This is a genomic window from Snodgrassella alvi (genome assembly GCF_002777745.1).
Classification (GTDB): domain Bacteria; phylum Pseudomonadota; class Gammaproteobacteria; order Burkholderiales; family Neisseriaceae; genus Snodgrassella; species Snodgrassella alvi_D.
Window position 1 is genome coordinate 1 of record NZ_MEIO01000003.1, and the last position, 41,913, is coordinate 41,913.

At 43.2% G+C, this 41,913-nt stretch carries 41 protein-coding genes and 3 rRNA genes; 22 read left to right on the forward strand and 22 right to left on the reverse strand.

What is annotated here, in order from left to right:
* Both BHC51_RS00680 and rrf read left to right on the forward strand, forming a co-directional pair.
* A 23S ribosomal RNA gene (locus tag BHC51_RS00680) occupies window positions 1-914 on the forward strand; the annotation flags it as partial.
* A 107-nt stretch (window positions 915-1,021) separates the two neighbouring features.
* A 5S ribosomal RNA gene (gene rrf / locus BHC51_RS00685) occupies window positions 1,022-1,134 on the forward strand.
* Window positions 1,135-1,286: 152 nt separating this feature from the next.
* On the opposite strand, the gene trmL is transcribed toward rrf, so the two are convergent.
* Complete coding sequence (gene trmL / locus BHC51_RS00690) at window positions 1,287-1,769, reverse strand: tRNA (uridine(34)/cytosine(34)/5-carboxymethylaminomethyluridine(34)-2'-O)-methyltransferase TrmL (protein ID WP_100153090.1); 483 nt, start codon at window positions 1,767-1,769, stop codon at window positions 1,287-1,289.
* 99 nt (window positions 1,770-1,868) lie between these two features.
* Between trmL and BHC51_RS12980 the strand changes: the two genes are divergently transcribed.
* Genes BHC51_RS12980 through BHC51_RS00695 form a run of 3 tightly spaced genes read left to right on the forward strand, consistent with a single transcriptional unit; the run spans window position 1,869 to window position 2,695 of the window.
* Complete coding sequence (locus BHC51_RS12980) at window positions 1,869-1,997, forward strand: hypothetical protein (protein WP_257384748.1); 129 nt, start codon at window positions 1,869-1,871, stop codon at window positions 1,995-1,997.
* Window positions 1,998-2,018: 21 nt separating this feature from the next.
* Window positions 2,019-2,300: a transposase gene (locus BHC51_RS12350; protein WP_143558696.1), complete on the forward strand. Its 282-nt coding sequence runs from the start codon at window positions 2,019-2,021 to the stop codon at window positions 2,298-2,300.
* 59 nt (window positions 2,301-2,359) lie between these two features.
* Window positions 2,360-2,695: an integrase core domain-containing protein gene (locus BHC51_RS00695; protein ID WP_100153091.1), complete on the forward strand. Its 336-nt coding sequence runs from the start codon at window positions 2,360-2,362 to the stop codon at window positions 2,693-2,695.
* 333 nt (window positions 2,696-3,028) lie between these two features.
* On the opposite strand, the gene BHC51_RS00700 is transcribed toward BHC51_RS00695, so the two are convergent.
* From BHC51_RS00700 to BHC51_RS00715, 4 genes are all read right to left on the reverse strand, one after another.
* Window positions 3,029-3,613, reverse strand: a complete 585-nt coding sequence (locus tag BHC51_RS00700; protein ID WP_218966353.1) for a lysophospholipid acyltransferase family protein — start codon at window positions 3,611-3,613, stop codon at window positions 3,029-3,031.
* A gap of 57 nt (window positions 3,614-3,670) precedes the next feature.
* Complete coding sequence (locus BHC51_RS00705; RefSeq protein ID WP_100153092.1) at window positions 3,671-4,585, reverse strand: phosphatidate cytidylyltransferase; 915 nt, start codon at window positions 4,583-4,585, stop codon at window positions 3,671-3,673.
* Window positions 4,586-4,587: 2 nt separating this feature from the next.
* A complete protein-coding gene (locus BHC51_RS00710; protein ID WP_100153093.1) occupies window positions 4,588-5,187 on the reverse strand; it encodes a CDP-alcohol phosphatidyltransferase family protein in 600 nt (199 codons plus the stop codon).
* A 286-nt stretch (window positions 5,188-5,473) separates the two neighbouring features.
* Complete coding sequence (locus tag BHC51_RS00715) at window positions 5,474-6,307, reverse strand: MetQ/NlpA family ABC transporter substrate-binding protein (protein WP_100099781.1); 834 nt, start codon at window positions 6,305-6,307, stop codon at window positions 5,474-5,476.
* A 130-nt stretch (window positions 6,308-6,437) separates the two neighbouring features.
* On the opposite strand from BHC51_RS00715, the gene dinG reads away from it, so the two are divergent.
* The 3 genes from dinG (at window position 6,438) to rpsI (ending at window position 9,544) form a co-directional block, all read left to right on the forward strand.
* Window positions 6,438-8,570 carry an ATP-dependent DNA helicase DinG gene (gene dinG / locus BHC51_RS00720; RefSeq protein WP_100153094.1) on the forward strand — a complete coding sequence of 711 codons (2,133 nt, stop codon included), beginning with the start codon at window positions 6,438-6,440 and terminating at the stop codon, window positions 8,568-8,570.
* 143 nt (window positions 8,571-8,713) lie between these two features.
* The gene (gene rplM / locus BHC51_RS00725) at window positions 8,714-9,142 is read left to right on the forward strand and encodes a 50S ribosomal protein L13 (RefSeq protein WP_025329931.1); all 429 of its coding nucleotides are present in this window, start codon (window positions 8,714-8,716) and stop codon (window positions 9,140-9,142) included.
* Window positions 9,143-9,151: 9 nt separating this feature from the next.
* Entirely contained in the window at window positions 9,152-9,544 is a 393-nt protein-coding gene (gene rpsI, locus BHC51_RS00730; RefSeq protein WP_025329932.1) for a 30S ribosomal protein S9, read from the forward strand.
* Window positions 9,545-9,730: 186 nt separating this feature from the next.
* Here rpsI and BHC51_RS00735 read toward each other — a convergent pair whose 3' ends face one another.
* The 3 genes from BHC51_RS00735 to BHC51_RS00745 all read right to left on the reverse strand — a co-directional run bounded on the left by BHC51_RS00735 (window position 9,731) and on the right by BHC51_RS00745 (window position 12,930).
* A complete protein-coding gene (locus BHC51_RS00735) occupies window positions 9,731-10,237 on the reverse strand; it encodes a DUF4411 family protein (protein WP_180296386.1) in 507 nt (168 codons plus the stop codon).
* A 1-nt stretch (window position 10,238) separates the two neighbouring features.
* Window positions 10,239-11,399, reverse strand: a complete 1,161-nt coding sequence (locus BHC51_RS00740; RefSeq protein WP_100153096.1) for an ImmA/IrrE family metallo-endopeptidase — start codon at window positions 11,397-11,399, stop codon at window positions 10,239-10,241.
* 658 nt (window positions 11,400-12,057) lie between these two features.
* Window positions 12,058-12,930 (reverse strand): lysophospholipid acyltransferase family protein, encoded by an 873-nt coding sequence (locus BHC51_RS00745; protein WP_100153097.1) that lies wholly within the window; start codon window positions 12,928-12,930, stop codon window positions 12,058-12,060.
* A 99-nt stretch (window positions 12,931-13,029) separates the two neighbouring features.
* On the opposite strand from BHC51_RS00745, the gene metK reads away from it, so the two are divergent.
* The 6 genes from metK to BHC51_RS00775 all read left to right on the forward strand — a co-directional run bounded on the left by metK (window position 13,030) and on the right by BHC51_RS00775 (window position 21,026).
* Complete coding sequence (gene metK / locus BHC51_RS00750) at window positions 13,030-14,199, forward strand: methionine adenosyltransferase (RefSeq protein WP_100123447.1); 1,170 nt, start codon at window positions 13,030-13,032, stop codon at window positions 14,197-14,199.
* An 802-nt stretch (window positions 14,200-15,001) separates the two neighbouring features.
* Window positions 15,002-15,496 carry a MarR family transcriptional regulator gene (locus BHC51_RS00755; protein ID WP_100099774.1) on the forward strand — a complete coding sequence of 165 codons (495 nt, stop codon included), beginning with the start codon at window positions 15,002-15,004 and terminating at the stop codon, window positions 15,494-15,496.
* An 18-nt stretch (window positions 15,497-15,514) separates the two neighbouring features.
* Window positions 15,515-16,963 (forward strand): efflux transporter outer membrane subunit, encoded by a 1,449-nt coding sequence (locus BHC51_RS00760; protein ID WP_100153098.1) that lies wholly within the window; start codon window positions 15,515-15,517, stop codon window positions 16,961-16,963.
* Between the two features lie 38 nt (window positions 16,964-17,001).
* Window positions 17,002-18,198, forward strand: coding sequence for an efflux RND transporter periplasmic adaptor subunit (locus tag BHC51_RS00765; protein WP_100099772.1), 1,197 nt, complete (start codon window positions 17,002-17,004; stop codon window positions 18,196-18,198).
* Window positions 18,199-18,406: 208 nt separating this feature from the next.
* Window positions 18,407-19,936 (forward strand): DHA2 family efflux MFS transporter permease subunit, encoded by a 1,530-nt coding sequence (locus tag BHC51_RS00770; RefSeq protein WP_100099771.1) that lies wholly within the window; start codon window positions 18,407-18,409, stop codon window positions 19,934-19,936.
* A 205-nt stretch (window positions 19,937-20,141) separates the two neighbouring features.
* Window positions 20,142-21,026 carry a lipid A biosynthesis lauroyl acyltransferase gene (locus BHC51_RS00775; protein ID WP_100153106.1) on the forward strand — a complete coding sequence of 295 codons (885 nt, stop codon included), beginning with the start codon at window positions 20,142-20,144 and terminating at the stop codon, window positions 21,024-21,026.
* A gap of 82 nt (window positions 21,027-21,108) precedes the next feature.
* On the opposite strand, the gene BHC51_RS00780 is transcribed toward BHC51_RS00775, so the two are convergent.
* From BHC51_RS00780 to BHC51_RS00800, 5 genes are all read right to left on the reverse strand, one after another.
* Window positions 21,109-21,738 carry an NAD(P)-dependent oxidoreductase gene (locus BHC51_RS00780; RefSeq protein ID WP_100153099.1) on the reverse strand — a complete coding sequence of 210 codons (630 nt, stop codon included), beginning with the start codon at window positions 21,736-21,738 and terminating at the stop codon, window positions 21,109-21,111.
* Between the two features lie 28 nt (window positions 21,739-21,766).
* On the reverse strand, window positions 21,767-22,360 hold the full coding sequence (locus BHC51_RS00785; RefSeq protein ID WP_100153100.1) for a uracil-DNA glycosylase family protein: 594 nt from the start codon (window positions 22,358-22,360) through the stop codon (window positions 21,767-21,769).
* A 26-nt stretch (window positions 22,361-22,386) separates the two neighbouring features.
* Window positions 22,387-22,593 (reverse strand): cyanate hydratase, encoded by a 207-nt coding sequence (locus BHC51_RS00790; protein ID WP_257380293.1) that lies wholly within the window; start codon window positions 22,591-22,593, stop codon window positions 22,387-22,389.
* A gap of 17 nt (window positions 22,594-22,610) precedes the next feature.
* Window positions 22,611-23,771, reverse strand: a complete 1,161-nt coding sequence (locus BHC51_RS00795; protein WP_100123442.1) for an MFS transporter — start codon at window positions 23,769-23,771, stop codon at window positions 22,611-22,613.
* Between the two features lie 168 nt (window positions 23,772-23,939).
* Window positions 23,940-24,152, reverse strand: coding sequence for a hypothetical protein (locus BHC51_RS00800; RefSeq protein ID WP_257384749.1), 213 nt, complete (start codon window positions 24,150-24,152; stop codon window positions 23,940-23,942).
* A 375-nt stretch (window positions 24,153-24,527) separates the two neighbouring features.
* On the opposite strand from BHC51_RS00800, the gene budA reads away from it, so the two are divergent.
* Together budA and BHC51_RS00810 are read left to right on the forward strand one after the other, a co-directional pair.
* A complete protein-coding gene (budA, locus tag BHC51_RS00805; RefSeq protein WP_100153101.1) occupies window positions 24,528-25,229 on the forward strand; it encodes an acetolactate decarboxylase in 702 nt (233 codons plus the stop codon).
* 113 nt (window positions 25,230-25,342) lie between these two features.
* The gene (locus tag BHC51_RS00810) at window positions 25,343-25,783 is read left to right on the forward strand and encodes a hypothetical protein (protein WP_143557414.1); all 441 of its coding nucleotides are present in this window, start codon (window positions 25,343-25,345) and stop codon (window positions 25,781-25,783) included.
* Between the two features lie 86 nt (window positions 25,784-25,869).
* On the opposite strand, the gene BHC51_RS00815 is transcribed toward BHC51_RS00810, so the two are convergent.
* From BHC51_RS00815 to dnaK, 4 genes are all read right to left on the reverse strand, one after another.
* A complete protein-coding gene (locus BHC51_RS00815) occupies window positions 25,870-28,146 on the reverse strand; it encodes a Tex family protein (protein ID WP_100153102.1) in 2,277 nt (758 codons plus the stop codon).
* A 179-nt stretch (window positions 28,147-28,325) separates the two neighbouring features.
* Window positions 28,326-29,495, reverse strand: coding sequence for an alpha-hydroxy acid oxidase (locus BHC51_RS00820; RefSeq protein WP_100149155.1), 1,170 nt, complete (start codon window positions 29,493-29,495; stop codon window positions 28,326-28,328).
* Between the two features lie 122 nt (window positions 29,496-29,617).
* The gene (locus BHC51_RS12560) at window positions 29,618-29,785 is read right to left on the reverse strand and encodes a hypothetical protein (RefSeq protein WP_180295724.1); all 168 of its coding nucleotides are present in this window, start codon (window positions 29,783-29,785) and stop codon (window positions 29,618-29,620) included.
* Between the two features lie 316 nt (window positions 29,786-30,101).
* Window positions 30,102-32,036, reverse strand: coding sequence for a molecular chaperone DnaK (gene dnaK / locus BHC51_RS00825; protein WP_100153103.1), 1,935 nt, complete (start codon window positions 32,034-32,036; stop codon window positions 30,102-30,104).
* A gap of 401 nt (window positions 32,037-32,437) precedes the next feature.
* Between dnaK and BHC51_RS00830 the strand changes: the two genes are divergently transcribed.
* The 4 genes from BHC51_RS00830 (at window position 32,438) to BHC51_RS00845 (ending at window position 36,309) form a co-directional block, all read left to right on the forward strand.
* Window positions 32,438-33,895 carry a DASS family sodium-coupled anion symporter gene (locus BHC51_RS00830; RefSeq protein WP_100153107.1) on the forward strand — a complete coding sequence of 486 codons (1,458 nt, stop codon included), beginning with the start codon at window positions 32,438-32,440 and terminating at the stop codon, window positions 33,893-33,895.
* 320 nt (window positions 33,896-34,215) lie between these two features.
* A complete protein-coding gene (locus BHC51_RS00835) occupies window positions 34,216-34,782 on the forward strand; it encodes a TMEM165/GDT1 family protein (RefSeq protein WP_100153108.1) in 567 nt (188 codons plus the stop codon).
* A 55-nt stretch (window positions 34,783-34,837) separates the two neighbouring features.
* Complete coding sequence (locus BHC51_RS00840) at window positions 34,838-35,398, forward strand: DNA-3-methyladenine glycosylase I (protein WP_218966355.1); 561 nt, start codon at window positions 34,838-34,840, stop codon at window positions 35,396-35,398.
* A 263-nt stretch (window positions 35,399-35,661) separates the two neighbouring features.
* The gene (locus tag BHC51_RS00845) at window positions 35,662-36,309 is read left to right on the forward strand and encodes a hypothetical protein (RefSeq protein WP_100153104.1); all 648 of its coding nucleotides are present in this window, start codon (window positions 35,662-35,664) and stop codon (window positions 36,307-36,309) included.
* A 38-nt stretch (window positions 36,310-36,347) separates the two neighbouring features.
* Here BHC51_RS00845 and dtd read toward each other — a convergent pair whose 3' ends face one another.
* The 5 genes from dtd to minC form a co-directional block, all read right to left on the reverse strand.
* Window positions 36,348-36,782 (reverse strand): D-aminoacyl-tRNA deacylase, encoded by a 435-nt coding sequence (gene dtd / locus BHC51_RS00850; RefSeq protein ID WP_100153105.1) that lies wholly within the window; start codon window positions 36,780-36,782, stop codon window positions 36,348-36,350.
* A 177-nt stretch (window positions 36,783-36,959) separates the two neighbouring features.
* Complete coding sequence (locus tag BHC51_RS00855; RefSeq protein ID WP_100099760.1) at window positions 36,960-37,886, reverse strand: LysR substrate-binding domain-containing protein; 927 nt, start codon at window positions 37,884-37,886, stop codon at window positions 36,960-36,962.
* Complete coding sequence (minE, locus tag BHC51_RS00860; RefSeq protein WP_100099759.1) at window positions 37,883-38,152, reverse strand: cell division topological specificity factor MinE; 270 nt, start codon at window positions 38,150-38,152, stop codon at window positions 37,883-37,885. The genes BHC51_RS00855 and minE overlap by 4 nt, the downstream gene beginning before the upstream one ends.
* Before the next feature lie 3 nt (window positions 38,153-38,155).
* Window positions 38,156-38,971: a septum site-determining protein MinD gene (gene minD, locus BHC51_RS00865; RefSeq protein WP_100099758.1), complete on the reverse strand. Its 816-nt coding sequence runs from the start codon at window positions 38,969-38,971 to the stop codon at window positions 38,156-38,158.
* An 82-nt stretch (window positions 38,972-39,053) separates the two neighbouring features.
* The gene (gene minC, locus BHC51_RS00870; RefSeq protein ID WP_100123438.1) at window positions 39,054-39,797 is read right to left on the reverse strand and encodes a septum site-determining protein MinC; all 744 of its coding nucleotides are present in this window, start codon (window positions 39,795-39,797) and stop codon (window positions 39,054-39,056) included.
* A 134-nt stretch (window positions 39,798-39,931) separates the two neighbouring features.
* Between minC and BHC51_RS00875 the strand changes: the two genes are divergently transcribed.
* Together BHC51_RS00875 and BHC51_RS00880 are read left to right on the forward strand one after the other, a co-directional pair.
* Window positions 39,932-40,831, forward strand: a complete 900-nt coding sequence (locus BHC51_RS00875) for a Rossmann-like and DUF2520 domain-containing protein (protein ID WP_100123437.1) — start codon at window positions 39,932-39,934, stop codon at window positions 40,829-40,831.
* Window positions 40,832-41,210: 379 nt separating this feature from the next.
* Window positions 41,211-41,913 (forward strand): 16S ribosomal RNA (locus BHC51_RS00880); the annotation flags it as partial.

Consider the following 41,913-nt stretch of genomic DNA (forward strand, 5'->3'; position numbering starts at 1 on the left):
TGTCTCCTCCTGAGACTCAGCGAAGTTGAAATGGTTGTGAAGATGCAATCTCCCCGCTGCTAGACGGAAAGACCCCGTGAACCTTTACTGTAGCTTTGCATTGGACTTTGAAGTCACTTGTGTAGGATAGGTGGGAGGCTAAGAAGCAGAAACGCTAGTATCTGTGGAGCCGTCCTTGAAATACCACCCTGGTGACTTTGAGGTTCTAACCCGGATCCATTATCTGGATCGGGGACCGTGCATGGTAGGCAGTTTGACTGGGGCGGTCTCCTCCCAAAGAGTAACGGAGGAGTTCGAAGGTTACCTAGGTCCGGTCGGAAATCGGACTGATAGTACAATGGCACAAGGTAGCTTAACTGCGAGACCGACAAGTCGAGCAGGTGCGAAAGCAGGACATAGTGATCCGGTGGTTCTGAATGGAAGGGCCATCGCTCAACGGATAAAAGGTACTCCGGGGATAACAGGCTGATTCCGCCCAAGAGTTCATATCGACGGCGGAGTTTGGCACCTCGATGTCGGCTCATCACATCCTGGGGCTGTAGTCGGTCCCAAGGGTATGGCTGTTCGCCATTTAAAGTGGTACGTGAGCTGGGTTTAAAACGTCGTGAGACAGTTTGGTCCCTATCTGCAGTGGGCGTTGGAAGTTTGACGGGGGCTGCTCCTAGTACGAGAGGACCGGAGTGGACGAACCTCTGGTGTACCGGTTGTGACGCCAGTCGCATCGCCGGGTAGCTAAGTTCGGAAGAGATAAACGCTGAAAGCATCTAAGCGTGAAACTCGCCTGAAGATGAGACTTCCCTAGGGATTAAATCCCTCTGAAGAGACGTTCGAGACCAGGACGTTGATAGGTCGGGTGTGGAAGAGTGGTAACACTTGCAGCTAACCGATACTAATTGCTCGTGAGGCTTGACTCTATCATTTGAAGGACTTCGTACATAAAGATATGTACAGAATGAATGATAAAGCTTACTGATGAATACACATCACCAAGATTAAGGCTTTCTGATTTGACAGTTTAATGTCTGGCGGCCATAGCGGGTTGGTCCCACGCCTTCCCATCCCGAACAGGACCGTGAAACGACCTAGCGCCGATGATAGTATGGATACCCATGTGAAAGTAGGACACCGCCAGACTCCCCATAAGAAGAACCCAGTTGAGAGATCAACTGGGTTTTTTGCTATGTGCGTGAGATAGCGTGAGAGGAGGGAGATGTAGTGAGGGAGCAGAACAGCAGCCATGTGACTGCTGTTTGTGCAGTTGATTACATTATAATAACAACAATTGATTATTTAACTGCCTTAAACCCCTGCTGTCGTAATGCTTCATACAGCACGATAGCTGCGGCATTGGAGAGGTTGAGAGAGCGGATATGCTCAGACTGAGGGATACGCAGGCAGTTACTGGAGCGTGCCTGAGCGAAGTCGGCAGGTAGGCCAGTGGTTTCGTGGCCGAATAAGAAGTAAATCTCTTGCGAGCTATTGCTGAAATCGAATTCGGTATAGTTGCGTGTACCATATGTTTCTATTAAATATACCTGTGCTTGGGCTTGGGCTTCTGTCATCTCTATAAAGGCCTCTAGACTATCGTGGTAGTGGATGTCTACATAAGGCCAGTAATCCAAACCTGCACGTTTGAGCATTTTATCATCAGTAGAAAAGCCCAGTGGATGAATAAGATGCAAGCTGGTATGAGTACCGGCACAGGTACGGGCGATGTTACCAGTATTGGCAGGGATTTGAGGCTGGTAGAGGGCTATATGAAGAGGCATTCTGTTAGCTTCTTTATGCAAAGGGCTTTCAAAGAACTTTGCTATAAATATGGTATGGGCAATTCAACTTTCTATAAATAGCGTGATAAATATGGTGGTATGGAAATCTCAGATATCAAACGCTTAAAGCAACTGGAAGCTGAAAATCGTAAGCTTATGCAGATGTTTGCTGAACTGAGTTTAAAATCTCACTCCAGCAGTAAAGTCTGGGCTGTGCAACTGCAATAAAATCATTCTATTACTATTGCCATGAGCTGCGCTATTGGTGGCTTAAACAGCTGTGATCAACCAAAGTTACTGGATGATTCGGTGATGATGTCGGTACTAAGTGCTATCACGGATAGGTATTTATGCTGGAACTTTCCTAAGTGTTTTAACAGTATCAGAAAGTTCGGCTATAAATGGAGTCATAGATGTGTGTATCGGGTGTATTGCCAATTACAGCTTAATCTAAGGGTAAAGCGTAAACAACGTATTCCTCCGCGAAGCCCAGAAAAACTATCAGTACTGAATAAGCTAGGTGAATGCTGATCAATGAATTTTATGAGTGACAGCAGTCGTAATCAACGCAAGTTTAGAACTTCAATGTCATTGATGACTTTAATCGTGATGCATTAGGCATTGATATTGCGGTCAGTTTGCCGGCTGGCAGGGTTATCCGTTATCTGGATAAACTGGTCGAATATCATGGTTATCTATTCAAAATACGAGTAGATAACGAACCAGAATTTACCGGAAAAACATTCATCGACTGGGCAAAGTCACATGGTATAACCATAGATTATATTCAAGCAGGTAGCCTATATCAAAATAGATATATTGAACGATTTAATCGCACCTATCGCACAGAGGTACTAGATGTATATCTATTTAATAATTTGGAACAGGCAAGAAAGGTAACCGAAGAATGTGGGAACCATTTATAACACAAAAAGACCTAATTTTGGTTTAATTATTTTTGCAGATTGATTCATTACTGACACTCCATTATTGGTTTAAAATATACTGAACATTAGATTAAATAAAGACTACTACATCCCTTTTTGTTTATACTTATTAGTACAATCACAAACGGTTACATTCATCGTTAGGTTATTTTGCTGCCAGTAGAATTTAACAAACAACCATCACTTAATTTTATTGTTTGAGTATGTGGTGCCATTCCAGTATAGGTAATAGTAGCAGACCAGTGACGATGGAGTAATTCATGTGTATTGATGGTATAAGAAATGTTTTCTTTTGCTTGGCATTATTTAGTTTTAGGAGTCTTTTTTGGTGTATTGCGGGCGCAATGCTAATAAATTGTTTAATAAATTAGTCTTGAATTGTTCTTTGTCGGGTTGGTAGTACATGGGGGTGCCAATGTTCACATCGATAAACAGAGGCAATGGGATACGGTTGCCTTTGGCCATGATTTTTTCTGTACCTTGTAACCACACTGGAATAATCGGAACAGTGGGCATAGCGGCACTTAAATACCATAAGCCCGATTTTAATGGCTGCATCTTACCGGGCTCGCCACGTGAACCTTCGGGAAAGAGAATCAGAATTTTATTTTTGCGTAAGGCTTCTTCGCAGCCTTGAAGGGGATTGCCTTGACCTGCATTCTGGCGGGTAACTGGGATGATGTTGAGTATGTTAAGTGCAAACCAAGCCATCCATTTGTTGCTGAGAAAGTAATCTGCTGCGGCCACAGGATGAATCTGACGTTGCTGTAAAGGTGAATAGAGGGACAGTAATGCGAAAACGTCCATATGACTGTTGTGGTTGGCAACGATGATTGCTGGACCTTGTTTGGGCAGATTATGGTGCTGGTGGATACGTAATCCTAGCCATAAACGCATCACTGGCCATACTATGCATAATGCAAATATTGATTTGAGTAATGATTTCAGCATGGTTTAGTAGTAGAAATAACGGATAAAGTGAAAAAACACGGGTGCGGTGAAAATGAGTGAATCCAGACGGTCGAGGATGCCTCCATGTCCGGGTAACAGTGTTCCGCTGTCTTTAATGCCGATATCCCGCTTAATTGCAGACATTACAATATCGCCACAGAAACCACTTATACTGATAATGAGGCCAGCCAGCAGGCTCATGCCCCAATGAAGCGGAGTAAGTAATGGTCCTAATAGTATGGCTGCAATGACGGTGCTGCCGATGCCGCCAAGTAAACCGGCCAGTGTTTTATTCGGGCTGACTTTAGGGGTAATTTTGATTTTGCCCAGAGATTTACCCCATAGATATTGGGTAATATCGTTGAACTCGGTTAAACCTACCAGAAACAGTACAAGCAGAGCGCCAGTTTGCTGATTATTGTTGGGCAATACCAATAGGCAGGCAACGTGGCTAAAGGTAAATACTGTGGTCATCAAACCCCACTGTAGTTGGGAAACGGTACGCAGAAAGTGTCTGGTATCTCCGGTAATTACCATGCGTGCTGGTAGAAACAGAAACATGTATACCGGAATGAATATGATAAACAGTCCATACCAGTTGATTCCGATTAAGCAGTAATTAACTGGTATGGTGATAAACATCCATAAAATAGGCATTCTGTCGGTATGGCGGGCGGGTACCAGTGTTAAATACTCTTTTAAGGCCATGAAGCTGACCAGTGCAAAAAAGCTTAATCCGAGCCAGTGCGGGCTAATCAGTGCCAGGGAAAACAGGATTATGATAATCCACCATGTACGAATGCGCAGTGTCAGCTCGCGCCAGTTTTTTTCTGGTTTCAGACACACTAACAATCCATTGATGATTGTTGCTAGCAATAATAGGCTGAAGATAGCCAGTAATGACTTTTGCAGAAGCATGTTCAGCATTCTCCGGTTAGGGCGCTACGGCAGCGGTTAATGCAAGTCCATGCCAGTAATATGATGGCCGCACACCACAGCAGGTTATTCCAAGCTGTTAGTTCTGGCCAGATGGTCAGGAATAAGGACCAAGTACCGAAAATCAGGGCACGATCACTTTTACCCATTGGGCCGGCATAGCTGCGAACGCCATTAATAGTTTGGGCAAGAATTCCGCAAAATTCGGTTAGTACGGCGCAGAACAGCATAATCAGTACTATAGTAGTATTGCTATTTGGTAATGAGATAAATGGCAGGTACAAGGCGATATCGGATAATACATCGCCAAGCTCATTTAGAACGGCACCAAGCCTGCTTTGCTGGCTACATTCGCGTGCCAGCATACCATCCAGTGCATTGAGTGCCATACGGATAAATAGGGTAATCGGCAGTAGCCAAAAGAGCCTAGGATGAGGAAAAATGATTAGTATGCTGCCAATAATGGTTGAAAGACCTATGGCGGCAAGGGTGATGTGGTTGGCGGTTACCCCTTTTCTGTACAGCCAGAACATCAGTGGACGTAGTAATTTTTGAAAAGCAGGTTTGATACTGTAAAGAGTCATGCTTATGTAAATACACTTTGTAATTTTTATATTATAAATGTATTTAATATTAATTGTTTGTTATTTTAAATAAACTTGTTCACTATTTATTGGTTTGTCTGATTGTGCTGCAACACAGGGGGTAGTTAATTTGAATTATTTTGAACTGGGTATTTGTTTTTATTAGTTGTGTGTCTGGTGGTTGAGTTGCTGGTAGGGTGTGTGGTTTTGTTGTTATATATAAATTGCCGATAATATGGAATAATATTACCGGCAATTTTAAGATATGTTTTGACAATTCTGTGTTTTACTCACTTTGCGGCATTACCCACATCTGATTCTGGTTGTATTTCTGCATAAATTGTTTGAATTCAGGTGACTGATAGGCTGTTTTAAGGTCTTTTGCCCATTGTGTATCTTTGTTTTTCTCATTGATGGTAACTACCATTTCCATTTCTGGAATCACTTTTTCGCGCAGTACGGCTTTTTTCGGATCCAACTTTGACTGATAGGCAATGCCACCTGAGGCAAAACCAAAATCTACTTCATTAAGTGCGCGCGGAATCATTACGGAATCAATCTCTTTGATTTTCAGATGTCTGGGGTTGATGGCAATATCTTTGGTAGTAGCCAGTATTGGATTGGTATTGGGTTTCAGCTGGATTAATTGGTTATCGGTGAGGATCCGCAGCGCTCGAGAGGTGTTAGCAGGGTCGCTAGGAATCAGTACGCTGGCGCCATTGGGAGCCTGTTGGATGGAGGCGTATTTATCAGAATAAATCGCGGCTGGAATGGTGGGAATATGTACCAGCGGATACAGATGTGTGTCTTTTTCACGGTTAAAAACGTTAAGGTAGGCGGTGTGTTGGTCCAGATTAAAATCTACCTGTCCATTATTAACTGATTGATTATTCACTTCTAGCGTGGAAAAATTCAGGGTTTTGATTGTATAGCCCTGTTTTTCCAGAATGGGTTTGATGCCTTGTGCAAAGACAGTGCTGTAGGGCATGGCAGAAGCACCAAAAATCAGTTCTTTTTTGGTGGTTGGGGTAGTAGGTGTGTCGTCCTGATGGGTTTTGGAACAGGCAATCAGGCTTGCTGCCACGAAACAGGATAAAGCAAGGTAGATAATTTTGTTCATAATGCGCCTGCTGAAATTTAATATGGAATTTCAGTATATAATTGGAATTGTTCTGTAAATATACTGATTTTAAATAACTTTACTACTAAATAGTCTAATGTTTATGCCATTTTCTTCTACTTGAATAGTTATGCTCACTGATTTAGAAAAAAACGCTATACGCGAACATTACCAAAATATTGCTAAAAGCCTGCCTAATTTCCGGCCGCGTTCAGCACAGCGGGAAATGATTGCAGCTATTGCCAATGCATTTTCGCGCACTCAGCAACAGCCGGCTGGTGAGGATGTACCTGAGCGCAATGGCGAGTCGATTGTGGTGGTAGAAGGTCCTACGGGGGTGGGCAAAAGTCTGGCGTATTTACTGGCCGGTGGGATTATGGCGCAGACACGTGGCAAAATTCTGGTGGTCAGCAGTGCTACGGTGGCGTTACAGGAGCAGCTGGTGGGACGGGATTTGCCGTTTGTTGTGCGGCACAGTGGGCTGAGTCTTAGTTTTGCTCTGGCAAAAGGGCGTGGGCGTTATTTGTGTCCGTATAAGCTGTATCAATTAACACAATTAAACGCGCAGGATAGTTTGCAGGGGTTTGAGCCTCAGCAGGGAGTATGGGACAGTAAGCCGAAAACGGAAGAATTGGCTGTATTACGCAAAATGGCTGATCAGTTTGCAGCGCGTACTTTTAATGGTGACCGTGACACTTGGCCGGAACAGATGGATGACAGCCTGTGGCAGAAGGTGACTAATGACCGTCATGGCTGTCTGAAAGCCGGCTGCCCCAACCGGCCGGAATGTCCGTTTTTTCTGGCGCGAGAAACGCTGGAAACTGTGAATGTGGTTGTTGCTAATCATGATTTGCTGCTGGCTGATATTGGCATGGGTGGTGGTGTGATTCTGCCGTCACCAGCCAATAGTTTTTATTGTATTGATGAGGCACATCATTTATCGCACAAGGCTTTGCAGCAGTTTGCTGCTGAACATAGTTTGAATCAGGCATTATGGTTTTTAGACCGGATTGGTAATGTTGTCGATAAGGTGGCTGGTGTGCTGGATAAGAGTGAGCTGGCTGTACTGGCTACTGAGGCGGCATCTGGGTTGCAGGAAAGTTTACAGGAGTGGCTGATTCATCTGGCTGATGAGCCTAGTTTAGCTTCGCAGGATGGCAGCGAAGAAAGTAGCTGGCTGTGGCCAGATGGTGCAATTCCATCTAGTTTATGTGTACTGGTAAATAATACTGCTATAGCAGCACGTATGCTACTCAAGCATATAAATAGTATGAATGAGGCACTGTCGGCCGCACGGCGCGACAAGAATCAGGACAGCAGTTTGCTCGACCGGCTAAGTGGTGATTTGGGCATGTTGCTGGCGCGTATAGAACAGGTGGTGGATGTATGGGATTTAATCTCTACTGAAATGGTAGATGGTGAAGCACCGCTGGCTAAGTGGATTACGCGAACTTTCAAAGATAAAGGGGATTATAGTTTTAATGCTTCGCCTATTACGAGTGCCAGTAAACTGGCCAGTGGCTTATGGCGGCGTGCTGCTGGTGCTTTGTTAACCTCGGCAACGCTGCGTTCACTGGGTACATTCGATTTACTGTTAAAGCAAACCGGTCTGAACTGGTTGCCGGATACTACTATGCTGGCGCTGGATAGTCCGTTTGATTTTACCGAGCAAGGGGAGTTGTATATACCGGCGCTGGCCGCCAGCCCGAAAGATGCTGCTGCGCATACCAGTGAAATTGTCAAATGGTTGCCGAAGCTAATTAATGAAAGTGAAGCCATTGGTACGCTGGTGTTATTTTCTTCACGTCGGCAGATGCAGGAAGTGGCTCTGAAATTGCCAGATAGTCATTTACCGTTATTGCTGGTACAGGGGGAAGTGCCTAAACAGGTATTATTGCAGCAACATTATGAAGCTATTGCTGCTGGTAAACCCAGTATTATTTTTGGGCTGGACAGCTTTGCCGAGGGGCTGGATCTGCCCGGTGAAATGTGTGTACAGGTGATTATTGCCAAGCTGCCATTTGCTATGCCGGATAATCCGATTGAGAAAACCCGTAACGAGTGGATAGAGGCACGCGGTGGTAATCCTTTTATGGAAGTTACTGTGCCGGAAGCCAGTATCAAGCTGATTCAGGCGGTGGGGCGGTTGATTCGTACTGAAACTGATTACGGACGGGTAACTATTCTGGATAACCGGATTCTGACTGCGCGTTATGGTAAGCAGCTACTGGCATGTTTACCGCCATTCAAACGTATTGGTTAGGCATGATACTGGGGTGAAAAGTACAGCCAGTCTATCTTGTTGAGTACAGGGAGTTTGTCATATAAAACAAGCGTGGCAATTGACAATCGCTTGATTAATCTTTAATATTAGAAGCTTTCGTATATTTATCTGGATTAGTTCCTATGAAAACCTTTTCAGCTAAGCCGCATGAGGTGAAGCGTGATTGGTATGTGGTTGACGCTCAAGACAAAGTTCTTGGTCGTTTGGCTGCTGAAATCGCTCGCCGTCTGCGTGGCAAACATAAGCCAGAATACACGCCGCATGTTGATACTGGCGATTACATTATTGTAATCAACGCTGACAAACTGCGTGTGACTGGTCAGAAACAAACTGACAAAAAATACTATCGCCACTCAGGCTTTCCTGGTGGTATTTATGAGCGTACTTTTGCTGAAATGCAAAACCAGTTCCCAGGTCGTGCGCTGGAAAAAGCCGTTAAAGGTATGTTACCTAAAGGCCCGTTGGGCTATGCCATGATTAAAAAGCTGAAAGTATATGCTACAGCAGAACATGGCCATGCTGCTCAACAACCTAAAGTTTTGGATATCTAAGGACACGCAATGAACGGTAAATATTACTACGGCACGGGTCGCCGCAAAAGTTCAGTGGCTCGTGTTTTCCTGCAAAAAGGTAGCGGTCAGATTATTGTAAATGGCCGTCCGCTGGATGAATTCTTTGGTCGCGAAACCGGCCGTATGATTGTACGTCAGCCATTGGTACTGACCGAAAATCTGGAAGCTTTTGACATTAAAGTCAATGTAGTAGGTGGTGGTGAAACTGGCCAGTCTGGTGCGATTCGTCATGGTATTACCCGTGCACTGATTGACTACGATGCAGCTCTGAAGCCAACTCTGTCTGCTGCTGGTCTGGTGACTCGTGATGCTCGTGAAGTTGAACGTAAGAAATTTGGTTTGCGTAAAGCACGCCGTGCTAAACAGTTCTCTAAACGTTAATCTGTATTGCCACTACCAAAAACAGTTTATAAGTTTAAAAAGAGCCTTTATGGCTCTTTTTCTTTTGTGTTTTAGATAAGATTGTTATATCTACTGTAGATAGCAATGGGGCGGTATAGATAGAATATGGTACAGATTAATTTAAAAAATTCATGATATTCTAAGTAATATATTAATATTAATAATTTATTTATAGCAGAAGTCCGGTTTTGTATATTTTGTTAGAAATTCATAAATAGTAAAGTAAGGTACGTTAAATTCTTTAGCTACATCGGCTAGATAAATCTTTCTTATGGCATATGGATTTGACTTTTCCTGAGATATTATTGAATAGTCAAATTGGGCAGCATATGAGACTAACCATGCATCTGCTGCATCATAATCTGCAAAATCTGATATGGCCTTCTCCTTAAATTTCTGACTGTGAGCCCAATTGATGACTTCAATGTATTTGCTTGCCGCTTTATCATGATCCAGCCAGAATGATTCAGGTATATTGTTTGTTACCCAATTAACCAGTTCATCTTTATTATTGTTTTTTGTTAATTCATAAAATACAGATTTCACCGAATAAAGAATATTTCTTTCGTGGAGATCTAATATTAAATTCCAGAATTTTTCGCAAAAGCAAAATTGATAATGAAAGTTTTTTGCCTGAATAAAAACATTAGTGTCAATTAAGAACTTTACCATATTAGATTTTATCCTGCATTGTGCCATATAAATTCATTACTGTTGTCGGCTTCAAGTTAAGTAATTTAGCAGCATCAGTTATTAAAATATGCTGATTTAATGTTTGTGTTAGTATTATTTTAGTTAGGCGTTTACTGTTGCGTAGAGGATAACTGGCATAAGGGTTACCGCCTCTATCCTTACTTTGGTTTTTTAAGAGTTGTTTATCAATTTGTTTTCTTATGGTATTAATATAGTCATTGGGAATAAAATTTAAGTGCACTGCTTTTATTGCAATAGCAAGCGAGCTTACCTTAAAAAATTTACTTATTTCATTGATAATATCTAGTTTATCAGTAAAGATGTCTGCTTTTTTCTGCCATTCAGATTTGAACATATCATCGGGCATAAAAAAATGAGCAGCTACTTTATTGCAAAATGTCTCTAGTTTATTTTTACTAAACCAATCAGATACACCCTCCTGACCAATCCATAAGTGTGCGACTTCATGTAATAAGGTGAATAGTTGTGCACTTTTTTCGTCTTTGCTATTGATAAAAATAGCTGGAGCGTATTTATCTGTGATTGCAAATCCTCTGAATTCTTTAACACTCAAGGGTTTTTTTGTATTGTTTTTTACAATACTATTCTGAAAAATCAGAATGCCAATATTCTCAAATTTGCTTACCAACTCACTAAAATACGTATTTTTATGATTTATTTTACTTAATCCGGTATGGATATTATATCCGATAGACGCTGCTATATCTTTTGCTACATATTCAGCTGTTGATTTTTTGTAATCAAAACGACCCACAAAATCAAGCTTATCAAGTATATCTTCTTCTTTAAGAAAATTTTTATACCAGTCTATTTTATTATTTATATCTTCTAGTACTTCATAAAAATCATTGCTTAAGGGTTCAGCTACCAATGTATTTCTGAAATCTGGTAATGTTGGGCGTGTTATTACAGGCGGCTTATCCAGAAATAAAAATCCGAAGGGTATTTTAGCCAGTTTAGCAAGTTTTAAGGCCTGAGTTTTAGTTACTAAACCATTTAAAAAATTTTCAATTTTCTTTTCATCACTTACGAACTCCTGTGCGAGAGTACTAACATCTTTGGCTTGCATATCAGCAATCCATGTCAGTACTGGCTTAGAAATTTGAAATTCGATGCTCATAATATCTGTTCAGAACGTATCAGTTTATAGAATACTCTATTAAATAAAATGTTTAACTAAAAATTTTATAATATATAGAAAAATTCTACTAACTAATTATTTAAGAGCAGTACAGAATATAAAAAACAAAAATTTATGTCTTAGGAATATAAATTTAAAGTATTGATTAGACAAGATATTTAGTAAATTCTGCTAAATTTAATTTAAGAAAGTGTTGTAAAAAGTTTACTTAAGTTTAGATTGATTATTCACAGTACCTGCTTATGCTGAATTTAGAAAAATATAATACTCAATATATGGGTTATAATTAATTGGATTGCTGTAATTGTCTTATTAAGGTCATACTTTTATAAAAATAATTTTGATTATATTTGATTTTTTAAATCGAAAATTATTTATATGGATACTTTGTTAAGTTGGATTACAAGGATGAAGTCAAGTATTCAGAATAAATTAACATTTTGTTTATTAAAATAGAAAGTTGTTTTTATATCTTTGGGTAAATATTATGGTGCTGATAAACAGCTATTGTTATCTAGAGATCACTTGTTTTTATATTTAAATATCTTACTGGATGATTTGCTAATCTTTATACAGACTGAGCAAAAAGCGCATACAGTGTGATTTATTGAAAGCGTTTGCATTTGTGCAATTGTTATCAATTAATGGGTCTGGCTTTACGTGATTTGTAGCGGTTATAACCAAACAAATACTGGCTGGGAAAGCGTGCTACCCACTGTTCGACATTGTTATTGATAATCTGGGCATCATGTTCACGATTGCCGTTGAGTGAGCCTTCAAGTGGGGCAATGTGCAATGCAAAGCCACGCCCGTGAGGTAGTCGTTCGCCGCAAAAGAACAGGGCGGTTACTTTAGGCATGATGGCCAGACGAGAGGCCAGTGTCATGGTGTAGGCCGGTTGACCAAAAAAAGTTGCCCATACTCCTTCGCCTTCACCCGGTACCTGATCGGGTAAAATAATGGTGGCTTGTTTGTGTTTTAATGCACGTACGATTTGTTTGACGCCCTGCATATTGGCTGGTGCGGTATAGCCATTATCGCGGACGCGGCCGTTATTCATTACGCTTTCCAGCCAGCTTATTTTGGGCGGGCGATACATGGCGGTGAGGGGAAAGGGCAGTTTTTCACTCAGGTAACGGCCGGCAAGGTCGTAATTACCCAGATGCGGGGTAATAAGCAGCAGGCCTTCGTTGCGGGCGATGGCTTCTTCAATATGTTCCCAGCCGTTCACTTCTTTAAACAAGGAGACAATATGTTTGCTGGAGCGGGTCCATGCAATGGACAGTTCCAACCCGCTTTTGGCTGTTTCGGCGAAAACGGATTTAACCAGTTTCTCTGCTTGTTGGTCGTTGGCGGCAAGTTTGCTAAAATGCAGATTTCTAGTTGTGCGTTTACGTTCATTGGTGGCGAAGTAATAGCCAAGACGCCCCAGTATTGAACCTATGCCTTGTAAGATTGGCAAGGGAATTAATGCCAACAAGGAAAATACGACATAAACCAGCTTTTGCATCTGTTCTGTATCTCAAACTCAAAATTTGGGCGACATTATAACAAAAGCATCTACAACTGCCCATAAAGCATTATTAGCATCAGAAAGTATCCGCCAATTATGAGTGAATTTCTGTTTACTTCCGAATCGGTATCTGAGGGTCATCCAGATAAAGTTGCCGACCAGATTTCCGATTCTATTTTAGACGCTATCCTGACTCAGGACCCTGCCGCACGCGTGGCGGCTGAAACTCTAGTCAACACCGGCTTGTGTGTGCTGGCCGGTGAGGTTTCTACACGTGCGCATATTAATTATATTCAGGTTGCACGCGATACAATCAAGCGTATCGGTTATAACTCATCGGAGCTGGGCTTTGATGCCAGCGGCTGTGCGGTAATGGTGTGTTATGACGAGCAGTCTCCTGATATTGCACAGGGTGTCAATGAAGGGGAAGGTCTTGACCTGGATATGGGGGCTGGTGATCAGGGGCTGATGTTTGGTTATGCCTGTGATGAAACACCTACGCTGATGCCATTTGCCATTTATTATGCACATCGTTTGATGCAGCGCCAGAGTGAGGTACGTAAAAGTGGTGAGTTGCCATGGTTGCGCCCGGATGCGAAGGCGCAGCTAACTTGTGTATATGACAGTGAAACTGGTAAGGTAAAGCGCATTGATACGGTAGTGCTGTCTACGCAGCATGATCCTAATGTTGAGCGTGAGGAACTGATTGATGCGGTGAAGGAATATATTATTAAGCCGGTATTGCCTGCTGATATGTTAACTGAGGATACGCAGTATTTGATTAATCCGACCGGCCGGTTTGTGATTGGCGGACCGCAGGGCGACTGTGGTCTGACTGGTCGCAAGATTATTGTGGATACTTACGGCGGTGCAGCACCGCATGGTGGGGGTGCGTTTTCTGGTAAAGACCCTACCAAGGTTGACCGTTCTGCTGCTTATGCCTGCCGTTATGTGGCGAAGAATATTGTTGCTGCCGGTTTGGCCAGCCAGTGTCAGATTCAGATTTCTTATGCTATCGGTATTGCACAGCCTACTTCTATTGCGATTGATACTTTCGGTACCGGTAAAATTGATGAAAATCGATTGATTGAGATTGTGCAGGAGCATTTTGATTTGCGTCCGAAAGGAATTATTAAAATGCTGGATTTGCAGCGGCCGATTTATGCGAAAACGGCTGCATATGGCCATTTTGGGCGTGAAGAACCAGAATTTACGTGGGAGCGTACGGATAAGGCGCAACTTTTGCGTGAGGCTGCGGGAATTTGATGCTGTATATATGAAAACAGGCTGCCTTTTCAGGCAGCCTGTTTTTTTCTGGTTGTTGTGTGTGCTTGTGTATGCAGTTTTGGTTGTTACAGGAATTGGTCAGAATATGTGTATGCTTCGAGTATGTTGTTTGTATATTTTCTTTGTGGAATAAGCTAAATTTGTTGTTGGTGTTGTTTTTGATGTATTTGCTAAGAAAATTGCAGTTTTGTATAGGGGGGAAGGTGCAATTTTGTTTAATGCTGGTGTGAAAGGTTGTTGAGATAGGTGGGATAAAACAGGTATCTGGTTAATACGGCGTAAAAATCTTCAAAATAGCTAAATATTTAATCTGTTATTAAATATAATTATACTCTTTACACATAAGGATGATTCTGGATTCTTATCTTATGATTTGTATAGAAATATAATTATCAGTATGGAATTTATGGCTGTTTATTAATAGGTTCGGCCGGTTAAATTTCTATGGTTGATTCTGGCAACTGCTTTGTCTTAAGAAGGCTCCGGCTGTTTTATTTCTATAATGTCAGATGATGTCTTGCGGCAGTTGATGGTTCTGTCTGGGGCAGTCTGATTTCTGGTATTGCATATAGCAGGTTATGTCTGCGAGCTGGAAAAGAACATCGGCATATGATGTTTGTGGTGAGTTGATTGGTGGGGATGCAGGAGAAATTTCCAATAAATCTGATAATGTGGTTACTATTTTGGGGTTGGGATATTTCCAGCAGAACTATAAGCTGCATTTATAATAAGAGGTATGGTTATTATAATATTTATTTTTTGAATTCTGAGGTGTTCTAACATGGTTTTCTCTCTTTCTGCTACCGAACTGGAAGCTACTTTAGGGGTGCTGGCCGTGAAAATGCCAAGCATGAATGTTCAGTTGGTGATGCTCAGCCGGTTAGTCCGTCTGGTGAATACGACTATCCAAAGTGAGCTGAATGAACGTTTGCGTAAGCACCATTTGTCGGAAAGTCTGTGGCATGCGTTGCTGGCGATTTATGCGCGGCCAAATCATGAGATTTTGCCATCAGAACTGAGCAGTATTCTGAATCTAACCCGTACCAGTGCAACTCGTTTGTCTGATGTTTTGGTACTCAATGGCTGGGCAACGCGCACTACTCATCCTTTTGATCGGCGTAAAATTACGCTGAAGTTAACCAAAGCTGGTGAAAATCTGATTCAGCTGGTTAGTCCGGAAACCAATGAGGTACGCCGGCGGGTATGGTCAGCCCTGAGTGAACCGGAATATGAACAATTGCAACAGTTGTTAACCAAGTTGTTAACTGCTGTTTAACTTTTTGCTGAGATCTGCATGAAACTAACTGTATCCGCGCCGCGATTCCGATTTTGTCAGTTATCCCTTGTTAGTTCGGTTGCTTTGCTGTTGTCTGCCTGTGCTAATTTTGGCCAGCAGCCAGATTTGCAAATGCCACAGGATGCAACCCAGTTGCAATTACCTGCTGGACAGTCTGTCCAGACTAAGCAGAGCTGGTGGCTGGATCTGAATCAGCCGCTATTGAATAAGTTTATGGATACAGGCCTGGCCAACGCACCGGATTTGCGTATTGCTGCCGCACGTATTGCGGAGGCGGAGGCACAATGGCGTGGTGCCAGAGGTGAAGCGGGTATACAGGTAGGTGTACAGGCAAATGGAGTAGCCGCATATCTGAATCCGAAACCGGACTCTAGTCGAGCTGGTGATGACCCGAATCATGTTTTCAGTAATGAAATGGCTGCTGTGGCCGTTAATTATAGTTTTGATTTCTGGGGTAAGCAGCGTAATTTGATTAAGGCTGCGTTAGGTTCGCGTCTTGCTGCTGCCTATCAGCAGGAGCAGGCACGGCTGGTGCTAAGTCAAGGTATTGTGGCGCAATATACGCAATGGCAGTTGTTGCAGGAACAGGCGAATATTTTGCAACAGCGTATCGGGGTGAATCAGCAGTTGCAAAAGCTGGTTGCAAACCGGATTGGTGCTGGTCTGCAACCAGCCAGTGATGAGTATGCTTTTACGCAAAAAGTACTGAGTTTGCAAAGTGCTTTGCGCCAGACGCAGGCGGATATAGAACGAGCGCGCCACAGTATGGCTGCGTTGATTGGTTTATCGCCAAACCAGATGCCAGCAATGACTCCATTGCCGCTGGGTAAGGTACCAGAAGTGGAGGTTGATGGCCTGCGTGCGGATATTCTGGGACAGCGGCCGGATATTGCCGCCCAACGGGCTTTATTACAGTCGAATTATTTTGGTATTAAGGTGGCAGAGGCGGCATTTTATCCTAATATTGAAATTAAAGGTCTGGCCGGTCTGGCGCACGTGGATGCGTTTGATCTGGTGCATTCTTCTTCACGGATGCTGGGTATTGTGCCAGCCATTTCTCTGCCTATCTTTACTTCAGGTAGTTTGCAGGCAGCATTGTCGGGTAAACGTTCTGCCTATAATGAACAGGTAGCCCAATACGATAAAACGGTACTAACTGCCTTGCAGCAGGCAGCGGATGCTATTAGTGATTATCAGCACAGTACGGCGGCTCTGCCATTACAGCAGCAGGCCTTTCTGATATCACAGAGGAATGCGATATCCAGCAGCAAACGCCATGCAGCGGGGCTAGACAATGCTATTACTAAACTGCAACGCGAAGATACTGCTTTGAGTGTACGTGCTGATTTGGTTAAAACTGCTGCTTGGCAACAACAGAGTTGGAATAGTCTGCATGCTGCTTTGGGAGGTAGTTTTCAGCTTTCAGATACTCAGGCTACTCGTTAATTTACTGTTATTTTTCTATTTTATTGAGCTATTTACGTATGAGTGAACAAAAGCAAACTAACGAGGCGGTAATAACCTCACAACCAGTGGTTCAGCCGCAGTCTGAACGTGTACCGGCTGGCCGCAAGCGCAAGCTGGTGATGCTGACTGTAGTATTTCTGCTGATTGGGCTGTGCTTTCTGCTGATGTATCTGCTGGTTTGGCAGCATAAAGAATCTACCGACGATGCTTATGTGAATGGTCATCTGGTGCAGATTACACCGCAGATTACTGGTACGGTGCAAAAGGTGAATGTGGATGATACGCAAACTGTTAAGGCTGGGCAGGTGCTGGTTGAATTGGATAACAGTGATATGCAGCTGGCGTTTGAACGGGCACACGATGAGCTGATTAATGCGATTCGTCAGAATCAGCAACAAACTGCTCAGTCGCATCAGGCTAGTGCACAGGTGGCAGCGCAACAAGCTCAGCTAAAACGTCTACAGGCAGATTTGCAGCGTCGTCAAAGCCTGGCTGGCACGGATGCCATTTCTGCTGAAGAGCTAAGCCATGCACGTGATGCGGTGCTGGAAGCTCAGGCAAATCTGAAAGCTATGCAAGGGCAGGAAAATGCGGCAAAAGCGGTGTTAGGTCATAATGTTCCGCTGCGCCAACAGCCAGCAGTGATGACTGCGGTGAGCCATCTGAAAAGTGCATGGCTGGATTTGCAGCGTACCCAAATCAAGGCACCAGTAGATGGACAGGTTGCCAAACGCAATGTTCAGCTAGGCCAGAAAGTGGCTACTGGTGCGGCATTGATGGCGGTAGTACCTCTGAATAATGTATGGGTGGATGCTAACTTTAAGGAAAGCCAGTTGGCTAAAATCCGTATCGGGCAGCCGGTAGAAATCAAAGCGGATGTGTATGGTAGTAAAGTAATCTATCACGGTAAGGTAATCGGTTTGTCTGCCGGTACTGGTGCTGCGTTTTCTCTTTTACCGGCACAGAATGCAACCGGTAACTGGATTAAGGTGGTGCAACGTGTGCCGGTGCGTATTGCTTTGGATCCGAAGGAATTGGCTGCGCATCCGTTGCGGGTAGGATTATCAATGGATGTTGAGGTAAATACGCGTAATCAGAATGGTCAGGATTTAACCGCGGTAAATGCGATTTCCTCTAATGGTAATATGGCTGCGATTGACTGGACACCAATCAATAATATGATTGAGCAGATTTTTGCCCAGTATGCTCCCTGATTCTGTTAATGCCGAATCGTAATCTGGGTACTGCTGGTCTGGGCATTATGACCTTGCTACCAGCAGACTTTACTCAGGTAATGATTTGGCTTGAATTTATTGTAATTTCAGAAGCATCGTCTTTGTGAATCGCATTGTCTGTACCTGTGGGCATAGATTTGCGGATGTGCTGCAAAATGAAGAACGTTTCTGCAATAAGGCTGCTTGAATGACGCATTCTCCTTTAAAAGGTCCGGCACTTGCTCTGGTTACGGTGGCACTGTCACTGGCCGTTTTTATGCAGGTGCTGGATTCCACCATTGCCAATGTGGCATTGCCAACTATTACTGGTAATCTGGGTGCAGCCAATAGTCAGGGCACGTGGGTGATTACTGCGTTTGCTGTAGCGAATGCTATTTCAGTACCGCTTACTGGTTGGCTGGCGCGCCGCTTTGGTGAAGTGAAAGTTTTTGTTGCGGCAACACTGTCGTTTGTATTGGCCTCGTTTTTATGTGGTATTGCACCTAGTTTGGCATTATTGGTGTTTTTCCGAGTGTTGCAGGGTGCTGTAGCCGGGCCTATGATTCCGCTGTCGCAAAGTTTGTTGATGGCTGCCTATCCGCCGGAAAAACGACCGATGGCATTAGCCATGTGGTCGATGGTAATTATTGTGGCGCCGATTTTCGGGCCGATTCTAGGCGGTATCATTAGTGATAACTGGCATTGGGGCTGGATTTTCTTTATCAATGTGCCAATTGGTTTGCTTGCTGCAGGTATTTCATGGCATATGCTGAAAAAACGTGAAACTGAAACTGTACAGCAGCCAATCGACCGTATGGGTTTATCGCTGATGGTAGTAGGTGTAGGCGCCTTGCAGATGATGCTTGACCGCGGTCATGAGCTGGACTGGTTTTCGTCCAATGAAATTATTATCTTGGCTGTTGTTGCTGTGGTGTGTCTGAGCTACTTTGTCATTTGGGAATGGTATGCCAAATATCCGATTGTAAACTTGCGCCTGTTTAAAGACCGTAATTTTACTGTAGGGGTAATTACTCTTAGTACGGCCTATATGACTTATATGGGTGCGATTGTGCTGCTGCCGATGTTGTTACAGATGCAGCTTGGCTATACTGCTACTTGGGCAGGACTGGCAACGGCACCTATTGGTATTTTTCCTGTATTGCTGTCACCACTGATTGGTAGATTCGGTAACCGGCTGGATATGCGTGTGCTGGTAACCATCAGTTTTACTGTGTACGCTATTTGTTTTTTCTGGCGTACTAATTTTAATGGCGGCATGAGTTTTATGGATGTATTCTGGCCGCAGTTTGTGCAGGGAATTGGTATGGCAATGTTCTTTATGCCGTTGACTCAGATTACTTTATCTAATATGTCTGGGGCGCAGATTGCCAGTGCTTCCAGTATTTCCAATTTTGTGCGGATTCTGGCCGGTGGTATTGGTACTTCCATGGTAAATGTATTATGGGATAAACGTGAGGCTTTGCATCATACGCAATTGGTAGAAAACATTCATCCTTATAACAGCGCTATGAATGAGTCGATTCAGGGTATGAATCAGCTTGGTTTAAGTGGCGTGCAGCCTTTGGGGTCGATTGAGCAGACCATTGGTCAGCAGGCACATATTATGGGCGCTAATGATTTGTTCTGGCTGTATGGCTTAACTTTCTTAATTCTGATTGCGTTGGTATGGTTTGCTAAACCACCGTTTGGTAGTGGCGGTGGCGGCGGAGCACATTAGTCTGCCGGTATTGGCTAAAACGGCCTGTGCATGCTGTACAGGCCGTTTTATTTTCTGTTCTTTTTGTATACAACAGTATGCCATTATGTTGCTATATGAATGGTTATATACAACTGTGAATGTAAAGTGGCGGCAGCTTGTGTACAATAGATAGCGTTCAAATCCATGGCTGGTGATGATCAGTTAGGTAGTATTAGTAATGATGATGAAATTGGCGTTTGCTTTTTTGTATATGCTGCAATTATTGCCATTGCGTATGATTCACGCGCTGGCACGATGCGTGGGCTGGTTAAGTTATTATGCGGTAGCACCACGGCGGCGTATTGGTCTGATTAATTTGCGCCACTGTTTTCCCGAATGGACTGAACAGCAGCGGCGTAAAGTATTACGCGAACATTTTTACCATATGTCTATGCTGTTACTGGAATATGGTCTGTATTGGTATGGCGATGCCGGACGGCTGAAAAGACTGGTGCGCTATCAGGACAAACATTATCTGGATGAAGCACTGGCTGCCGGTAAAAAAGTAATTTTACTCTATCCGCACTTTACTGCTTTTGAGGCAGCCGTATATGCTCTCAATCAGGATGTTCCTCTGATTAGCGTTTATTCGCATCAGAAAAACAAACAATTGGATGCGCAGATTCTGAAGGGTCGCCAACGTTATAACAATGCTTTTCTGATTGGGCGCACGGAAGGGCTGCGTGCCATTATCAAGAAAATCAAAAGCAGTAGCGCTCCGTTTCTTTATTTGCCTGATCAGGATTTTGGCCGGCGTGAATCGATTTTTGTGAATTTTTTTGCGATTCCTACTGCTACGATTGCCGGACTGAGTCGTATTGCGGCTTTAACGAAAGCTAAAGTTATCCCAACGATTCCGACCCGCGAGGCTGATGGCAGTGTAACCTTGCGTTTTTACCCACAATGGGACAATTTTCCCAGTAAGGACATCGTTGCCGATACACAGCGCATGAATGATTTTATTGAGGCGCGGGTACGCGAACATCCGTCACAGTATTACTGGCTGCATAAACGTTTTAAAACCCGACCGGAGGGTGAGGCATCGTTTTACCAGAAAATTCACAAATAAAAAACTGGCTATTTGTTATGGCCAATAATCAGTCAAAGAAATACTGCTGCCATGATTTAATTCTCTGGCAGCAATTGTTTATTCAGACACCAGATAATGCTACAGACTGGCCGATATATGCATCGTTATGTAGTGCTTTCAGCATAAAATGTGCTACATCTGCACGGGCAATGCGACCGCTGCCGGCCGGAATACCCTGTACCGCTTCAATGTAATTACCGCTAAATGTACCATGGGTTAAGCCCAGTGGACGCACAATTGTTGCAGCCAGACCAGCCACCTGAATCTGCTCTATAGCTGAGCGATGGTCTGCCAGCGGATGACGTAAAAATTCCATTGCAGCCTGACCTCGTTCACCCTCCAGTTCATTATCCACGCCGGCAGAAGCACAATATACGATGCGCTGAATTCTATGTTTTTGCAATTGCGGGACAATATTACTGAGCATACGTTGTAAATCATTACCCGGTTTGATGCCCTGATTGGTATTCAGGGCTGAAGCCACAGCATCATAATGGCAGTTATCGGCAAACAATGCTGCAACATCAGCAGTCTCAAACGCATCACAGCGACGAATATGTAAACTGGGATGCTGTAAATTGAATTTTTCCGGTGTGCGCAATGTAGCAGTCACTTCATCACCATTGGTTAGTGCCTGTTCAACCAAAGATTTGCCAACGCCGCCGCTGGCACCAAAAACCAAAATATGCATTAATGCTCTCCCGCTAATATAGTCAGAATTAGTTTAATAAGCCAATATTATAAAAATAGTCCCGATAAATGGCAGCCTTTTGTGCCAGTGCGAGTGGATAGGCACGCGAAGAAGAGGGGAGTCTGGATAAAGTTAAGTGTCGGCCGTTTAGTGTGGTATTACTGGGATGGCCAATAGTCGGTGCTACGGTATCAGTTGGCAGAAGCTTTAGTAATGTACTGGTAGCTTTATCGCCGGTAGTCATTATATGTTGGCAGTCCGGAATCTGTGCCAGTAATGCCGGTAAATCTACTGGGGTAATTACTTCGAGAAATTTATCTGCCGCATTGTTTTGCAGGCGCCTAATTTGATAGGCTGTATCATTAATAGCAATGCCTCGTTCAGATAAAAAAGCACGAATTAGCGACTCATTAAATGCTTTATTGTTATCGGTGAAAAAATAATGTTTGTCCTGAAAAAACACCAGCCCGAAAATGCGCCACATATCGTTTTGTAGATTCGGATAGTAGAAATGCATTTTCCAGCGTGCAGCCGGTGGCGGGAACGAGCCAAGCATCAGCAATCGGGCATTGGCTGGTAAAAAGGGAGCAAGCGGATGTGTTTCAACCATCATTTCAACCATAAATACTCATAATGTAATCGTACTGGCTAACAGCGACCAAACAGGCAGGCAACCATATGTGCCTGTTCATCTGTATAACCCGGTTCACCTAGCCGTGCTGCCATTACCCACTCATTGGAAAAGCCCTGCTGACCACTATATTCATGCCACAGGCGCTGCTGTTCGGTTTTATTGCCATTTTTGATTGCTATTTGCATGCGTTGCCTGATATTCTGCGGTATAGAATTATTCATCATAATCTCCGTAAGTCTTAGATAAGTTGCCCTTGGTTTTCATAGCGGCGGTGGAACCACAACAGACAGGCGCAGCCACATAAGGCCAGTGGTACACCCAGTAACGCTGGATATTGATAACCCCAGTGATGGCTGATGGCCAGTCCGCCATTATATGAACCAATAGCATTACCCAGATTGAATGCCATCTGTACACTGGCTGCGCCAAGCATTGCTCCGCCCGGGGAATGGCGCAGCAATAACAGTTGTTGCGGTGCCGATACGGCAAACAGACAGAATGTACATATACACATTAGTGTGGCTGATAGCCAAGGGGTAGACGCAAACATAAAGATCAGTAGCAATGTCACAGCAGCCAATCCCTGTAAACTGGCGGCTACTTGTCCCGGTGTATAGCGATCAGACAGTCGGCCGCCACACCAGTTCCCTGCCACCATACCGACGCCAGCCAGTACCATCAGTAAACTAACCTGATTGCCACTGAAACCGGATACCTGTGTCAATAATGGGCTGATATAACTGAACCAGCAAAAAATCCCGCCATTACCTAAGGTGGTGGCCGCCAGAATCAGCCAAGGCGCTGCTGATTTTAGAAAACGGAATTGTCCCAGAATGCCGGTATCCGGTAGTCGTTCTATTTGCGGAATAAAACGTTGTAAAGTAAACACCAGCACAATTGCCACTATAGCTACTAAAGTAAATACCAGCCGCCAGCTTAAATGCAGACTTAACCATGTGCCGACTGGTACGCCAAGCAGATTGGCTACTGTCATTCCTGCAATCATCATTGCTACTGCCTGCGCTGAATGTCCGGGTGGTGCCAGTTTGGTAGCGACAATTGAACCGATGCCAAAATATGCGCCATGTGGCAAGCCGGAAATAAAACGTGCTACTAGCAGAGTTGTGTAACCAGGCGATATTGCCGCTAGTAAATTACCAATCGCAATCAGTACTGATAGTGATAGCAGGATGGTTTTGGGCGGTAAACGGTAACTTAATACCAGTAACCAAGCACCACAGCATACACCTATTGCATAAGCAGCAATAAAATGTCCGGCTTGTGTAATGCTGATACTGAGTGCAGTGGCCACGTCTGGTAGTATTCCCATCATACTAAACTCAGCCATACCCAGAGCAAATGTGCCTAACGACAACGAAAGTAAACTTTTCAATAGCATAATAATCTACAGCCATAGTCTATGCAGCAATACCAGTAAGTTTAGACGCAGCCTGCCAGCTTGTCACTTGTCGTGTACGTAAATTTCACACTCAGCAGAAATTGATAAACTAAGCAGAAATTCAGCCCTATGGAGCCAGCAGCATAATTGATGCACCAAGCAAACACATCAATGCGCCACTGATATCCCATTTGTCTGGTTGCGACCCTTCACCAGCCACGCCCACAATAGCGAACAGCTAATATAAATTCCGCCATAGGCTGCATATGCGCGCCCAGCAATATTACTTTCTACCAAATTACTTTCTACCAATGTGAGCAGCCACGCAAACAACAGTACAGACAGTGTACCCAGTAGCAGCCAGAGTACAGATTTCTGCATGCGTTGCCACGCTCAGAATGAAAAACAGCCGCTGATTTCAGCAATTGCGGCTAGAAAATAGTATATAAAAGTTTGCATGGTTTGTTTGTCAGAGCGGCTTGGCTGGTTGAATTGGTCTGAATCATAGCTGGAAATAATAAAAGCTATTCATACCATAGCAGGATTGGTTGTGATGAACAATTTGTCAATTTCGCATATGGCAGTATTTTTAATAGCTAACTAATAGGGTGATTTGCTGCTTATGATATCTTTGAAACAACATGAACTAAATCAAGCTGAGATAAAAAAACTGCTAAAAATACATTAATTTAAGGTGTAATGATGTAATATGGAATATATTAATATATAAATAATATTTAGTTTGGGAGCAGTAAAATGAAAAAAGTGATCGTTCAGTTTTCATCAATTAATGCATTGATGGCAGGGTTGTTTGATGGGGTGTTCAGTGTGGGAGAAGTAAAAGAATATGGTGATTTTGGTTTAGGCTGTTCACATGCACTTGCTGGAGAGGTGATTATCAATAAAGATTTTCTGGAGGCAGACGGCGATAAGGCGGTAAAAGTAATGGATAATGATGAACTTTTGCCGTTTGTACAGGTAACTACATTTCAGCCGGATAAGGTGGTGGATGTTAACGATGTAAGTAAAAACAATCTGTATTGGCATCTGGCGCAATATTTATTGCTGGATAATGTGTTTGTGGCAGTAAAAATTAGTGGTCGCTTTGATGAGTTGAAAATCCGCCGTCCGTTTGTTCAACATAAACCTTATCCGTCGGTGGTTAAGGTATTTGAGCAGCAGGTAGTAGATACGGTAGAAGATGTAACCGGTACCTTAATCGGTTTCTGGACGCCAGAGTTTTTCAAGGAGTTATCAGTAGCCGGTTTTCATCTGCATTTTATTGATACTACACATAAACTGGGTGGACATGTAATTGATTTTATGGCCAGCAAAGCTGAGCTGGCGTTTGAGCGTAAGCAGTCGGTTGAAATTATGCTGCCTGTGAACGAGGAATATTTGCGCAAAAACTTAAAAATGGATGATTTAAATAAAATTATTAAACAGGTAGAAAATTAGCCTGAGCGTGTTACACTGCTTTCTGGTTATCCAGAACAGATTTAAGGGGGTATGGTGGAGTTTACTGGTACTGCTGGATAACCTGCCTGCTACCTGTGTTGAAAGTGTAAACCATGAAAAAGATAATCTGTGGGCTATTCTGTCTATGCTTGCTGGCCGGATGTAACCGGCAGCCAGTTGATTCTGTCACAGCTTCATCAGAAGAAGCCAGCCAGCCGGTGCATATGCCGCTGGCGATTGATCCGGCGTTGACAACATCTGTTGATCAGCAGCTGCTGGCGTTACAAAAGAAGCTGCCCCAAAAGCATAAACAAATTATGTTTAATGCGGCGGTACGGCATAATCAGACAATTTATTATTCGTATACTATGCTGGATAGTAAACGTAATCGGGATAATTTCAATGTGGAATCGGTAAAAAAGGATTTACAGCAGAGTTGCCGCCAGCCGCTGACTCGGCGTATGTTGCTGGGCGGGTTTGATTTTGTGTATGTTTATACTTTTCAGGATCATTCGCAGGTAAGTGTACTGCTGTCTGGTAAAGATTGCCGTTAGGTGTGCTGTAGTGCTGTGAATTATTTTTCTGGTTTAACAGAAAAGGGGGCAGTTAATGCCCCCTTGTTGTTTTTATTCGCTATTATTTATTGTTTTAGACGAGCAAAAGCAGCAGCCATGGCATTATCTGTGCTACCGGAACTTTGTGTTCTGCTATTCTGTTTGCGTGGGCGTTCGTGCCGTTGTGATGTAGGTTGGGCATCGTCATTTAGACGCATAGATAGAGCGATGCGTTTACGAGGTATATCAACTTCGATTACTTTAACCTTAACTACATCACCGGCTTTAACAATATCGCGCGGATCGCTAATATAACGGTTGGCTAGTGCAGAAACATGTACCAATCCGTCCTGATGAACGCCGATATCAACAAAAGCTCCAAAGGCCGCCACATTGCTGACTACGCCCTCAAGTATCATGCCGGACTGAAGATCAGTTATGTCTTCCACACCGTCGGCAAAGGTAGCGGTTTGGAATTCACCACGGGGATCACGACCGGGTTTTTCAAGCTCGGCCAGGATGTCGTTAATGGTAGGCAAGCCAACGTTATTATCGATATAATCGGTGGGTTTCAATGTCTTAATTACATTGCGGTTACCGATCAGCTGGTCGGCACGCAGTTGAGCTGTTTTAAGCATTCTGGCTACAATGGGATAGCTTTCGGGATGGACGGCACTGGCATCCAGAGGTTCATCTCCACCCTGAATACGCAGAAAGCCGGCAGCTTGTTCAAAAGTTTTGCTGCCTAGACGAGGTACTTTGAGCAGAGTCTGGCGATTGGAGAAAGCACCATTTAGGTCGCGATAGCTGACAATATTCTGTGCCAGTGTGTTGTTCAAGCCAGAAATACGCGCGAGTAACGCAACTGAGGCGGTATTAACATCTACACCCACTGCATTCACGCAGTCTTCAACTACGGCATCCAGGCTTTTGGCTAACTGGCTTTGGTTAACATCATGCTGATACTGGCCAACGCCAATGGACTTAGGGTCGATTTTAACTAACTCAGCCAGTGGGTCTTGCAGGCGGCGGGCAATAGAAACAGCTCCACGCAGACTAACATCCAAATCAGGAAATTCTTTGGCTGCCAGTGCAGAAGCAGAATAAACAGATGCGCCAGCTTCGGAGACAACGATTTTTTGCAGGTGGTAATCGGGCAGGGTGCGAATCAGCTCGCCGGCCAGTTTGTCAGTTTCTCTGCTGGCTGTACCGTTACCGATGGCGATCAGCCGAACTTTATACTGTTTAACCAGATGCATTAGTATGGTTAGTGCGCCTTTCCAGTCGTTACGTGGTTGGTGCGGGTAGATAGTGGCGGTTTCCAGTAGTTTACCGGTATCATCAACTACTGCTACCTTTACGCCAGTACGGATACCAGGGTCAAGGCCGATAGTGGTGAACCGTCCAGCTGGTGCCGCCAGTAGTAAATCTTTCAGATTTTGAGCAAAGATACTGATGGCCGCCTGATCTGCATTTTCTTTAAGCCGGTTTAAGGCTTCCAGTTCCAGTGACAGGAAAATTTTGGCACGCCAGCTTAAACGTACGGTGTCGCGTAACCAGCGGTCGGCTGCACGTCCCATATCGGTAATACCAAACTGCTGCGCAATAAGTTGTTCGTAAATACTCTGTTCACTCAGCGGTATATCATCTGGCTGGTATTTCAGACTGAGTGACAGTATGCCTTCATTACGGCCGCGTAATATGGCCAGTGCACGGTGACTGGGCATGCTGTGAATCGGTTCGCGGTGGTTGAAATAGTCTTTGAATTTCTCGCCAGTACTTTCCTGACCCTCAAGTACGGAGGCATGGATTTCTCCTTCGCGCCACAATTTATCACGTAATCGGCCAATCAGAGTGGCATCTTCGGCAAATTGTTCCATTAGAATTGCACGTGCACCATCCAGTGCAGCTTTACTATCAGCTACATTATCATTTAAATAGTTTTGTGCGATAGTTTCTGGATTCAGGTCTGGCTGAGTCAGCAGGATTTGAGCCAGAGGTGCCAGTCCGTGTTCGCGGGCAATCTGTGCTTTGGTACGGCGTTTGGGCTTAAAGGGAAGATAAATATCTTCCAATGCGGTTTTGTTATCAACTGCTGCTATGGTCTGCCGCAATTCATCAGTGAGTTTGCCCTGTTCTTCAATGCTGGATAGTACTGTCTGTTTGCGTTCCTGTAATTCACGCAGGTATTGTAGGCGTTCAGCAAGGGTACGTAGTTGAGTATCATCCAGACCTCCAGTAGCTTCTTTGCGGTAACGTGCCACAAACGGTACAGTGGCGCCATCATCCAGCAAGTCAATCGCTGCCTGAATCCGTGCAGAAGCAACATTCAGTTCTGAAGCAATTTTCTCAGTGATGTTCATAACAATTTAATCTGCAATCAAAAAGGCAAGCATAGCTGGCTACAGAAGCTTTGTCACCTGTTCCTGTATGTGAAAATCGCCAGTAAATATTGCCCTAAGCTGTATTAGCGGCCTGTATCAATAAAAAAGGCTATTTGTTTGAAACAAATAGCCCTAAATGTTGTTTGAATTAGATGAATTTATCTGGCAACAGGATAAGTACCGGGTATTAAAATATCCGTGTTGACGGCTTTAATATCGGTATGTCCAGTAAAGGCCATGGTGGTATCCATTTCATCATAGATAATTTCTAATGCGCGTTTTACTCCGTCTTCACCATATGCGCCCAGACCATATAGGAATGCTCGACCAATCAATGTACCTTTGGCACCCATGGCAATGGCTTTGAGAACGTCCTGACCACTGCGGATACCACTGTCCAGCCAAACTTCAATATTATTACCTACCGCAGAGACAATATTGGGTAAAGCATGGATAGTAGAGGGGGCACCATCTAGCTGGCGGCCGCCATGATTGGATACCACAATCGCATCTGCACCAGATTTCACTGCCATTTCAGCATCTTCAGCATCCAAGATACCTTTGATAATCAGTTTTCCCCCCCATAAATCCTTGATTTCTTCTATGTCTTTCCAGCTCAGACGCGGATCAAATTGTTCAGATGTCCATGAGGACAGTGAGGTCATGTCAGCAACACCTTTGGTATGGCCAACGATGTTGCGGAAAGTGCGACGCTGAGTATTCAGCATGGCCAGACACCATTCTGGTTTGGTAGCCAGATTCATCCAGTTGCGCAGGGTTGGTTTAGGGGGAGTAGACAGGCCATTTTTGATGTCTTTATGTCTTTGTCCTAGTACCTGTAAATCGGCAGTAACCACCAGCGCGGAACATTGTGCAGCTTGAGCACGGCGAATCAGATCGCGCATGAATTCACGATCACGCATCACATACAGTTGAAACCAAAAAGGGGCGCTGGTGTTTTCTGCAACATCCTCGATGGAGCAGACAGACATGGTGGACAGGGTGAATGGTACACCAAATTTTTCTGCCGCCCGTGCCGCCAGAATCTCGCCATCAGCGTGTTGCATACCGGTTAATCCTGTAGGTGCCAGTGCCACAGGCATTTTTACTTGCTGGCCGACCATTGTCGTTTCCAGCGTGCGACCTGTCATGTCGGTCAATACACGCTGACGCAGTTTAATTCCTTGAAAATCAGCACTATTGGCATGATAGGTAGATTCTGTCCACGAACCGGTATCGGCATAATCGTAAAACATTTTTGGTACTTTGCGCTTGGCAACTTTGCGCAAGTCTTCGATACAGGTCATTTTGCTTAATTTTTTTTGCATGTGGTTACCTATTTTTCAAATATTCTTTATGGGTGCAGTTTTAACTGTATAAGATAATGTTATACATCAATTTTATCTGATCTGCCATAATGGTGTGCATACAGATGGATGGCTGCTTGTATTCAAACAACACGTGACAGTTTATAAATCATCACCATAATCAGAATCAGCAGACAGCTAATGCCAACCAGCATTGTCCATGGCCCCCAGCGTTGTGAGCGTCCACAAAATCCAGCCGTTAATATGGCACAACAAAGGCCAAGTAGAATGAGCAAAATGTTAAATTCCATTTTTTACTCCAGTAAAAATCTCTTTGTTGTAAATAACTAATTCAATTATTGTAACGACCAGATTGCAAACCTGTCTGTTTTTTGACATATACGCTAAATGATTGCAACTACAGACTATTTATCCATTTACTTTGCCTGCAAATTGCTGGCAAGCAGTACCTGAAATGAGTTTTAATTCAGCTAATGTCAAGTATGAATGTAATCACTTTTTTCTGTCAGGGCAAATATTCTGAAAAAAAAGGCTTTATCTGGCAGAAAGCGCAGATAAAATAAAACCCCACTCGCAAGTGGGGTTAGATATTATAAAGAGAAGAAATTAGCCTTTTTTCTCTTTGTCTTTTACTTCTTCAAATTCAGCATCAACGATATCATCGTTGCCCTTGTTTTGTGGCTGTTCTGCCTGAGTACCCGCTTGCTGGCCTTCTGCCTGTGCCTGAGCATACATCATTTCACCCAGCTTCTGGCTGGCTGTACCCAAGGCTTCAGTTTTGGCATCAATCGCAGCTTTATCCTCGCCTTTAACAGCTTCTTCAGCTTCCTTGATGGCCGCTTCAATTTTTTCTTTTTCAGCAGCATCCAGTTTGTCGCCGTAATCGCTTAAAGATTTTTGTACAGAGTGAATCAGTGCCTCAGCCTGATTGCGGCTGGCTACCAGTTCAGCCAGTTTACGATCTTCTTCAGCATTGGCCTCAGCATCTTTTACCATTCGTTCGATTTCTTCTTCGCTTAAGCCAGAAGATGCCTGAATAGTAATGTTGGCTTCTTTGCCAGTGCCTTTATCTTTAGCAGATACATGCAGAATACCGTTGGCGTCAATATCAAAAGTTACTTCTACTTGTGGTACACCACGTGGAGCCGGAGGAATATCACCCAGATTAAATTGTCCCAGACTCTTGTTGGCAGAAGCACGTTCACGCTCGCCTTGCAATACATGGATGGTTACAGCACTCTGATTATCTTCAGCGGTAGAGAATGTCTGCGTTGCCTTAGTTGGGATGGTGGTATTTTTATTGATGAGCTTGGTCATCACGCCACCCATGGTTTCAATACCCAGAGACAATGGTGTTACGTCTAGCAACAATACATCGCTACGATCGCCAGCCAGTACCGCACCTTGAATTGCAGCGCCTACAGCAACAGCTTCATCTGGATTAACGTCACGACGTGGTTCTTTGCCAAAGAAATCTTTAACAGCTTCCTGTACTTTTGGCATACGGCTCTGACCGCCTACCAGAATAACATCGTTAATATCGTTTACGCTCAGGCCGGCATCTTTAATTGCAGTACGGCAAGGTTCGATAGAACGGGTAATCAGATCTTCTACCAGACTTTCGAATTTGGCACGGGTAATCTTCATAGCCAAATGTTTTGGACCGGAAGCGTCCATAGTGATGTAAGGCAGATTGATTTCAGTCTGTTGACCACTAGAAAGCTCGATTTTGGCTTTTTCAGCAGCTTCTTTCAGTCGTTGTAAGGCCATTACATCATTTTTCAGATCAATTCCCTGATCTTTTTTGAATTCGTCAATAATGTAGTTAATCAGACGCTGGTCGAAGTCTTCACCACCGAGGAATGTATCACCATTGGTAGCCAGTACTTCAAACTGCTTATCACCATCTATTTCGGCAATTTCAATAATGGAAATATCAAATGTACCACCACCAAGGTCGTAAACAGCAATCTTGCGGTCGCCTTTTTCGCCCTTATCCATACCAAAGGCCAGAGCAGCGGCAGTCGGTTCATTAATAATGCGTTTTACGTCCAGACCAGCAATACGACCGGCATCTTTAGTAGCCTGACGCTGGCTGTCATTAAAATAGGCCGGTACTGTAATTACAGCTTCAGTTACTTTTTCACCTAGATAATCTTCAGCCGCTTTTTTCATTTTGCGCAATACTTCGGCAGAAACTTGCGGAGGTGACAGTTTTTCGCCATGAGCTTCTACCCATGCATCGTTGTTATTGGCTTTAACAATTTGGAAAGGCATTGATTTAATATCGCGCTGTACTTCAGCATCATCAAATTTTCGACCAATCAAACGTTTTACTGCATAAATAGTGTTTTTGGGGTTGGTTACAGCCTGACGTTTGGCCGGTGCACCCACCAAAATTTCATTATCATCCAGATAAGCTACGATAGAAGGGGTAGTACGCGCACCTTCAGCATTTTCGATTACCTTAGTCTGGCCACCTTCGGAAATGGCAACACAGGAGTTGGTAGTACCCAAGTCTATACCGATTACTTTTGCCATAATTTAAAAATCTCCTAATGATTTAATTTCGTAATTTGCGCCATTATCGTACGGCTACAAATAAGTAGTTCAAAACCACTGCTATACTATTGCTAATGAATCGTAAATGGGTATGCCTGAGACGATTTCAAGCATAGTTTTGCAAATTTTATCCAAATAATAGTGACAAGAAAGTCTGCTTTAACATCAATAGCGTTTGCTTACATGGTTATATGTTATATTCATTCAGGCTTGAACAGTAAAATCGTTCTACTTATCTGATTAATACCGTCTGATGCTTTTTTGCTCTATATCAGACGGTATATAACAATAAGAGTCTATAATCACTCTTAATATTAACGATTTCTGTCTGGCTGTATCTATATCTTCATGATCTAGGAGTATGTTGTATGCCTGAAAAAATTGGGTTCAAACCCATTCCCGCAGCCGTAGCGCTGTTAATCAGCCTGATTATCTGGTTTGCTATACCGATACCAGAAGGGGTGTCACCTCAGGCTTGGCATTTATTGGCCATGTTTGTGGGTGTTATTGCGGCTATTATTGGTAAAGCCATGCCAATTGGAGCATTATCCATTATTGCTATTATGCTTGTGGCATTAACCGGGGTTACCGCAGATACCCCTAGCAAAGCCATGAATGATGCGCTGAGCAGTTTTGGTAACCCGCTGATCTGGTTGATTGGTGTGGCTATCATGATTTCACGCGGCTTGTTAAAAACCGGCTTGGGTGCACGTGTTGGCTATCTGTTTATTGGTTTGTGGGGTAAACGCACATTGGGTGTTGCCTACAGCTTGGCCGTAGTGGAACTGTTACTGGCTCCGGTGACACCAAGTAATACAGCACGTGGTGGTGGCATTATTCATCCAATCATGAAGTCTATTGCATCCAGCTATGATTCTGATCCAGAAAAAGGTACAGAAAAACGCATGGGTAAATTTCTGGCTCTGGTTAACTACCACGCCAACCCTATCAGCTCAATCATGTTTATTACTGCTACCGCACCTAATCCATTAATTGTGGATCTTGTAGGCAAAGCAACAAACTATGATATACATATATCATGGGGTACATGGGCGCTGGCCATGTTATTGCCTGGTCTGGTAGCCATGTTTCTAATGCCATTGTTCATATATTGGATGTATCCGCCTGAAATCAAGCAGACTCCTAATGCAGTTGCATTTGCTAAAGAGCGCCTGAAAGAACAAGGACCAATGACCCGTGATGAAAAAATCATGCTGGGTATTTTTGCAGTATTACTAATTCTGTGGGCAGGTATACCGGCCATGCTGTTTGGCAAAGCCTTTACTGTCGACCCAACCACTACTGCATTCATTGGTCTGTCACTGTTATTGTTAACCGGTGTATTAAGCTGGGACGACATTCTGAAAGAAAAAAGTGCATGGGATACCATTACTTGGTTTGCGGCACTGGTAATGATGGCTACTTTCCTGAATAAACTGGGGCTAATTACTTGGTTCTCCGGTGTATTGGAAACCAGTATTGGTAGTCTGGGTATGGGCTGGATGGGTGCATGTGCACTGTTATTACTGGCTTATATGTATGCACACTATATGTTTGCCAGTACCACGGCACATATCACGGCCATGTTTGCTGCTTTCTATTCTGCCGGTTTGGCATTAGGTGCACCTCCTATGCTATTTGCACTGATGATGGCCGCCGCCTCCAGCATCATGATGACGCTTACTCATTATGCTACTGGTACCTCACCTGTAGTATTCGGTTCTGGTTACGTTACATTAGGCGAATGGTGGAAAGTTGGTTTCATCATGAGCGTACTTGAACTGATCATATTCGTGGTTATCGGTGGTATATGGTGGAAAGTTCTGGGTTTATATTAATCCAATCTGTTCACTCTCTCAGGCTGCCAAAATTATGGCAGCCTTTTTTGTTGTTTAAAATCAAATTCAATGGTTTTGACAGCGATTTTACTTGTTGCTTCTGTTTGGAATCGGTTATGATGCATTGCCTTAAGGGAGTAGTTGCACAGGTGATTTCTTCAGTACCTGTGGTTACGGTCAACATATTTACAGCTTTTGCTGTATGGTCGTAACGTCTACTAAATGGTGGATTAACGAGACTTGAGACAGGATAAAACCGCTATGGCGGGCGTTTTATCGTGTCTTTTGTCTTTATGCCCGCCAACGGTATTCTAAAAATGATTCATGCTTTTCTATCTTCTGTAGTTCCTGTCGCTTTGGCTGAAATTGGTGACAAAACTCAATTACTGACTTTATTTCTTGCTACTCGCTTTGCCCGAAAATATGCCATTATCTCTGGTATGCTATGTGCTACCTTACTTAATCATATTGTTTCTGCTTGGCTTGGGGTTGAAGTGGCGCATTTTTTTACACCTCAATTAATGGGCTGGGTAGTAGGTTTCAGTTTTCTAGTGGTGGGTTTATGGCTGTTAAAACCAGACAAAGATGAAGGGGTAGATACCCGTTTTATGCGCTATGGTCCGTTTGTGGCTACAGCAATATTGTTCTTTTTGGCAGAAGTAGGGGATAAAACCCAAATCGCTACAATATTACTGGCTGCACAATATCGTGATTTATACTCAGTAGTATTGGGCAGTACCGTAGGCTTATTACTGGCAAATGTTCCTGTAATATTTTTTGGCAACTGGCTGATGCAACGCTTACCTCTCAATCGAATCCGTATAGGTGCCTGCTTATTATTTTGTCTTTTAGGCGTTATTACTCTGATTCAGACATGGTTAAATTAAAGTATCTGGGATCACAGAGCAGATTTATTAATATTATCGGACTCATCTAAAGACCATGCAAAAACTGTTGAAACGGTGTGACTGGGTTAAATCAGATCCCCTCTATCAGCATTATCATGATTATGAATGGGGGCAGGTGCAAAAAGACGGACAAAAACTATTTGAAAAAATCTGTCTGGAAGGACAGCAAGCTGGTTTATCATGGATTACAGTGTTAAAAAAACGTGAGGAATACCGACGTTGCTTTTACAATTTTAACCCACATAGAATTATTACTATCACAGATATCGAACCATTGCTACAAAATCCGGGGCTGATTCGCCATCCGGCCAAATTGCAGTCTATCATTAACAACGCCCATGCCTATCTCACCATGCAGCAGCATGGTGAAGAGTTTGCCAGCTTTATATGGTCATTTGTCAATTATCAACCGGTTATCAATCACTATAAACTTTTATCTGAAGTGCCGGCACAAACAAAAGTCAGTGCTGCTATGTCTAAAGCATTAAAACATCGTGGCTTTAGTTTTGTCGGACCCACCATCTGTTATGCTTTTATGCAATCAATGGGATTAGTAAATGATCATTTAACTAGTTGTTTTTGCGCCCAGCATTAAAAGTAGCCAGTTCGTATATATACCTATGTAAGCAGAATAAACCAAAAATTTGTTTGCAAAAAATATACAAATTAATAAATCATATGTCATGAAGGTAAAAACTGTGATAAAACATGAGCACAATAAATAATTTATCGTATAATCATATTCCTTGACTTAATATGCAGTTTTATTGGTTAATTAACTTAATCAGAGTAGTTGAGATACAAATCTGTTTGTTTTTAGAGTTTAATCTTTTAATTCAGACGCAATGAGCCTTTGTCATGCAAAACAAGTTCGGACGTGGTCTTTATTTAAGTGCCTGCGTACTGTTATCAGGCTATTCAAACTCTGTTTGGGCTGAAGATAAAACAACCACAACATCTGCGGCCAGCGAACCTGTACCAGTGGTGACTTGGTATGCGTGTCCACTGGCAAATAACCATGTCAGCTACACCACTAAACCTCTAGATGTTCAATGCCAAATTGCCAAACATCCACCTACAGAAAGTGATGATTTAAAAAAGCATTCATTGGAAAATCAGAATGCCCCGGGGTTAGAGCAATTACAACGTCTCTGGTATAGTGCTGAATTTGGCCGTGACGGCGATTTAATGAAAATACCGGCAACACCTAAAATAGGTACCCTACTGCGCCAGCACACACCAAAGCCAGATACAGTTACTGCGATTAAAAATAAAAATAACGTAGCTACAATACCAGCAAAAATAATTGTTGTGCCCAAACTAACGCCAAAGCAGTTAGTACAACGTGATATTGCCAGTGAACAACGTGCGCTGATGGCAGCTCAGCAGCAGCTGCATCAGGCACAAAAAAAGGGCATTGTTGCCCAAATTCAGCGCTGGCAGCAGAATGTTACCGATCGACAGGCCAATATTCGTGTATTGAAACAAGAGTTAAGCCGATATTAAAATTAGCCAATATCCATATTTTAAACCATAGACAACAATCAAACTTGTAGCCAAAACGTTACCGGTCCATCATTAACCAGAGAAACCTGCATGTCTGCTGCAAAAATTCCAGTTTTAGTAATAAGCTGTTTTTGGCATAACTCAACAAAATAATTGTATAAATGATTGGCTTCAGATGGCGTTGCACCTTTAGTAAAACTTGGTCTCGTACCTTTCTTTGTATCAGCAGCAAGAGTAAATTGTGAGACAACCAATAATTGGCCATTCACCTGCTGAACATTCAAATTCATCTTACCATCCTGATCACAAAAAACCCGATAACCTAGTACTTTGTCACAAAGACGTTCAGCTTTTTGCAGATCATCACCCCGTTCTATCCCTAACAGAACCAGCAATCCTTGCTCTATCTGGCCGACAGTTTCACCATTTACACAAACACTGGCCTGTTTAACGCGTTGTATTAATGCAATCATAAATATCCTATTTAAAACACGTTTAGTTTTTCACCTTAGAAGATTATTCTATCAGTACAGATTAAAAAAGCACCATACAGGCAGACAACCAAAATTGATCATCTGAAGAAAACAAAAATCCTATATAAGAAAAAACGCCTGCTTAAACACAGGCGTTTTTTCTTATATCAATAAAGCTTAATCAATATCATGAATAAACTGTACTCCAGTTAACTGCGAAGACAAAATAGCAGATTTAATCATACGTAGGGCTTTGGGGCGGACAAAATTGCGACGTGAGGCCAATACCACACGCCGTTCTGGCGTCGGATTAGTAAAAGGAATAATACTGAACAACAAATGGTCATTTTCCGTTAATGCCGTAGCAGGCATTACACTAATGCCCAAACCACTAGCAACCATATGCCGGATTGTATTAATAGAACTTCCTTGAATATTATTCGATAAACCCAGAATCTTCTGACGCGCGGCCAATTCCTGACAATTATCTAATATATTATCCCGCATACAGTTACCCTCTGTAAGCAATAATACACGCTCTTCGCCCAGCTGTTTTGGCGTAACTTCGTCTAATTCCTCAAAAATATGACCTTTTGGAACAATAACGAAAAAAGGTTCATCATAGAGCGGAATGGTTTCCAGTCCCGTTTCATGAAATGGTTCAGCAACCACAATTGCGTCCAGAGCACCACGCTTGAGTGAGTCCGTTAGTACGTCAGTGTAGTTTTCATCCAGTTGTAACGGCATTTCAGGTGCTAGTTGCCGCAGTGACAAAATCAGTTTCGGTAATAAATAAGGTGCAATTGTAAAAATTAGACCAAGCTTAAATATCCCTTCCAGCTCACTTTGTTCCTGATTTGCCATCAGCTTGATACGATCTGCCTCCTCAAGCACCCGGCGTGCTTGTAGCACAATTCGCTGGCCAGCATCAGTTGTCATGACTTCATTACTGCTGCGATCAAATAATGTCAGCCCTAACTCTTCTTCCAGCTTCTTAATTGCAATAGATAAAGTAGGCTGGCTCACAAAACATCGCTGGGCAGCACGTCCAAAATGTTTTTCCTGAGCTACAGCCACAATATAGCGCAATTCAGTCAGCGTCATTCACTGGCCTTTTTCTTTCCTGTTTCCGGTAAAGTAATATTCAATGCCAATACATCCATGCCATCTTTTTTTTCTTGGGCAATATGAATATCGTCTAAAGAAACATGAACATATTTTGATAATACTTCCAATAGCTCTTTTTGCAACGTAGGCAAATAATCCGGTGTTTGCGTAGCACGCTCCTGCGCAATAATAATTTGCAAACGATCTCGTGCCATCTGAGCGGATTGTTGCTTTTTGCCAAAAAGAAAATCCATTATAGACATGGTTTAACCTCCAAACAGACGCTTGAAAAAGCCTTTTTTCTCAGCATCCAGAAAGCGGATTGGACGGTCTTTGCCCAATAGGCGCGCCACCACATCTTTATACGCCTCAGCGGCTACAGAATTTTCCTGCAAAATAACAGGCGTACCCGAATTGGAAGCCTGCAACACATTTTGCGATTCAGGAATTACCCCAATCAAAGGAATACGCAAAATATCCTGAATATCCTGAACAGACAACATTTCACCTTTTTCAACTCGTTCAGGCGAATAGCGTGTAATCAGCAAATGCTCTTTTACTGGAGCACTATTAGTTTCAGCACGGCGGGATTTACTGGATAAAATGCCCAGAATACGGTCAGAGTCACGTACACTGGAAATTTCTGGGTTAGTGGTTACAATTGCCTCATCAGCAAAGTACAAAGCCATCAATGCGCCCTGCTCAATACCCGCTGGTGAATCGCAGACCACATATTCAAAGCCCATCTTGTCAGTCAGGGCTTTTAAAACCTTTTCCACCCCATCTCGGGTAAGCGCATCCTTATCACGGGTTTGAGAGGCAGGTAAAACATAAAGATTATCGCAGTGCTTATCCTTGATTAACGCCTGATTAAGAGAAGCTTCATCCTGAATAACATTAATCAGGTCATAAACTACACGGCGTTCACAACCCATAATCAAATCCAGATTACGCAGGCCCACATCAAAATCAATTACCGCAGTTTTATGGCCGGCTAAAGCCAGACCTGTTGAAATGCTGGCACTGGTCGTGGTTTTACCAACACCACCTTTACCTGACGTCACCACAATAATCTTTGCCACAATTAAATTCCTTTTGTTATATAAATGAATCCATTAATTCATTCACAAATTAGCAACACATAAAATCATGTGTTTGAATAAATTAATGTGCCTGAATCGCACTCAGTACCAGCCGGTCATTTTGCAGGAAAACCTGCACAGGTTGATGATCTAAATGTGCTGGTAACTGCTGATCAAATATACGATAAATACCTGCCACAGATACCAGCTCAGCTTGCATAGACTGAGCAAAAATACGAGCATCCTTATTCCCAGCAGCACCAGCTAAAGCACGCCCACGCAAAGGGCCGTAAATATGAATATTGCCATCAGCAATGATTTCTGCGCCTTCGCTAACCAGTCCCAGAACAATCAAATCAGATTTTTCCGCATAAACCTGCTGCCCGGTACGGATCGTACGATCAATAACCAGTGTAGGCTGGGCATTTTCGGTCACTGATGAAACAATTTTTTCTTTAGTAACATTTTCCGATGGTGGGGAAAGCACTTCGGCCACAGCCTTAACCCGTGAATTCGCCTGCTCTTCCGGCAAAATACTAAAAGCTATATTTTGTTGTTTAGCCAAATTGGCCCAAGCTACATCAGAATGACGAATGGCTATAATGCGTAAATGATGTCGTGCAAACAGCGCAATTAACTTTCCCAAATCCACTGTTGCTGGATTGGCAAGATTTTGCATATCCAGAGTAAAAGGCATATTACGTAAGTTTCCAAAACGTTCAGCCCGTTGCTTTAGTTCATGGTTAATCAAAGTCAGGTCATCAGACAGTAACTGTACTGATAGTGTATCCAGACGCGCGGATTTCACATTAAAAGCAGCTTTCATTAACGTGTTTGCCCAAATAAATTATGATTAGAATATAGAATAAGTACCGAAGTGTACCGTTTTGATTAAGCGGCTTCAATTACAACCCATAGCCTTAGACAAAATAATCATCCTTTAGCCAAGAAAAATTGATAATGACTGACATTTTTACCATACACACTCAAACGAAAAAGTCATCTATACCACGCATTAATATTATCGGTACCGGTAAAGTTGCCTCAACATTGGCCGTCATCTGGCATCAAAGCAAGCAAGTAAGTATACAGGCGGCATGGAACCGCAGTTTTACAGCCGCACAGCATCTTAAAAACTATATACCGCATATTCAGCTTCATAAACAGCTACACACCTTACCACCAGCTGATATCTTAGCCATAGGCGTCAGTGATCAGGCCATTGAAACAATCAGCAAACAAATTAATCAGGCAGATTGGATAACCGCCGATACATTAATATTACATTTTAGCGGAGCATTAAGCAGTAAAGTGTTAGTAACAAACAAGCAGAAAGCATTAACAGGATCGCTGCATCCAGTATTTGCTTTTGCCAAAATTGAAACAGCAATTAACACATTAGCCGGCCATCTATGCGCGATAGAAGGAGATAGCGCAGCATTACCTTTATTGCAACAGCTGGCACAAATAGCAAAATTGAACAGTTTTAATATTGATGCTTGTCAAAAAAATCGCTATCACGCCGCACTTACTATCAGTGCCAACTTCTTAGTTACATTAAATGCTTATGCTCGAAATATATTGACATCTTTATCTTTGCCACAAAATTTAGCAGAAGATCTAGTAAACCAGCTAATGCAGCAAAATCTGGATCAGCTAAAAATTATGTCTCCAGCAGAGGCATTAACCGGCCCGATAAAACGAGGTGATAGCAACACAATCGCCCATCACTGGCAGGCTCTAAAACCTTCAGAACAAATAATTTATAAAGCACTGGCAGAGCAAACTTTAAACTTAAGCACATTAAGTGAAGATAAATACCAGCAGATACTGCAAATCCTTTCTTTAAAAGGAGACTAGAACCATCAAATTGAGCGATATATCTAAGAGACTGATTAAAACAAAACAACCCAAGGCTAAATGCATTAAAATAAAATTATTTAAAAACATTTGGTTGTTAGAATTTCCAAAAATAATCGGAAGAAGTTGTTGACAGTGGTACTTCGGGGGCGTATAGTTCGCCTTCTTCGCTGATGACGCGACACGAAACGAACTAAACAGTTTAAAGTAGAACGCAGTCGAAAGCAACGCTCTTTAACAGAACAGATTACCGATAAGTGTGAGTGCGGATAAGCCTCACACTGATTCAGAGAGACGAGATAAAAACATATCTTGTCAATAACTTTGAAGCAGACCAGTGATACTAAAGGGAACTTTGGTATTGCAACAAGCTAAGATTAAACATAAGAGTTTGATCCTGGCTCAGATTGAACGCTGGCGGCATGCTTTACACATGCAAGTCGAACGGCAGCACGGAGAGCTTGCTCTCTGGTGGCGAGTGGCGAACGGGTGAGTAATGCATCGGAACGTACCGAGTAATGGGGGATAACTGTCCGAAAGGATGGCTAATACCGCATACGCCCTGAGGGGGAAAGCGGGGGATCTTAGGACCTCGCGTTATTTGAGCGGCCGATGTTGGATTAGCTAGTTGGTGGGGTAAAGGCCTACCAAGGCGACGATCCATAGCGGGTCTGAGAGGATGATCCGCCACATTGGGACTGAGACACGGCCCAAACTCCTACGGGAGGCAGCAGTGGGGAATTTTGGACAATGGGGGGAACCCTGATCCAGCCATGCCGCGTGTCTGAAGAAGGCCTTCGGGTTGTAAAGGACTTTTGTTAGGGAAGAAAAGCTGGGTGTTAATACCATCCAGTGCTGACGGTACCTAAAGAATAAGCACCGGCTAACTACGTGCCAGCAGCCGCGGTAATACGTAGGGTGCGAGCGTTAATCGGAATTACTGGGCGTAAAGCGAGCGCAGACGGTTAAATAAGTCAGATGTGAAATCCCCGAGCTCAACTTGGGACGTGCATTTGAAACTGTGTAACTAGAGTGTGTCAGAGGGAGGTAGAATTCCACGTGTAGCAGTGAAATGCGTAGAG

What these genes read in the sequence shown, in the direction of transcription:
- trmL (WP_100153090.1), bottom strand. Translation starts at nt 1,769, where the DNA reads ATGCCTCTTCATATAGCCCTCTACCAGCCTCAAATCCCTGCCAATACT.
- BHC51_RS12980 (WP_257384748.1), top strand. Translation starts at nt 1,869, where the DNA reads ATGGAAATCTCAGATATCAAACGCTTAAAGCAACTGGAAGCTGAAAAT.
- BHC51_RS12350 (WP_143558696.1), top strand. Translation starts at nt 2,019, where the DNA reads ATGAGCTGCGCTATTGGTGGCTTAAACAGCTGTGATCAACCAAAGTTA.
- BHC51_RS00700 (WP_218966353.1), bottom strand. Translation starts at nt 3,613, where the DNA reads ATGCGTTTATGGCTAGGATTACGTATCCACCAGCACCATAATCTGCCC.
- BHC51_RS00705 (WP_100153092.1), bottom strand. Translation starts at nt 4,585, where the DNA reads ATGCTTCTGCAAAAGTCATTACTGGCTATCTTCAGCCTATTATTGCTA.
- BHC51_RS00710 (WP_100153093.1), bottom strand. Translation starts at nt 5,187, where the DNA reads ATGACTCTTTACAGTATCAAACCTGCTTTTCAAAAATTACTACGTCCA.
- BHC51_RS00715 (WP_100099781.1), bottom strand. Translation starts at nt 6,307, where the DNA reads ATGAACAAAATTATCTACCTTGCTTTATCCTGTTTCGTGGCAGCAAGC.
- dinG (WP_100153094.1), top strand. Translation starts at nt 6,438, where the DNA reads ATGCTCACTGATTTAGAAAAAAACGCTATACGCGAACATTACCAAAAT.
- rplM (WP_025329931.1), top strand. Translation starts at nt 8,714, where the DNA reads ATGAAAACCTTTTCAGCTAAGCCGCATGAGGTGAAGCGTGATTGGTAT.
- rpsI (WP_025329932.1), top strand. Translation starts at nt 9,152, where the DNA reads ATGAACGGTAAATATTACTACGGCACGGGTCGCCGCAAAAGTTCAGTG.
- BHC51_RS00735 (WP_180296386.1), bottom strand. Translation starts at nt 10,237, where the DNA reads ATGGTAAAGTTCTTAATTGACACTAATGTTTTTATTCAGGCAAAAAAC.
- BHC51_RS00740 (WP_100153096.1), bottom strand. Translation starts at nt 11,399, where the DNA reads ATGAGCATCGAATTTCAAATTTCTAAGCCAGTACTGACATGGATTGCT.
- BHC51_RS00745 (WP_100153097.1), bottom strand. Translation starts at nt 12,930, where the DNA reads ATGCAAAAGCTGGTTTATGTCGTATTTTCCTTGTTGGCATTAATTCCC.
- metK (WP_100123447.1), top strand. Translation starts at nt 13,030, where the DNA reads ATGAGTGAATTTCTGTTTACTTCCGAATCGGTATCTGAGGGTCATCCA.
- BHC51_RS00755 (WP_100099774.1), top strand. Translation starts at nt 15,002, where the DNA reads ATGGTTTTCTCTCTTTCTGCTACCGAACTGGAAGCTACTTTAGGGGTG.
- BHC51_RS00760 (WP_100153098.1), top strand. Translation starts at nt 15,515, where the DNA reads ATGAAACTAACTGTATCCGCGCCGCGATTCCGATTTTGTCAGTTATCC.
- BHC51_RS00765 (WP_100099772.1), top strand. Translation starts at nt 17,002, where the DNA reads ATGAGTGAACAAAAGCAAACTAACGAGGCGGTAATAACCTCACAACCA.
- BHC51_RS00770 (WP_100099771.1), top strand. Translation starts at nt 18,407, where the DNA reads ATGACGCATTCTCCTTTAAAAGGTCCGGCACTTGCTCTGGTTACGGTG.
- BHC51_RS00775 (WP_100153106.1), top strand. Translation starts at nt 20,142, where the DNA reads ATGAAATTGGCGTTTGCTTTTTTGTATATGCTGCAATTATTGCCATTG.
- BHC51_RS00780 (WP_100153099.1), bottom strand. Translation starts at nt 21,738, where the DNA reads ATGCATATTTTGGTTTTTGGTGCCAGCGGCGGCGTTGGCAAATCTTTG.
- BHC51_RS00785 (WP_100153100.1), bottom strand. Translation starts at nt 22,360, where the DNA reads ATGGTTGAAATGATGGTTGAAACACATCCGCTTGCTCCCTTTTTACCA.
- BHC51_RS00790 (WP_257380293.1), bottom strand. Translation starts at nt 22,593, where the DNA reads ATGAATAATTCTATACCGCAGAATATCAGGCAACGCATGCAAATAGCA.
- BHC51_RS00795 (WP_100123442.1), bottom strand. Translation starts at nt 23,771, where the DNA reads ATGCTATTGAAAAGTTTACTTTCGTTGTCGTTAGGCACATTTGCTCTG.
- BHC51_RS00800 (WP_257384749.1), bottom strand. Translation starts at nt 24,152, where the DNA reads ATGCAGAAATCTGTACTCTGGCTGCTACTGGGTACACTGTCTGTACTG.
- budA (WP_100153101.1), top strand. Translation starts at nt 24,528, where the DNA reads ATGAAAAAAGTGATCGTTCAGTTTTCATCAATTAATGCATTGATGGCA.
- BHC51_RS00810 (WP_143557414.1), top strand. Translation starts at nt 25,343, where the DNA reads ATGAAAAAGATAATCTGTGGGCTATTCTGTCTATGCTTGCTGGCCGGA.
- BHC51_RS00815 (WP_100153102.1), bottom strand. Translation starts at nt 28,146, where the DNA reads ATGAACATCACTGAGAAAATTGCTTCAGAACTGAATGTTGCTTCTGCA.
- BHC51_RS00820 (WP_100149155.1), bottom strand. Translation starts at nt 29,495, where the DNA reads ATGCAAAAAAAATTAAGCAAAATGACCTGTATCGAAGACTTGCGCAAA.
- BHC51_RS12560 (WP_180295724.1), bottom strand. Translation starts at nt 29,785, where the DNA reads ATGGAATTTAACATTTTGCTCATTCTACTTGGCCTTTGTTGTGCCATA.
- dnaK (WP_100153103.1), bottom strand. Translation starts at nt 32,036, where the DNA reads ATGGCAAAAGTAATCGGTATAGACTTGGGTACTACCAACTCCTGTGTT.
- BHC51_RS00840 (WP_218966355.1), top strand. Translation starts at nt 34,838, where the DNA reads ATGCAAAAACTGTTGAAACGGTGTGACTGGGTTAAATCAGATCCCCTC.
- BHC51_RS00845 (WP_100153104.1), top strand. Translation starts at nt 35,662, where the DNA reads ATGCAAAACAAGTTCGGACGTGGTCTTTATTTAAGTGCCTGCGTACTG.
- dtd (WP_100153105.1), bottom strand. Translation starts at nt 36,782, where the DNA reads ATGATTGCATTAATACAACGCGTTAAACAGGCCAGTGTTTGTGTAAAT.
- BHC51_RS00855 (WP_100099760.1), bottom strand. Translation starts at nt 37,886, where the DNA reads ATGACGCTGACTGAATTGCGCTATATTGTGGCTGTAGCTCAGGAAAAA.
- minE (WP_100099759.1), bottom strand. Translation starts at nt 38,152, where the DNA reads ATGTCTATAATGGATTTTCTTTTTGGCAAAAAGCAACAATCCGCTCAG.
- minC (WP_100123438.1), bottom strand. Translation starts at nt 39,797, where the DNA reads ATGAAAGCTGCTTTTAATGTGAAATCCGCGCGTCTGGATACACTATCA.
- BHC51_RS00875 (WP_100123437.1), top strand. Translation starts at nt 39,932, where the DNA reads ATGACTGACATTTTTACCATACACACTCAAACGAAAAAGTCATCTATA.